Below are 57181 nucleotides of genomic sequence, written 5' to 3' on the forward strand. Positions count from 1 at the left end.
TCGCCGAGAGCGTGGTGCGCGAAATGGGCCGTACCGCCCGTGGCGTTCGCGGCATGAAACTGGGCAAAGGGCAGCAGGTGATCTCCATGCTGATTCCTGAGTCCGGCGCGCAGATCCTCACGGCTTCCGAGCGTGGCTTCGGCAAGCGTACCCCGCTGTCCAAGTTCCCTCGTCGCGGCCGTGGCGGCCAGGGCGTCATCGCCATGGGTACCAAGGGGCGTAACGGTCTGTTGATCGGTGCGATCCAGGTACAGGAAGGCGAAGAGATCATGTTGATCTCTGACCAGGGCACCTTGGTGCGTACCCGTGTGGGTGAGGTCTCCAGCCTGGGCCGTAACACCCAGGGCGTGACCCTCATCAAGCTGGCGACCGACGAGACGCTGGTGGGGCTGGAGCGGATTCAGGAGCCGTCCGAAGATCCCGATGAGCTGATCGACGGGGACGAGGAGGGCGTCGAGGTCGATGCGCTGGACGCAGTCGACGACGACGGCGGTGCCGCCGAAGAGGCGCCACAGGAGTAACTCAGCGCAACACCCCCGAACGGGGCGACCATGGTCGCCCCGTTTGACTGATTACAGCAGGCAGCGTCCACAAGGACGGTGCTCTACCTGAGGGAGCGGGTAAGCGCTCCTGCAGGGTTCTCGGCAGTATCGAAGATTGTAGATTTGTACTTTTTGGCAGAGCGAGAGTGGATGTGAGCAAACGAGCCTTTAACTTCTGCGCAGGCCCTGCCGCGCTTCCTGACGCTGTCCTGCAGCGTGCCCAGGCCGAAATGCTGGATTGGCGTGGCAAGGGCTTGTCCGTGATGGAGATGAGCCATCGCAGCGACGACTACGTGGCTATCGCCGAAAAGGCCGAGCAGGACCTGCGCGACCTGCTTTCCGTCCCCTCCAACTACAAAGTCCTGTTCCTGCAGGGTGGTGCCAGCCAGCAGTTCGCCGAGATCCCGCTGAACCTGCTGCCTGAAAACGCCACGGCTGACTACATCGAGACTGGCATCTGGTCGAAGAAGGCCATCGAAGAGGCGCGCCGCTTTGGTCACGTCAACGTCGCCGCTAGCGCCAAGCCTTACGATTACTTGGCTATCCCAGGTCAGAACGAGTGGAACCTGACCAAGAACGCTGCCTATGTCCACTATGCGTCCAACGAGACCATTGGCGGCCTGCAGTTCGACTGGGTTCCGGAGACCGGTGACGTCCCTCTGGTGGTCGACATGTCGTCCGACATCCTGTCGCGCCCGATCGACGTCTCCCAGTACGGCCTGATCTATGCCGGTGCGCAGAAGAACATTGGCCCGAGCGGCCTGGTGGTGGTGATCGTGCGCGAAGACCTGCTCGGTCGCGCCCGTAGCCATTGCCCGACCATGCTCGACTACAAGGTCGCAGCTGACAACGGCTCGATGTACAACACCCCGGCCACCTATTCCTGGTACCTCTCGGGCCTGGTGTTCGAATGGCTCAAGGAGCAGGGCGGTGTCGAGGCCATGGAGCAGCGCAACCGCGCCAAGAAGGACCGCCTGTACGGTTTCATCGACGGTAGCGAGTTCTACACCAACCCGATCAGCCACAATGCCCGGTCGTGGATGAACGTGCCGTTCCGCCTGGCCGACGAGCGCCTGGATAAAGCCTTCCTGGCCGGCGCTGATGCCCGTGGCCTGCTCAATCTCAAGGGCCATCGTTCGGTCGGCGGCATGCGCGCCTCGATCTACAATGCCCTGGGTCTTGAGGCGGTCGATGCCTTGGTGGCCTACATGGCCGAATTCGAGAAGGAGCACGCTTGATGTCCGATCAGGAACTCAAGGCGCTGCGCGTACGCATCGACAGTCTCGACGAGAAAATCCTCGAGCTGATCAGCGAGCGTGCCCGTTGCGCCCAGGAAGTGGCCAAGGTCAAGACCGCCTCCCTGGCTGAAGGCGAGAAGCCGGTGTTCTACCGGCCCGAGCGCGAGGCTGCTGTGCTCAAGCGCGTCATGGAACGCAACAAGGGCCCGCTGGACAATGAAGAGATGGCGCGGTTGTTCCGCGAAATCATGTCTTCCTGCCTGGCCCTGGAAGAGCCTCTCAAGGTTGCTTACCTCGGCCCTGAAGGCACCTTCACCCAGGCCGCGGCCATGAAGCACTTCGGTCATGCCGTGGTCAGCCGCCCGATGGCTGCCATCGATGAAGTGTTCCGTGAAGTGGCGGCAGGTGCCGTCAACTTCGGCGTGGTGCCGGTGGAAAACTCCACCGAAGGCGCGGTGAGCCATACCCTGGATAGCTTCCTCGAGCATGACATGGTGATCTGCGGCGAAGTCGAGCTGCGCATCCACCATCACCTGCTGGTGGGCGAGAACACCAAGACCGACAGTATCACGCGCATCTATTCCCACGCTCAGTCCCTGGCCCAGTGCCGCAAGTGGCTGGACGCGCACTACCCGAATGTCGAGCGTGTGGCGGTGTCCAGCAACGCCGAGGCCGCCAAACGGGTCAAGGGCGAGTGGAATTCGGCGGCCATCGCCGGCGATATGGCGGCCAATCTGTACGGCCTGACCCGCCTGGCCGAGAAGATCGAGGACCGCCCGGATAACTCCACGCGCTTCCTCATGATCGGCAACCAGGAAGTGCCGCCGACCGGCGATGACAAGACCTCGATCATCGTCTCGATGAGCAACAAGCCAGGTGCCCTGCACGAGCTGCTGGTGCCTTTCCATGAAAACGGCATCGACCTGACCCGTATCGAGACCCGTCCGTCGCGCAGCGGCAAGTGGACCTACGTGTTCTTCATCGATTTCGTCGGCCATCACCGCGACCCGCTGATCAAGGCGGTGCTGGAGAAAATCAGCCAGGAGGCTGTGGCGCTCAAGGTGCTGGGGTCCTATCCGAAGGCGGTGCTTTGATCGAAAACCTTTGGTTTTCGCGCGGTACCTGTGGGAGCGGCCTCGTGTCGCGATGGGCTGCCCGGCAGCCCCCTGCGGTCTCACTGACTGGCATAGTTTCTAAACAGGGTTCGCACTCGTGGTAGATGCAGTTACAACCAAACCCGCGCCGATCATCGGCCGCCTGGTCGTCGTAGGCCTGGGCCTGATCGGCGGGTCATTCGCCAAGGGCTTGCGCGAAAGCGGCCTGTGCCGGGAAGTGGTCGGCGTCGATCTGGATGCCCAGTCGCGCAAGCTGGCCGTTTCGCTCGGCGTGGTCGATCGCTGCGAGCAAGACCTCGACGCGGCCTGCGTCGGCGCCGACGTGATCCAGTTGGCCGTGCCCATCCTGGCGATGGAAAAGGTCCTGGCCCATCTCGCGCGCCTGGACTTGGGCGATGCAGTGATCACCGATGTGGGCAGCGCCAAGGGCAATGTGGTGCGTGCCGCACGTGAGGCCTTTGCCGGGCGTCTGTCGCGTTTCGTCCCAGGCCACCCGATCGCAGGCTCCGAGCAGAGCGGCGTGGAGGCCTCCAATGCCGCGCTGTTCCGCCGCCACAAGGTCATCCTCACGCCGCTGCCGGAAACCGACCCGGCCGCCGCGGCCCTGATCGACCGCCTGTGGCGCGCGCTGGGTGCCGATGTGGAGCACATGCCGGTGGAACGCCATGACGAAGTCCTGGCCGCCACCAGCCACCTGCCGCACTTGCTGGCGTTCGGTCTGGTCGATTCCCTGGCCAAGCGCAATGAAAACCTGGAGATCTTCCGGTACGCTGCGGGAGGCTTCCGCGATTTCACGAGAATCGCCGGCAGTGACCCGATCATGTGGCACGACATCTTCCTCGCCAACCGCGAGGCTGTCCTGCGCACCCTGGATACATTTCGCAGCGATCTCGACGCCTTGCGCGACGCGGTCGATGCAGGGGACGGGCACCAGCTGCTGGGTGTATTCACCCGCGCCCGGGCTGCCCGCGAGCATTTCAGTAAAATCCTGGCCCGCCGGGCCTATGTGGACGCTATGAACGCCAACGATCTGATTTTCCTGGCCCAACCTGGTGGCCGCCTGTCCGGACGGATCCGCGTTCCGGGCGACAAATCGATTTCCCATCGCTCGATCATGCTTGGCTCGCTGGCCGAAGGTACCACCGAGGTCGAAGGTTTCCTCGAAGGCGAGGACGCCTTGGCGACCTTGCAGGCCTTCCGGGACATGGGTGTGGTCATCGAAGGCCCGCACCATGGTCGTGTGACCATCCATGGCGTCGGCTTGCACGGCCTCAAACCGCCACCTGGCCCGATCTACCTGGGTAACTCCGGTACCTCGATGCGCCTGCTGTCGGGCCTGCTGGCTGGCCAGCCGTTCGATGTCACCATGACCGGCGATGCCTCGCTGTCCAAGCGCCCAATGAACCGTGTGGCCAACCCGCTGCGCGAGATGGGTGCAGTGGTCGAGACCGGTCCTGAAGGCCGTCCGCCGCTGACCATCCGTGGCGGCCACAAGCTCAAGGCGCTCAACTACACGCTGCCGATGGCCAGTGCCCAGGTCAAATCCTGCCTGCTGCTGGCTGGCCTGTATGCTGAAGGCACCACTACCGTCACCGAGCCTGCGCCGACCCGCGACCATACCGAGCGCATGCTGCGCGGCTTTGGTTATGCGGTCGAGACCAACGGCCCGGTCGCTTCGCTCAAGTCGGGTGGCAAGCTCAGTGCAACCCGCATCGAGGTGCCAGCGGATATCTCCTCGGCGGCGTTCTTCTTGGTCGCGGCTTCCATTGCCGAGGGCTCGGAGCTGGTGCTCGAGCATGTCGGCATCAACCCGACCCGTACCGGCGTCATCGATATCCTGCGCCTGATGGGCGGCGACATTACCCTGGAAAACCAGCGTGAAGTTGGCGGTGAGCCGGTCGCGGACCTGCGCGTGCGCGGTGCCAAGCTCAAGGGTATCGAGATCCCCGAGCACCTCGTGCCGCTGGCCATCGACGAATTCCCGGTGCTGTTCGTGGCTGCCGCCTGCGCCGAAGGGCGTACCGTGCTGCGCGGCGCCGAGGAGCTGCGCGTGAAGGAATCCGATCGCATCCAGGTCATGGCTGACGGCCTGCTGACCCTGGGCGTGAAGTGCGAGCCAACCCCCGACGGCATCATCATCGATGGCGGCCAGATCGGCGGTGGCGAAGTGCACGGTCACGGTGACCACCGGATCGCCATGGCCTTCAGCGTTGCCTCGCTGCGTGCTAGCGCGCCGATCCGTATCCATGACTGCGCCAACGTAGCCACGTCCTTCCCGAACTTCCTGGCGCTGTGCGCCGAGGTTGGCATTCGGGTCGCAGAAGAGGGCAAATCGTGAGTTCGCAAGCGCCAGTCATCACCATCGATGGGCCAAGCGGTTCGGGCAAGGGCACGGTCGCGGGCATTCTGGCCCGCGAGCTGGGCTGGAAGCTGCTTGATTCCGGCGCCCTGTACCGCCTGCTGGCGTTCAATGCCGTCAACCACGGCGTCGACCTGACCAACGAAGAGTTGCTCAAGGCCTTAGCCGCCCATCTGGATGTGCAATTCGTCGCCGCGGAACCGGGTAAGCTGCAACAGATCATCCTCGAGGGTGAGGATGTCAGCAACGTGATCCGCACCGAAACCGTCGGCGCCGGCGCCTCGATGGTCGCTTCGCTGCCCGCGGTGCGCGAAGCGTTGCTGCAGCGTCAGCGCGCCTTCCGCGAAGCGCCTGGCCTGATCGCTGACGGTCGCGACATGGGCACCGTGGTCTTCCCGGACGCGCCCTTAAAAGTGTTCCTCACCGCCAGCGCGGAGGAGCGTGCACGGCGTCGCTATTTGCAGTTGAAGGGCAAGGGCGATGATGTTAGTCTGGCGAGTCTGCTAGATGAGATTCGTGCGCGCGATGAGCGCGACACCCAGCGCGCGGTGGCCCCGCTGAAACCAGCGGCCGATGCCATCCAACTGGACTCCACCGAGTTGTCCATCGAGCAGGTGTTGCAACGTATCAGGAGCGAGCTCGCCCAGCGCGATCTGCTCTGATAGCCAGGAGAACAGGCAGGGGCACCAGTCAACGTCCTGCCGGTTTTCCTTTATATGAACGAAACCCACATTGTCTGGAATGTGGCTATGGGCGTCTGTTTCGCCCGAATCTACAGGAATTAAAATGAGCGAAAGCTTTGCAGAACTCTTTGAAGAAAGCCTGAAAACCCTCAATCTGCAGCCGGGCGCGATCATCACCGGTATCGTTGTCGACATCGACGGCGACTGGGTTACCGTTCACGCTGGTCTGAAGTCCGAGGGCGTCATCCCGCTCGAGCAGTTCATCAACGAAGCTGGCGAGCTGACCATCAAGGTCGGTGACGAAGTTCACGTTGCGCTGGACGCGGTCGAAGACGGCTTTGGCGAAACCAAGCTGTCCCGTGAAAAAGCCAAGCGCGCCGAGTGCTGGATTGTTCTGGAAGCAGCTTTCGCCGCCGAAGAAGTGGTCAAGGGCGTTATCAACGGTAAGGTTAAGGGCGGCTTCACTGTCGACGTTAACGGCATCCGTGCGTTCCTGCCGGGCTCCTTGGTTGATGTCCGCCCAGTGCGCGACACCACCCACCTGGAAGGCAAAGAGCTGGAATTCAAGGTCATCAAGCTGGACCAGAAGCGCAACAACGTTGTCGTTTCCCGTCGCAGCGTGCTGGAAGCCGAGAACAGCGCCGAGCGCGAAGCCCTGCTGGAAACCCTGCAGGAAGGCCAACAGGTCAAGGGTATCGTCAAGAACCTCACCGACTACGGCGCCTTCGTGGATCTGGGCGGTATCGACGGCCTGCTGCACATCACCGACATGGCTTGGAAGCGCATCAAGCACCCGTCGGAAATCGTCAACGTTGGTGACGAAGTCGACGTTCGCGTCCTGAAGTTCGACCGTGAGCGCAACCGCGTTTCCCTGGGTCTGAAGCAAATGGGCGAAGATCCGTGGGTTGCCATCACCTCGCGCTACCCAGAAGGTACTCGCGTACAGGCTCGCGTTACCAACCTGACCGACTACGGCTGCTTCGCTGAGCTGGAAGAAGGCGTTGAAGGTCTGGTACACGTTTCCGAAATGGACTGGACCAACAAGAACATCCACCCGTCGAAAGTCGTTCAGGTTGGCGACGAAGTGGAAGTCATGGTTCTGGACATCGACGAAGAGCGTCGTCGTATCTCCCTGGGCATCAAGCAGTGCAAGTCCAACCCATGGGAAGACTTCTCCAGCCAGTTCAACAAAGGTGACAAGATCACCGGTACCATCAAGTCGATCACCGACTTCGGTATCTTCATTGGCCTGGACGGCGGCATCGACGGTCTGGTTCACCTGTCCGACATCTCCTGGAACGAGTCCGGCGAAGAAGCCGTACGTCGCTTCAAGAAGGGCGATGAGCTGGAAACCGTCATCCTGTCGGTTGACCCAGAGCGCGAGCGCATCTCCCTGGGTATCAAGCAACTGGAAGACGATCCGTTCTCCAACTTCGTTGCTCTGAACGACAAGGGTGCAATCGTCAAGGGTATCGTCAAGGAAGTTGACGCCAAAGGCGCCATCGTTACCTTGGCCGACGACATCGAAGCTACTCTGAAAGCTTCCGAAATCAGCCGTGACCGCGTTGAAGACGCGCGTAACGTCCTGAAGGAAGGCGAAGAGATCGAAGCCAAGATCATCAGCGTCGATCGCAAGTCCCGCGTTATCAGCCTGTCCATCAAGTCGAAGGACGACGCTGAAGAGCGCGAAGCTATCCAGAGCCTGAAAAACGCCGCTCCGGAAGCTGCTGCCGACACCACCATGGCTGCGCTGCTGCGCGAAGCGATGGCCAAGCAGAACTAAGTTCTGTTTGATCGGTAAAAAAGGGCGACTTCGGTCGCCCTTTTTTGTGCCTGTCTGAAAACAAGCAGATACCGCCCTCGCGTCGCGAGCCGCTTCTGTAGACGCTGACGAAGCCTGCAAAGCGGCGCCAGCTCCCCCTGAATCAATTCACTGCGCCTCGCCTGGTTATTCGGCCATTCCCTACTGCTCATCTCGCTTCCCAGTCTCCTGCAATCTTGAATTTTTTTATTAAGTCAAGATCCACCCTGTTCAAATCCGTCGGGGCGTGCTACAAACTGGTTAAGCAATGATCTAGCTGCTTGATAACGAAGGGAAAAATATGACGAAGTCGGAGCTGATCGAACGTATTGTCACCCATCAAGGGCTGCTCTCGTCCAAGGACGTGGAGTTGGCCATCAAGACCATGCTTGAACAGATGTCACAATGCCTAGCCACCGGTGATCGCATCGAAATCCGTGGTTTTGGCAGCTTTTCCTTGCACTACCGCTCACCACGGGTAGGGCGTAACCCCAAGACCGGCCAGTCGGTGAATCTTGAAGGCAAGTACGTACCGCACTTCAAGCCCGGCAAGGAACTGCGCGATCGCGTCAACGAAGAAGACCAGGTCCCGCACTGATAAAGGAACAGCCTGATGCGTAACCTCAAGCGTGCCTTGGCGGCACTCTTCGTGCTGCTGCTGGCGGCGGTGGTCCTGTTCTTCGTTCTGGAGAATCAGCAAGCCGTCTCCTTGGTCTTGTTCGGTTGGACTGCACCGGCAGTCCCTGTAGCGATACTGGTGATCGCCGCATTGGTCGTTGGCCTGGCTGTCGGCCCGCTGCTCGGCGCTTACGGCGTGCTGCGCAGCAAGCGCAAGATCCGTGCTTCTGCCCGCCAGGCGGCCCTGTCTGGCAACTGAGGATTTTTCCTTCCAGGGGCGGCGAATCCTGCCCTGTATCCTCCAGCTGAATGAATGAAGTAATAGCGCGCTTCAATTCAGACTTTGGAGGTTCAGCAGCATGCAATTCCCTACGCTTTCACACCACGGTGCTACCCGTGGTGTGACCGGCTCATGCCATCAACTTCACATCGACAGCGCGACCAGCCTGTTGATCGACTGCGGCCTCGAGCAGGGCGGTGATGCCGCTCTGAAAGGTGAGAGCGCTTCGCTCGGTTTCGCCATCGATGGCATCCAGGCGCTGATCGTTACCCATGTGCACCTGGACCACGTCGGGCGTATTCCCGCCTTGCTCGCCGCCGGCTACCGGGGCCCGATCATCTGCAGCGAGCCCTCTGCGCGCTTGTTACCCTTGGTGCTGGAAGATGCCTATAAGCTCAGCGTCACTGCGGAGCCTACCCAGGTCGAGCGATACCTGGAATTCCTCGAGAAATTGATAACCCCCGTACCCTTCGAACAATGGCACACCATCGTAGATCGAGAAGGACTCGTATGCCGCATCCGGCTGCAGCGCGCCGGGCATCTGCTAGGTTCTGCCTATGTCGAGTGCGATGTATGTAAAGCGGATCCGCCCAGCAGCACGCGTGTCGTATTTTCTGGAGACCTGGGTGCTGCGCATAATCCATTGCTCAAGCCCGTACAGCCACCAGAGCGGGCGGACGTGTTGGTGCTCGAAAGCACCTACGGCGATCGGCTGCACGCGGACCGCAGCGAGCGCCAGCAACGACTGGAAGCGGCCATCGATCGCGCGTTGTCCGATCACGGCACCCTCATGATCCCCGCCTTCAGCCTCGGGCGTACCCAAGAGTTGCTCTACGAGCTCGAAGACATCCTGCACCGCAAAGCCCTGCTCACGCCCCGCAGCGAGAACACCGGGAATGATCCCCTTGATTGGTCGCAACTCCCCATCATTCTCGATTCGCCCTTGGCTCAGCGCATTACCCGCGCGTACCAAGACCTGCATCAGTTCTGGAACGCCGAAGCCCGGCAACGTTTATATGAAGGCCGCAACCCCTTGAGCTTTGAACAACTGATATGCGTGGATACACACGCTAAACATCAGCAAGTGGTCAATTACCTTAAAAGTACGGGACGTCCCGCTATTGTGATCGCCGGTAATGGCATGTGCTCCGCCGGACGCATCGTCAATTACCTCAAGGCTATGGTGGGCGATCCCAGACATGAAGTGATGTTTGTCGGTTATCAGGCAAAAGGCACACCCGGTGCCGTCATCCAAGCGAGTCAGGGGGCAGAAGGTTTTGTGCAAATTGACCTAGACGGCAGAATGTATGAAGTGCGGGCGAAAGTGATGAGTTTGGAGGGTTATTCGGCCCATGCGGATCAGGCAGCATTGGTCGATTTTGCACGAGGGCAGGGGAGTGCCGCGAGGGAAGTGGTGCTCGTGCATGGCGAGGAGCGTGCTAAGCGAGCATTGGCTGGAGCGCTTCAGCGAGCGTACGAAGCGACGAATGAGGCCCTAACTGTCTCGATCCCGTGACCGTTTGGCGGTTCGCCAAATTCTCATCGGAGCCCCGGGAACTTTTTCTGAAGAGCCTCTTCTATCATTGATTAACGCTTAAGGCGTGAAGTCCGGCGAGCATACTGGTAAATTGTCACCACGCGTGAAGCGGGCGGCCGGTATGCTTGTCGCCTGGCCTAGGAATGTGCGATAGCCAAGACGGATCAGAGGAAAAATAGAATAAATGCGCAGTGAACGTGAGCGCCTGAGTGGTGAAGCTGAGGATGAGATTGATCTGTTCGAGTTGATCGAGGGGTTGTGGAAGAAAAAGCTACTGATCATTGTAGTGGCAGTTGTAGTGACAGTAATGGCACTGGCGTATGTTCTGCTGGCGACCCCAATTTATGAAGCCAAGGTTTTTGTGCAGGCTCCGTCTCAAAATGATATTGCACCACTCAATTATGGGCGTGGTGGGAAAAGCGAGCTAAAACCGTTCACAATAAAGGATGTTTCAGGCATCTACTCACGTACGCTTCAATCGGAATCGCTGCGCAGGGAGTTTTTTCGTAAGTACTATATCCCTAGTTTGAGCGAAGAGCGGCGGAGCGGCTCTCAAGATACGCTGTACAACCAGTTTAAGAAAATTCTGACACTGGGCGTGGTTAGCAAGGATGTGCCGGATCGCTTTTTCGTAATGGCGCAACTTTCAGACCCGCGGCAGGCCTCAGAATGGGTTGCCCGTTATGTGGAAATGGCGGGTGATCAGGCCAAGGCCGAGATTATTAAGGATGCTCGTGCGGATGCGATGGTCAAGGCAGATAATCTTGAACAGTTGATAAGGGCGTCCCGTGAAAGTGCGCGAAAACAACGGGAGGATAGAATTGTAAAGTTGACAGAGGCGCTCAGGGTTGCGCGCTCTGTGGGATTGGAAAAACCGCCGATCATTTCTTATGGGCCTTCCAGCGAGGTATCCGCGGATATGGATGGACCGTTGACCTATATGCGGGGTGCCAACGCGCTGGAGGCAGAGATCAAAAATCTGCGCAGTCGTACTTCTGATGATCCGTTTATTGAAAAACTGCGTGAGAAGCAGGAGTCTTTAAATTTCTATCGCTCCTTGCTAGTTGAACCGACTGTTGTTCAAGTGTATCGCCAAGATGGTGCATTGGAATCTCCCGATCGACCGGTTAAGCCCAACAAGCCGATGATTGTGGCCCTGGGAGCGATTTTCGGTGTATTGCTGGGTGGGTTATTGGCTTTGATTACCCATCTTTGGCAGGCACGAGTGCGGCGAGACTAGATCGGTCCACGGCGTTGTATTTCGTCATAACGGCAACGCCGAATGCTGTTGCCTGGGCGACGAATGGCGCGCAACAGAGAGGGAGCTTGCTCAAGAAGGGCTGCAAGCTTAAACGTCGCAGATTCCCTCTTTTCGGCGCAATATCGGTAGATTCTAAGGGTGCTGGCTGATCTCAATCCTTGAGATGATTCTGAAAATATCTGATGGATCGCTGAAGCCTTACCCCCTATGATTGGACGTTCATTTCGGCACCGGTAGGTAGCTTTTCGACCGGAGTTTGGTGGGCGCTTTTTTGATTATGCGGCACCCTGTGATGGGCAGGCGGTGCGGCGGAAAGGATTCGCTCGTCTGACGAATGAATCGATAGGTTCGAATACCCGTTATAGCGGTTGTGGAGACGGGCAGGAAAATTCAAGGTGAGTTGGGAAGCATGACAGATATGAATGCAGTGGTAACGAAGTTCAAACGCCGAGAGGCCTTGATTGGTATCGTAGGGCTCGGCTATGTCGGCTTGCCACTGATGCTGCGATATAACGCTATTGGTTTCAACGTGCTGGGTATTGACATTGATGAGGTCAAGGTCGGCAAACTGAATGCTGGGGAGAGCTATATTGAGCACATCCCAGCAGCCAGCATCGCCAAAGCACGTGAAACGGGCTTCGAGGCCACTGTCGATTTTACGCGTGTCAGCGAATGTGATGCCTTGATCCTTTGCGTGCCTACGCCGCTGAACAAGTATCGCGAGCCGGACATGAGTTTTGTCATCAATACCACTGACGCGCTGAAGCCTTATCTGCGCGCCGGACAGGTGGTATCGCTGGAAAGTACGACGTACCCAGGCACCACCGAAGAGGAATTGCTGCCTCGAGTTCAAGAGCGTGGCCTGGTCGTTGGGCAGGACATCTTCCTGGTCTACTCGCCGGAGCGTGAAGATCCGGGCAATCCTAATTTCGAAACTCGTACCATTCCGAAAGTGATTGGCGGTCATACCCCTCAATGCCTTGAGGTCGGCATCGCGCTCTACGAGCAGGCCATTGATCGCGTCGTGCCGGTCAGCTCGACCAAGGCCGCAGAGATGACCAAGTTGTTGGAGAATATCCATCGTGCGGTCAACATCGGTTTGGTCAACGAGATGAAAATCGTCGCTGACCGCATGGGCATCGATATCTTCGAAGTGGTCGATGCTGCAGCTACAAAACCCTTTGGCTTTACGCCCTATTACCCAGGCCCAGGTTTGGGTGGTCACTGCATCCCGATTGACCCTTTCTATCTGACGTGGAAGGCACGTGAGTATGGCCTGCATACCCGCTTCATCGAATTGTCCGGTGAAGTCAACCAGGCCATGCCTGAGTACGTGTTGGGCAAGCTGATGGATGGTTTGAATGAGTCCGGTAAAGCGCTCAAAGGTAGTCGAGTGCTAGTGTTGGGCATTGCCTATAAGAAGAACGTCGACGATATGCGTGAGTCGCCTTCTGTCGAGATCATGGAGCTCATCGAGGCCAAGGGGGGCGTGGTGGCCTACAGCGATCCGCATGTACCAATCTTCCCTAAGATGCGTGAGCACCACTTCGAGCTGAGCAGCGAGCCGTTGACGGCCGAAAACCTGGCTAGCTTCGACGCTGTCGTTTTGGCTACCGATCACGACAAATTTGACTATTCCCTGATCGAGGCGAAGGCCAAGCTGATCATTGACAGCCGTGGTAAGTATCGCGCTCCGGCTTCGCACATCATCAAAGCCTGATCGGCATCGCCAGCAAACTGATCCGCTCATGCCCGTCAGGGCTGAGCGGATTTATCCGTTTCAAAGGAATCCCTATGAAAAATTTTGCTCTTATCGGTGCTGCCGGCTATATCGCTCCTCGGCATATGCGCGCCATTAAGGATACCGGTAACCGTTTGGTCTCCGCTTACGATATCAATGACTCGGTCGGCATTATTGACAGCATTTCGCCGCAGAGCGAATTCTTTACTGAGTTTGAGTTCTTCCTTGATCACGCCTATGGTCTCAAGCGTGATGCGGCGACCGCGCTGGATTATGTGTCGATCTGCTCGCCAAACTATCTGCATCACCCTCATATCGCCGCAGGGCTGCGCCTGGGGTGCGATGTCATTTGCGAAAAACCGTTGGTGCCGACGCCTCAGCAGTTGGACGAGCTGGCACGTGTTGAGCAGGAAACTGGTAAGCGCCTGTATAACATCCTGCAGTTGCGTCATCACCAGGCGATCCTCGCTTTGAAAGATAAAGTAGCCCGGGAAAACAATCCGCATAAGTACGAAGTTGATCTGACTTATATTACGTCGCGCGGAAAGTGGTATCTGCAGAGCTGGAAAGGCGACCCGCGCAAGTCGTTCGGCGTAGCAACCAACATCGGCGTCCACTTCTATGACATGCTGCATTTCATTTTCGGCAAGCTGCAGCGTAACGTCGTGCACTTCACTTCCGAACACAAGGCTGCTGGCTACCTGGAATATGAGAACGCGCGCGTGCGCTGGTTCCTGTCGGTGGATGCCAACGATCTGCCTGAGTCGGTGAAGGGCAAGAAACCGACCTACCGTTCGATCACTGTGAACGGAGAGGAGATGGAGTTCTCCGAAGGTTTCACCGATTTGCACACCACTAGCTATGAAGAAATCCTAGCTGGTCGAGGCTATGGCATTGAAGATGCTCGCCATTGCGTCGAGACTGTTAACACCATTCGCAGTGCAGCTATTGTCACGGCTGCGGACAACGAAGCCCATCCCTTCGTCAAGGCACTTTACTGCTGACAGGATGATGTACACGGGTGGCTTTCAGTCACCCGTTCTCAAGGTATTAAGCAGGATCGCAAGCCAGCGTGTCTAACGAAAATTCTCAAAAGTCGAAAGATGTCGGAGCGCAGCGGCCAGAGCACAGAATCCGGCTCGACGTCCAGGGCTTGCGCGCCGTTGCAGTACTCGCAGTGTTGCTCTATCACGCCAATAGCGGCTGGCTGAAGGCCGGCTTCGTTGGTGTTGACGTATTTTTTGTCATTTCAGGCTTCATCATTACGGCGTTATTGACCGAAAGGAGCGAGAAAATCGATCTCGCGGCGTTCTATATCAGTCGTATCAAGCGCATTTTCCCAGCGTACTTCATGATGATGGTCGTGGTGTGCGCGTTGTCAGCGGTCCTGTTCCTGCCGGCGGACTTTTCTTTCTTCCAGGAAAGCCTGAAGTCCTCAGCGCTATTTTTCAGCAATCACTATTTCGCTGATTTTGGCAGCTATTTCGCACCGCGCGCTGATGAATTGCCCCTGCTGCATACGTGGTCGTTAGCTATTGAAATGCAGTTTTATCTGTTTTTCCCGCTGATGCTCGTATGTGTCCCAAAGCGGTTTCATCTCGCGGCATTTGCTTTGTTGGCAGTGGGGCTGTTCGGCTGGAGCGCCTACGATTCGTTCGGCGGTACACATGCTGCCCAGTATTTTTCTCTAGTGACGCGAACGCCAGAGTTCATGGTCGGTGCTGCCGTTGCCTTGCTGATGCGCCAGCGCGAGCTTCCAATTGTGCTTGCCAGGGTGTTCGGTTTGGGAGGGGCGATCCTGCTGATCTGGGCATTTGTGGCCATCGATAATCAACACTTTCCAGGCTTCTGGGCCGCCGTGCCCTGTGTTGGCGCCGGGCTGCTAATTGCGGCACGGCGCGGCCCTGTTAATTCATTGTTGGCCACCAAGCCTATGGTCTGGGTCGGTGGAATTTCCTATTCGTTGTACTTGTGGCATTGGCCGATTCTCGCCTTTATCCGCTATTACACGGGGCAGTACGAGCTTACGCCAGCGTGGCTGTTGACGTTTGTGGCAAGCGCTTTCCTATTGTCGTGGCTTTCCTATCGTTTCATAGAAACACCGGCGAGAAACGCCACCGGCATGCTGCGGCAAGTACCCGGATGGGGCCTGGCTTTGGCGTTGATGGTGTTGATGGTCTGGGGTGGGCCGCGTGTGAACGCCTCGCTCGTGGCGCCTCTGCCCGTTGAGTTGACGCGTTATGCGCCTCCCGAGCTGATTTGTCATGGTACGCAGGTCGGGGAATGCAAGAGGGGCAAACCGCAAGCAGAGGTTTCTGTCCTGGTGCTCGGTGACAGTCACGCAGCCCAACTGAATTACTTCTTCGACCAGGTTGGTCAAGAGCAGGGCGTGGCGTACCGCGTGCTGACGGCCAGTAGCTGTGTACCGATTCCAGGATTTGATCTGGAGCGACTGCCGGGGTGGGCTCAAAAACCTTGTCGTGCCCAAATCGAAGCGGTAGCGCGTGAGTTACCAAAGGTCGACCGGGTGATTATCGCGGGTATGTGGCAGTACCAGATGCAGAGTCCGGTATTTGCCAAAGCCCTTGCTGATTTTCTCCAGGACATTGCAAACGCCCATAAACAGATTGTAGTGCTAGCTCAGGTGCCGATGTTCGAGACGGATGTCCAGCGAGTCCGACGTTTCACTGAAATCGGGTTGCCTGCACCGTTGACACTCAATCGTGAATGGCAGTCTGCCAATCAGCAAGTCAAGAGCATCGTCAACCGCACGCCAGGTGTGCGCTACTTGGACTTTTCCGACAGCTCCTTTTTCGCCGCGGCACCCTATCAGCAAGGTTTGCTTATATATCGCGATAGTCACCACCTCAATGAAGTGGGGGCAACGCGATATGGGCACTTTGCGGCTGGGCAGTTGCAACGTGCATTCGACCAACCTCAGTCCAGTGTGAGTCTGAAGCCATGAATTACTACCAGCACCCGAGCGCCATCGTCGATGAGGGCGCGCAAATCGGTGAAAACTCCCGTGTCTGGCACTTTGTCCATGTTTGTGCCGGTGCCCGTATCGGCGCAGGTGTTTCGCTCGGCCAGAATGTCTTTGTCGGCAACAAGGTCGTGATCGGCGATCGCTGCAAAGTTCAGAACAATGTTTCGGTCTATGACAACGTAACCTTGGAAGAGGGGGTTTTCTGTGGACCGAGCATGGTGTTTACCAATGTCTACAATCCCCGTTCACTTATTGAGCGCAAGGACCAATACCGCGATACGTTGGTGAAAAAAGGCGCGACACTAGGTGCCAACTGCACCATCGTCTGCGGTGTGACCATCGGTGAGTACGCCTTTGTGGGTGCCGGGGCAGTCATCAACAAGGATGTGCCGGCTTATGCGCTGATGGTAGGGGTCCCTGCCCGTCAGATTGGGTGGATGAGTGAGTTCGGTGAACAACTGCAAATGAGCGATCAGGGTGAGGCTGTCTGTTCTCATACAGGCGCGCGCTACGTGTTGAATGGAAGTAACTTGGACAAGGTAGGTGTTTGAGATGATTGAGTTCATTGACCTGAAGTGTCAGCAGGCGCGCATCAAGGATAAGATCGACGCCGGTATTCAACGGGTACTGAGCCATGGTCAGTACATTCTGGGGCCGGAGGTACAAGTGCTCGAGGAGCGCCTCGCTGCTTTTGTAGGCGCCAAATACTGCATCAGTTGTGCAAATGGCACTGATGCCCTACAGATTGCACAGATGGCCTTGGGTATCGGCCCAGGGGATGAAGTCATTACGCCAGGTTTCACCTACATCGCAACGGCCGAGACGGTCGCATTGTTGGGGGCTAAGCCGGTTTACGTAGACGTCGACCCTCGCACCTACAATCTTGATCCGAAGCTGCTTGAAGCGGCCATTACGCCGCGGACCAAAGCGATCATTCCGGTTTCGTTGTATGGCCAATGCGCGGACTTCGATGCCATCAATGCAATCGCCTCCAAATACGGCATTCCGGTCATTGAGGATGCTGCGCAGAGCTTTGGTGCGTCCTATAAAGACAAGCGCTCGTGCAATCTCACCACCATCGCCTGCACAAGCTTTTTCCCCAGTAAGCCATTAGGTTGCTACGGTGACGGTGGCGCGATTTTCACTAATGACGAGGCGCTGGCCACTGTTCTCCGTCAAATTGCGCGTCATGGCCAAGACCGACGTTACCACCATATTCGAGTAGGGGTGAACAGTCGTCTGGATACGCTGCAGGCGGCTATCTTGTTGCCGAAGCTGGAGATTTTCGAAGAGGAAATTGCCCTGCGTCAGCAGGTGGCGGGGTGGTACGACGCAGTGCTCAAGCAGGCGGGGGTCGATAGCACGCCCTTCATCGAAGCTGGCAACGTCAGTGCGTACGCTCAATACACCGTGCAAGTGGACGAGCGAGATGCCGTTCAGAAGCGCCTGCAAGCAGCAGGTGTACCGACTGCCGTTCATTATCCGATCCCTCTCAACAAGCAGCCCGCAGTTGCGGATGAAACCTGCATGTTGCCGGTTGGCGATCAGATTGCCACTCGCGTGATGAGTCTGCCTATGCACCCTTATCTGGATGAGGCGTCCATCGATACCATTTGTGCTGCGTTGACGAACTGACGCATGTATATACTTGCTCGGATCGACAGGTCTGTCCTGCTGAATACCATATTATTATTCGCCTACTTCTCTGCGGTAGTGTGGGTGAATAATAGTTACATATTTTTTCTCTATGAGTATATGGGAGCGGCAAAGAAGACTGCCAATTTCGGGCTGTATCCATACCTGCTTGTGCTGGCGTTTATCTGCGCAGTGTTATGCGGTGGTGACATCCGTAGACCGGGTGACCTATTGGTGACTTTGTTGATCGTGGTGTTGGTACCACACGCACTTGTACTCAATGGAGCCAATCAATTTTCGCCCGATGCCCAACCGTGGTCGGGCGTACCGTTGGCGGTGGCCTTGGGCATTTTGCTCATTGGCACCGCCAACAAGATCAGGTTTTTGCCCCGCAGTGATGGGCAGCGTGAGAACCAGGGTCGTAGAGTATTGATACTGCTATCGGTGCTCAATCTGGCCGTATTGACATTTATTTTCTTAAAAAGCGCCGGCTATTTTTCGCTCGATTATGCTGGGCAATATCTTCGTCGCGCGGTTGCGCGAGAGGTGTTTGCTGCAGGCTCCGTCAATGGCTACTTGTCTTCAATCGGTACTCAGGCTTTCTTTCCTGTGCTCTTCGCCTGGGGGGTCTACAAACGGAAATGGCTTTATGTCGCTCTGGGTGTGCTCAACGCGTTGGTGTTGTGGGGGGCTTTTGGGCAGAAGTATCCGTTTATCGTGCTCATTCTGATCTACGGCCTAATGATGTATTTTCGGAAATTTGGTCGGGTCAGTGTTTCTTGGATCGTCGGTGCATTACTCGCCTTGTTGCTGATGGGGGCGTTGGAGCATGAGGTATTAGGATATTCGTACCTGAATGACTACCTGTTGCGGCGCGCGTTTATCGTGCCTTCTACTTTGTTAGGCGCGGTGGATCAATTTGTGACGCAGTTCGGCTCCAATTATTACAGTGATACGTTGCTGGGGGTCTTCTTTGGCCAGGGGCGTGCGGAAACATTGACGTTTCGGTTGGGGAGCGAGATTTATAATAATCCTAGCATGAATGCGAATGTGAATTTTTTTGCGATTGCTTACATGCAGGCGGGTTATCTGGGTGTTTGGGTGGAGTCGTTGGTGGTGGCGGCCATCGTCATACTCATGAACTTCCTTTTTTCACGATACCGGGCGTTCATGGCCATTCCGGTTGCCTTGCTATTTACGACGAAAATCCTTGAACAATCGTTGTTGACTGTGCTTTTGGGGTCGGGAGTATTCGTGATGTTGATGTTCTTGGTGCTCATCTCCTTCCCATTCAAGCTGTCATTGAAGAGAGTGCCATGAGCGCGGTATTCATCAATCGAGTTGTGCGTGTGCTGGCAGGTACGCTGGGTGCCCAATTGATCACTATTGGTGTCACACTGTTGTTGGTCCGGCTCTACTCTCCAGCGGAAATGGGGGCATTTAGCGTATGGCTTTCGTTCGCCACCATCTTTGCTGTCATGGTCACCGGGCGATATGAACTGGCAATCTTTTCCACACGAGGCAATGACGAATTCCATGCCGTGGTGAAGCTAGTGCTGCAGCTCATTTTGGTAGTGTCGGTCGTAGTCGCTGTGGGGGTTGTCCTGGCCGAGCAGTTCGTGTCCTCGATGCCTGGCGTGGTCGGTGAGTTCTGGTTGGCGCTGGCGCTGGTTTCCCTGGGGTTGGGTGCAAACAAGTTGGTCCTGTCATTGCTCACCTTTCAGCAGGCCTTCAATAGATTAGGGGGCGCGCGCGTAAGTCTTGCTGCTTGCATTGCCATTGGCCAGGTTTCAGCTGCTTATCTCGTAGAGGGAGTTTCGGGGCTGATCTACGGCCAATTATGGGGTGTGCTGGTGGCCACTGTCTTGGCCGCATTCTGGGTGGGCAAGCCGTTGTTCGTTGCCTGTGCCGCCACGCCGTCTCGAGCCGTTCGCCAAGTGGCGGTACAGTTTATGAACTTCCCGAAATTTTCCTTGCCTGCCGATCTGATCAATACAGTCGCAAGCCAAATTCCGGTCGTTCTATTGGCGACAAAATTCGGCGGCGAGAGTGCGGGCTGGTTTGCCTTGACGCTCAAGATCATGGGGGCGCCGATCTCGCTTTTGGCTGCCTCAGTCCTTGATGTGTTCAAAGAACAGGCCGCTCGGGACTTTCGGGATACTGGGAGTTGCCGAAGCGTTTTCTTGAAAACGTTCAAATTGCTGGCGTTGCTGGCGCTACCTCCCTTCATTGCATTCTGGTTTGTGGGTGAGTGGGCGTTTGGTTTTATATTTGGTGAGGCTTGGGCAGAGTCGGGGCGTTACGCCGTATTGATGATCCCACTTTTTTACATGCGCTTTGTTGTTAGCCCACTCAGTTATACGATTTATATTGCCCAACGTCAGAATCTGGATTTGTTCTGGCAGTTGGCTTTGTTGGTGTTGACAGTCGCCTGCTTTACATTGCCAGTGACCGTGGATGCGGTGTTGTGGCTCTACTCAGTGGGCTATGCCGCTATGTATTTCATTTATTTCTGGATGTCCTTCCACTGCGCCAAGGGAGATGTCAAGTGATTGTTGTTGTTGATTATGGTGTGGGGAACATTGCTTCGGTCCTGAACATGCTGAAGCGCGTGGGCGCGAATGCCAAGGCTTCCAGCAGTCCGGAAGACATTCAACAGGCAGACAAACTCATTCTGCCGGGTGTTGGAGCTTTCGATGCTGGTATGCAGACACTGCGGAACAGCGGCTTGGTGGAGGTGCTTAACGAACAGGCGTTAGACAAGGGCAAGCCCGTGATGGGGGTATGCTTGGGTAGCCAGATGCTGGGCAATGGCTCCGAAGAAGGACAAGAGCCTGGTCTTGGCTGGATCGATATGGATGTAGTTCTTTTCGAGAAGCGAGAGGGCCGTAAAGTGCCCCATATGGGTTGGAACGAAGTCACGCCGCAGCGGCAGCACCCCATTCTGACCGGTATAGACCAAATGAGTCGGTTCTACTTCGTCCATAGTTATTATATGGTGCCTCGGCAGGTGGAGAATATTTTGCTGACCTCAAACTACGATCAGCAATTTGCGGCGGCGGTAGTCAAGGAAAACATTTTCGGTTTTCAGTTTCACCCGGAAAAAAGTCACAAATTTGGCATGCAGCTATTTAAGAATTTCGTGGAGCTGGTCTAATGGTCAGGAAACGCGTTATTCCCTGTTTGTTAATCCAAGATCGCGGTCTGGTCAAGACCGTGAAGTTCAAAGACCCCAAGTATGTGGGTGACCCCATCAACGCCATACGCATCTTCAACGAAAAGGAAGTTGATGAGTTGGTGCTGCTCGATATCGAGGCCTCCCGGCTCAACCGTGAGCCGAACTACGAGCTGATCGCGGAGGTGGCGGGTGAGTGTTTCATGCCTATTTGCTACGGGGGCGGGATCAAGACCCTCGACCATGCCGAGCGAATTTTCAAGCTAGGTATCGAGAAAATTTCAATCAATACAGCGGCTTTCGCCAACTTGGCGCTCATCCGGCAGATTGCCGACAAATTCGGCTCACAGAGTGTCGTTGGGTCCATGGATTGTCGTAAGGGATTCTGGGGCGGTTATTCTGTATACTCCGACAACGGAATGAAAGATACCAAGCGCTCCCCGGTGGACTGGGCGCAGGCGCTTGAGGCGGCAGGTGTTGGCGAAATTTTCCTGAACTCGGTAGATCGAGACGGCACGCAGAAGGGCTTTGACACCGCACTGGTCGAAAGCGTTGTCTCGCAAGTACACGTGCCTGTCATCGCTTGCGGTGGCGCAGGCTCTATGGCCGATCTGACCGACCTTTTTGACCGTACCGGCGTTTCGGCTGTGGCCGCAGGTAGTCTTTTTGTGTTCCACGGCAAGCATCGTGCCGTACTGATCAGTTACCCGGACATCAACAAGTTGAATGCCGGGTAAGCGCATTTGAAATTTCTGAAAGGCAGTCTCGTGGACTGGAGAGCCCCTTGCTTTGGGGCGGGCCGCTGCCTTGATTGACAACAAAATTCAGGTCTGCTGGTGAGGTACCTCAACAGACAGGCCGATGAGAACGTTTCAGGAGGTTGGGAGTGGTGAAGGTTTGTTCGCGCTGTGTCATGGATACATCTGACGCTGAAATCGTGTTCGATGATGCGGGAGTGTGCAATCACTGCCATAAATTTGACAACGTCCAGTCCAAGCAATTGTTCTCCGATGGCAGTGGTGAACAGCGCCTGCAGAAGATTGTCGATCAGATTAAGAATGAAGGTGCTGGCAAAGACTACGACTGTATCATTGGTCTTAGCGGCGGTGTGGACAGTTCCTATCTTGCTGTGAAAGTCAAAGACTTGGGGCTGCGTCCATTGGTGGTGCATGTGGATGCAGGTTGGAACAGTGAACTGGCTGTTAGCAACATCGAAAAAATCATCAAGCACTGCGGTTATGACCTGCACACGCATGTGATGAACTGGGAAGAAGTTCGTGACTTACAACTTGCTTACATGAAAGCGGCCGTCGCTAACCAAGATGTGCCGCAGGATCATGCCTTCTTTGCAAGTATGTATCATTTTGCGGTCAAGAATAATATCAAATATATTCTTAGTGGCGGAAATCTCGCAACTGAAGCGGTGTTTCCAGATACATGGCACGGCAGTGCGATGGATGCGATCAATCTGAAAGCCATTCATAAGAAGTATGGTGAGCGGCCGCTGAAAGACTATAAGACTATCAGCTTTTTTGAATACTACTTCTGGTACCCGTTCGTCAAAGGCATGCGCACGGTTCGGCCCTTGAACTTCATGAACTATGATAAGGCCAAGGCTGAAGCCTACCTGCAGGAAACAATAGGCTATCGGTCCTATGCGCGTAAGCATGGAGAGTCTATTTTTACCAAGTTATTCCAGAATTATTATCTGCCTACCAAGTTTGGTTATGATAAGCGCAAACTCCACTACTCTAGCATGATTCTTTCTGGGCAGATGACTCGAGACGAAGCCCAACATAAGCTTGCAGAACCTCTTTATGATCCGGCTGAGCTTCAACTGGATATCGAGTACTTCTGCAAAAAAATGCGTATTACACAGGCGCAGTTCGAGGCTTTGATGAAGGCGCCGATTCACGAGTATTCCGACTTTGCAAATTGGGACTCGCGGCAGCAGGGCGCAAAGAAAATTCAACTGCTGGTGCAGCGCCTGTTGGGGCGTCGTATCAATGTCTATTCCTGACGGATAAGGAACAGGCATGTCTAAAATTGCTCACCTCACATCGGTTCACTCGCGCTACGATATTCGTATTTTCCGCAAGCAATGCAGGACATTGGCCCAGGCGGGGCACGAGGTGTGCTTGATCGTGGCTGATGGAAAGGGTGACGAGGTCAAGGACGGCGTGCGTATTATTGACGTCGGCAAACTATCTGGTCGTTTGAATCGGATCTTCAAGACTACTCGTAAAGTCCATGATCGTGCGCTGGCCTTGCAGGCCGATATCTATCAGCTGCATGATCCTGAGTTGATACCTGTCGGTGTCAGGTTGAAAAAGCATGGCAAGAAAGTGATCTTCGACTCCCATGAAGATGTGCCCAAGCAATTGCTGAGTAAGCCGTATTTGCACCCTCTGGCGAGGCGAATTGTGGCGGGCGTGTTTTCAGGCTATGAGAAATATGCTTGCCGAAAGCTGGATGCGATCCTCACTGCGACACCGCATATTCGAGACAAATTTAAGAATATTAATAAAAATGTCTTGGATGTCAATAATTTCCCGATGTTGGGGGAGTTGGATGCGATGGTGCCTTGGACCCACAAAAAAAACGAAGTTTGTTATGTGGGCGGTATAACGTCCATTCGTGGCATTCGTGAGGTGATCAACAGTTTGGCGTTGGTGAAGACCGGCGCGAGGTTGAACCTTGTCGGCCGATTTTCTGAGCCTGACGTTGAACGCGAAGCGAAAACACTTAGGGGTTGGCAGGCAGTCAACGAGCATGGGCAGTTGGACCGCGAAGAGGTTCGGGACGTGTTGGGTAGTTCTTTGGCCGGTTTGGTGACGTTTCATCCGTTGCCTAACCACATAGATGCCCAACCAAACAAGATGTTCGAGTATATGTCGTCGGGTATTCCGGTCATCGCTTCGAACTTCCCCCTTTGGCGGGAAATCATCGAGGGTAGTAATTGCGGGCTTTGTGTTGACCCGTTGCAGCCGACAGCCATTGCAGAGGCGATTGACTACCTTGTTTCTCACCCAGAGGAAGCCGCAGCCTTGGGCCGTAATGGTCAGCGCGCTGTGAACGAGCGCTATAACTGGGATCTAGAAGGGCGCAAGCTACTGCAGTTCTATACCGAGCTACTGAACAAGTGAGATTTTGAATGAAAGTCCTAACCATCATCGGTGCACGCCCTCAGTTCATCAAGGCAAGCGTGGTTTCCAAGGCAATTATGCAGCAGCCTGCACTGACAGAGGTCATTGTGCATACCGGCCAGCATTTCGATGCCAACATGTCGGATATCTTTTTTGAGCAGCTTGGTATTCCGAAACCCAACTACCAATTGGACATCCATGGCGGCACCCACGGGCAGATGACCGGTCGGATGCTGATGGAAATCGAAAACGTCATCTTGAAAGAACAGCCTGATCGCGTGCTGGTCTATGGCGACACCAACTCCACGTTAGCGGGTGCGTTGGCTGCGTCCAAGCTGCATGTGCCGACTGCACACATCGAAGCGGGGCTGCGCAGCTTCAACATGCGTATGCCTGAAGAGATTAACCGTATCCTCACCGATCAGGTCAGCGACATTCTGTTCTGCCCGACCCAAGTGGCTATCGATAACCTCAAAAGTGAAGGTTTCGAGCACAAGCCGGTAAAAATCCTGAATGTTGGCGATGTGATGCAGGACAGCGCCCTGTTTTTTGCTCAGCGTGCTACTGCCCCGTCGGGGATTTCCGTTGAGGACGGTTTCATTCTTGCGACTTTGCATCGTGCGGAAAATACTGACGACCCTGCCCGTCTCACCTCGATCGTGGAAGCATTGAACTTACTGCAGCGCAATGCAGCCCCTGTCATTCTACCTTTGCACCCGCGTACCCGAGGGGTCATCGAGCGTCTAGGGCTCAAGCTGGAGGTCCAAGTAATCGACCCTGTCGGTTACCTGGAAATGATCTGGCTGCTTCAGCGCGCTGGTCTGGTGCTCACCGACAGCGGCGGGGTTCAGAAAGAAGCCTTCTTCTTTGGTAAGCCTTGCGTCACGATGCGTGACCAGACTGAATGGGTCGAACTGGTAACCTGTGGCGCGAATATTCTGGTGGGAGCGGACCGCGACAAGATCGTTGACGCAGCCAGCGCAAGTCTGGGCAAGCAGGTGCAGGACGATGGCCAACTGTATGGCGGTGGTCAGGCGGCAGGCCGGATTGCGGAGTACTTGGCCAAACTGTAACGCTTCGCACCCTGAATACCCACACAAGGTTTATCGAGTTTCATGAACGTCTGGTATGTGCATCCCTACGCTGGTGGCCCTGGAGTCGGTCGTTACTGGCGACCGTATTATTTCTCCAAATTCTGGAATAAAGCGGGGCACCGTTCGGTGGTCATCTCCGCCGGTTATCACCATCTACTTGAGCCGGATGAAAAGCGCACTGGGACAGCAGACGTGAATGGGACCGAGTACGTCTATGTGCCGACCTTGCGCTATCTGGGGAATGGTTTGGGCCGAATGTTGTCGATGCTGATGTTTGCCGTGATGCTGTTGCCATTTTGCATCGGTCAGGCGTTCAAACGGGGGCGTCCGGACGCGATTATCTACTCCTCGCCCCATCCATTTGGCGTAGTCAGTTGCTGGTTGGCCGCTCGACTGCTCCGGGCGAAATTCGTATTCGAGGTGCGCGATATCTGGCCCTTGAGCCTGATTGAGTTGGGCGGGCTGAAAGCCAGCAACCCCTTGGTGCGCGTTACCGGCTGGATCGAGCGGTTCGCTTATGCTCGGGCTGACAAAGTCATCAGCCTACTACCCTGCGCTGAGCCTCATATGGCTAGCAAAGGGCTTGCGGCTGGTAAGTTCATGTGGGTCCCGAATGGTGTAGACAGCAGTGACGCCCAGCCTGATCTGGCCGTGCACGAGAGTGGTTTCGTTCAGCATGTGAAATCACTTAGGGCACAAGGTACCTTCGTCGTGATCTATGCGGGCGCCCACGGCGAACCCAACGCACTCGAGGGGTTGGTGCGTTCCGCCAAGTTGCTGGCCGAGCGTGAGGCTGATGTCAGGATCATCTTGGTGGGCAAGGGCGAGCGCAAAGAGCAGTTAAAGGCAATTGCCTCGCAGGACGCCAGCGGCTTGGTGGAGTTTTTCGAGCAGCAACCCAAGGAAGTGGTGATGGCTGCTCTCAAGCTGGCGTCGGCGGGTTACATCTCTCTCAAGTCTGAACCGATCTTTCGCTTTGGCGTCAGTCCCAACAAATTGTGGGATTACATGCTGGTCGGCTTACCCGTCATTTTTGCCTGCAAAGCTGGAAATGATCCGGTGGGGGACTATGACTGCGGTGTTTCTGCCGACCCGGATTCTGCAGAAGATATTGCAGCTGCTATATCTTGCCTCTTGCCGCTGAGCGCGGATGAGCGCCGGGCGATGGGGCGTAGGGGGCATGATGCGGTGCTGGGGCACTACACCTATGAGAAGCTAGCGCGCAAGGTCGTGCAGGGGCTTGGCAGTGGAAGGCCCGAATGAAAAAAATCATGATTACCGGGGCTTCTGGGTTCGTGGGTTCGGCCTTGTGTCGTGAACTAGTGAGAGCCGGTCATGGCGTGGTTGCAGTTGTGCGGCGGATCGAAGAACGATTGCCCGAAGTTACGTATATTGAAACCGATCTTTCCGATCCCACAGCATTTGTCGATGGCTTTCCGGCCGTGGAGTGCATCATTCATCTGGCCGGGCGCGCGCATATGCTGGATGACACGGCTGCTGACCCGCTAACGGCGTTCCGTGAGGTCAACCGAGACGCGACCATTCGATTGGCCTGCCGTGCACTTGACGCCGGGGTAAAGCGTTTTGTGTTTGTCAGTTCTATTGGTGTAAACGGTAACAGCACTTCTCAGCAGGCCTTCATCGAGGATTCGCCGGCTAGGCCGCATGCCCCCTATGCGGTTTCAAAATATGAAGCGGAACAAGAGTTGATGGCGTTGCTCGAGGGCAAGGGTATGGAGCTTGTTATTGTCCGGCCACCTCTGATCTACGCCGACAATGCTCCTGGTAACTTCGGCCGTCTACTGAAGCTTGTTGCGAGTGGTCTACCGTTGCCGCTGAGCACCGTCAACAATGCACGGAGTCTGATTTCCCGTAGGAATATTGTTGATTTTCTCGTCCTGTGCGCTGAACACCCCCGCGCCGCAGGTGAGTTGTTCTTGGTCGCTGATGGGGAGGATGTTTCCACAGCGCAGATGATAATGGCTCTGAGAGAGGGCATGGGCAAGCGCCCACTTCTGTTTGCCTTCCCGGTGGGGTTGCTTAGGCTCGCACTACTCATGTTGGGCAAAGCTGCAATGTATGAACAACTCTGTGGCTCTTTGCAGGTCGATGCCTCCAAGGCATATCGTTTGCTTGGCTGGCAGTCCAGCGAAAACACTCTCGAAGGTTTGCGAAAAGCTGGCCGTGAATACATCTCCCGCCAAAAGGCTCGCGGATGACTGCCGGTGCATCGAAATACCTGACTGGTAAATGCGCCGAATTTGAACAAAGGTTTCCATTCTGATGATGATCTGGACGATTGCCTGCCTGGTGGTCTTGTCGTTTTCGTTCGTTGCGACCTGGGCGTTGCGTCGCTATGCACTGGCGAGCAAGCTGATAGACGTGCCGAATGCCCGTAGCTCCCATACGCAACCCACTCCAAGGGGAGGAGGTGTGGCGATTGTGCTGGCTTTTCTGGCGGCATTGGTGTGGATGCTTTCTACCGGCGGGATTGCTGACGGCTGGGGCGTAGCCTTGTTGGGGGCTGGCGCAGGTGTGGCACTACTCGGTTTTTTGGATGACCACGGGCATATCGCCGCACGTTGGCGGTTACTTGGGCATTTCTCGGCTGCGGTATGGATTTTGTTCTGGACCGGTGGCTTTCCTCCCGTTGACATGTTTGGCCACACCGTCGAATTGGGATGGCTGGGCCATATTCTGGCGTTGCTGTACCTTGTCTGGATGCTGAATCTCTATAACTTCATGGATGGGATTGACGGCATCGCCAGTGTCGAGGCCATCGGCGTGTGTGGGGGAGGTGCCTTGGTCTATTGGCTGACAGGCCATGCGATGCTGGCAGGTATTCCATTATTGTTGGCCTTTTCGGTAGCCGGATTCCTGATCTGGAACTTCCCTCCTGCGCGTATTTTCATGGGGGATGCCGGGAGCGGCTTTCTGGGTGTGATCATTGCCGCTCTGGCGCTACAGGCTGCCTGGTCTGGCCCGTCGTTGTTCTGGAGCTGGCTGATACTGCTCGGAGTCTTTGTGGTGGATGCTACCTACACCTTGATCCGTCGATTGGGTCGGGGTGAAAAAGTCTATGAGGCACACCGCAGTCACGGATACCAGTTCGCTTCGCGTCGTTACGGTCGCCATTTGCCGGTTACGCTAGGTGTCCTGGCCATCAACACCCTATGGTTGCTACCGCTGGCCGTTGCGGTAGCGCTGGGGTGGATGAGCGGATTGTTTGGCATCTTGATTGCCTATGTGCCACTTTGCCTTTTGGCGGTTGTCTACAAGGCAGGTACTGTGGAAAAGCCCTAATGCGCGTGCTTGCTGTAAAGTGACAAAATTAATTCTCCCGCCACGCTAGGACGGGGACGAGTGAAATGTTCATGTGAGGTTGAGTCGGGCAATGGATAAATTGAGATCACGGATGTTGTCACTGCCGCGTCGCTATAAGAGGGCGATACAGGTGGTCACCGACGTCTTCCTGGTCTGGATCGCGATGTGGCTGGCATTTGTCGTCAGGCTCGGCATCGAAGAGATCAACCCCGTGTTCACCCATTTATGGTTGTTTGCTGTTGCGCCTATCATTGCGATCCCGATTTTTGTTCGCTTTGGCATGTACAGAGCGGTCATGCGCTACTTTGGTAACGATGCACTCATTGTCATTTTTAAGGCCGTGAGTCTGTCAGCGCTCGTCCTAGCATTAATCGTGTATTGGTACAGCAATCACAAAATTGTTGTGCCACGCTCAATCATCTTCAATTATTGGTGGCTCAGCCTCGTCTTGCTCGGCGGGTTAAGGTTGATAATGCGCCAGTATTTTCTCGGTGATTGGTTTGCTGCAACTCAGCACGTACCGTTCACCAATCGTGATAACGGACTACCAAAAGTGGCCATCTATGGTGCGGGTGCTGCTGGCAACCAATTGGCGGTGGCGTTGCGCATGGGGCGAATGATGCAGCCAGTGGCGTTCATCGATGATGATGAAAGTTTGGTTGACCGTGTGATTTCTGGATTGCAGGTCTTTCGTGGCAATGATGTGCAACGGATGATTGATCTCACCGGAGCAGATGAAATTCTGCTGGCAATCCCCTCGGCCAGTCGTGCCCGTCGTAGAGAAGTGCTTGGGTATCTTGAAAACTTTCCACTCCATGTTCGCAGCGTGCCTGGTTTCATGGACTTGGCTAGCGGTCGAGTCAAGGTGGATGATATCCAGGAAGTTGACATTGCCGACCTGTTGGGGCGCGATGCCGTGCCGGCACAAAGTGAGCTATTGGCCCGCTGCATCACCGGTCAAGTGGTAATGGTTACAGGTGCGGGCGGTTCGATCGGCTCTGAGTTATGCCGGCAGATTCTATCGTTGCACCCCCGCACCTTGCTATTGTTCGAGCACAGTGAATTCAATCTCTACAGTATCCTGAGTGAGCTTGAGCAGCGCGTTAACCGCGAAGCCTTGCCGATACGGGTATTACCGTTCCTGGGGTCGGTGCGCAACCAGAAGCAACTTTACGATCTGATGTGCATGTGGCACGTCAATACGGTCTACCATGCCGCAGCCTATAAGCATGTTCCCATGGTGGAACACAATATTGCCGAAGGTATTATCAATAATGTCATGGGGACGTTGTGTACGGCCCAAGCTTCGCTGCAAGCGAATGTTGAGAATTTTGTGCTAATTTCTACCGACAAGGCTGTGCGCCCCACTAATGTGATGGGGAGTACGAAACGTTTTTCGGAACTTGTCCTCCAAGCGCTGAGCCGTGAAGTCGCGCCAGTCCTCTATGGAAATGCGCTCAATGTAGCCAGTGTCAATAAGACGCGTTTCACTATGGTGCGCTTTGGTAATGTCTTGGGGTCTTCTGGCTCTGTAATTCCGCTGTTTCACAAGCAAATTAAGGCAGGTGGGCCACTCACCGTCACGCACCCGAATATCACCCGTTATTTCATGACCATTCCCGAAGCGGCTCAGCTTGTCATCCAGGCTGGGTCCATGGGGCAGGGGGGGGATGTATTCGTGCTGGACATGGGCGAGCCTGTGATGATCGCCAGGCTTGCGGAGAAAATGATTCATCTGTCTGGGCTTAGTGTAAGGTCTGAAAAGAACCCGCACGGTGACATCGCGATTGAGTTCACCGGTTTGCGTCCAGGTGAAAAACTTTATGAAGAGCTGTTGATTGGCGATAATGTTACCGCCACTCCGCACCCAATGATCATGAGGGCTGCAGAAGACTTCATCAGCTGGGAAGTTCTAAAGAGTAAATTGGATTCGCTGCTTGCAGCTTTGTCAAATGAAGACTTTGGGCGTGTGAGGCAGATTTTGCGTGAGACAGTGAGTGGATATAACCCGGATGGAGATATCGTTGACTGGGTCTATCAACAACGGCGGCTCGAATAAGGGATAAGGAATCCGCCATCCCAAGGATGGCGGATTTTTTATTGCTGAGGGAAATGAGCGTCTTCGTTTCATTTCAAGAAGTTTTCGAGGTTGGTTGTGTTTCGTATTACAGATGCTTCTTTTACCTTTACCTCGAATTCGGCGGTGTTAGGTTTGGTGTAGAATCTAAACATAATTTTCGCGATATGTTTGTCTAACTCTGCGCCATTGTTGAAGCCTAGCTTATTGAATATGACAATATTGTCACATCCTGCTTTAAGAATCGGGTAGTAACTCGAAGCCCTAGTTTCATCTCCTCCTTTCAGAATAATACCAAGCTGTGAGTCTCTGGTCGTGTGGATTATGAACGCAACTTGCTCAGCACTTAATTGACGGTGACAGGGTAAGTGTCTGTCCAGTATGCATTAGGCGCACCTATCATCGAAAATTGGATCTGCAATCCTGTCGGCATTTTTACAAGATGGAGCGGATAGGCATTCTTAAATACGTTGGCTCGTCGCTGTGCGGGTTCTTTATATGCTTCGTCGCCTGTGAGCGCAGCCATAGCTCTGAATTGAGCAGTTTCAATGATACTGTACAAAAACGACGCGTAAGGCGCCATTCACAGAGGCTTGCGGGACGCCCTAAAATAGCTTGTACCTATTCTGTACCAATTATACGAGTCTCAAGCTTGGCCAGTTCCCCCCAGCCCCCTGAGGAGCCAATCCATTTTGCGTACGTAGATAAAAGTATCTGGACATTGTGGCCAAGCTGACCAGCGATGAAAGCGGGCGCCATACCAGCCATGAGGCACATGGTTGCATAGGTGTGCCTGCAGTTGTACTGGGGGCGGTCTGGTAGCCCAAGAGCTTTTAGCGCGACTTTGAAATGGTGGCCCGGGACTGTAGGCCATTTTATATATTCCGCAGCGCTAGATGGCTGGAATACAAACGGCGAATCGTGCGCCATTTTTATCTTTCTTTTCGATCGTTCCTGCTTAAAGTTTTTATGACTCAAGTGCACCAATTGCTCTGCTGTTTAGCATGATGGTGCGCGATTTCTTGGTTTTTGTCCGTTCTTCAACTGAGCCTCCTGAGATAATCCTTGAATCGCCCCTGGTTTTCTAGACACTCTCCGAGCTCAGAAAATAGCGTTTCTCATACTCTACTGGAGACAGCTGCATAGCACTGCTGTGTCGGCGTTTAGGGTTATAGAACATCTCAATGTAATCGAAAATATCACTTCGGGCTTCGTCACGCGTTGCGTAGATCTTTCGTCGGATTCGCTCCCGCTTCAAAAGCTGGAAAAAGCTCTCGGCTACGGCATTGTCGTGGCAGTTTCCCCGTCGGCTCATGCTGCTGATCACATTGTTGGCCTTCAGGAAGCTTTGCCAATCTGAGCTAATGAACTGACTGCCTTGGACGCCCTTCTAAGTGTCAAGTGGATACTGCGCTTTGATTGATGATGCTATTTCGCCTCTGGATGATGCCGTAGACCTCCCGTGCGATGTAGCGCTTTAGGCAGCGGATAGCTTCCAGCTCTCGCAGATCATCGTGAATCTTGCGATAGCCATACACACCTCCGCTTTCTAACCAGGCTTGCTTGATCAAGCCAAGCAGACGGTGATCTTCTGCTCGGCCAACCAAGCGTAGTAGCCGCTGGGGTGCACCTGAGGGTTTGGCAAAGGCGACGCACTGGGTAATCCGTCGAGTGTTTCTTGATGACGGCGTACTTCAGCCGCACTCCTTGGCAAAGTACGCGGCGGCCTTCTTTAAGATGTCTCGCTCTTCCGTCACCCGCTTGAGTTCACCGCGCAGCTTGCGCAGTTCGGCCTGCTGATCACTGTCTTGCTGACGCTGCTCTTGGGGCTTGCTGTAGACCTTGATCCAGGCGTAAAGGCTGTGCACGGACATCCCCAGCCGCTGGGCGACCTCGGCGACAGGTTTGCCTTTATAGGTCACTTGCTTGACCGCTTCGATCTTGAATTCTTCGGGGTAACGCTGACGACTCATGGCACCTCCTATTTGGGCCTCATTATGAGGCTTGGAGGTGTCTACGAAACCAGGGGCGATTCAAATGTCCCAACCAAGCAGATGCGTCAAACTGGGTTTGTTGATGTGGCGACTACTGCGAGCCAGGTCATTGCTGCAATCGCACAGAATTTCCGCTATCCATTTTCAAAAATTCCTACGGCTCCATCTCCAGGAGTCAATGCAACAAATGGAGCGGCTCAGGTTCTAATAGGAACTGTCGTGCCAATTCCAAAGGTCTATGAATTGAATAACCTTGCAATTCGTCCTGCGATAGTTGCTCCGTCCGGAAGTTTTACAACTGGAACAACCGTTAGGATTGGTTGGGCGGCGAGTGTTGATGAGGTGTAGTAACTAAGAGCGGCCTAATGCGGATAAATACTAGGCTGCTCTTAGTGTTTGTGGCTGCTTGAGATGTGGCTGCTCAATAATTACTGCTGCGGGAAATTGGCTGACTTGTTTCTTTTGAGGAATGCCTCTAGGTTAGAAGTGTTTCTGATTATAGAGGCTTCCTTGATGCGCACTTCAAAGTTCTTTGTATTTGGCTTCGTGTAAATTCTAAGCGATAATTTAGCTAGTTTACTGCCAAGGTCTGATCCGTTTTTGAATCCAAGCTTGTTAAGGACGACAATATTGTCTTTGTCGCCTTTCAGGATTGGGTAATAGCTTGTTGCCAGTTTGGCATCGTCGCTTTGAAGAATGATTTCAAGCTGTGATTCCTGGGTTGTGTGAAGCACAAGTGCTATTTTTTCCGAGACGGAAACGTCACGGTTAATGTCGATGACTATTCTGGCTTCCCCAGGCTTGGCGCTTTCACCTTTTTCAGGCGTGACATCGATTGTATTGTTTGTGCTTAGCTTGCCTTGTAATAAGGCGACAGGCTTTAAATCTATCTTGTCTTCGGCGCTGCTTTTTATTACTTCGAATTTGTCCTGATTGTACATGGGGACATTGACATTGCTGTGTACAGTGACATTGCAGTAATCTGGGGTTGATTTTACAGGAAGGCGTAGAATCATTCTCTCTGGCAATGGCTTTTCGCTGTACGCGTCGTTGTTCGTAGTGGATACAATTTTCCCATTAACCTTGCAGCTTGCGGTGACCGGATAAGTGTCGGTCCAGTATGCATTTGGCGCTCCCATCATGGAGAACTGTATTTGCAGACCCTTTGGTGTTTTTACTAGGTAAAGAGGATATGCTTTTTTGAAAATGTCTGCGCGCCGTTGGGCAGGTTCTTTATAAGCGTCGTCGCCGGTGACTGCAGCAATTGCTCTAAATTGAGCTGTTTCTATTATGCTGTAATGAGTGGGGTTGATTACTTTAGGGACAAGCTGGTACCAGGTCCAGTTGTCATTTGTACTGTAGTATTGTGGAAGTCGGCTAAAGGTCCCCTTTTTTGCGCACTCATAGGCTTCCATAAGTTGCTTGTCACCAGACGCATCCGCAAGCATGTACAAAGCTTGGAGCCCCCAGAGATGCCCGTTGAGAACGTGGTACTCTTTATCTTTTGTTATTCCTTTCCACGAATACTCAGATATCCAGCAGGTATCGTTTTCTCGCCATAGCACTCCGCCTTCGGTAGGCGGTTTAAGCATAAGATGAGCGCTTTTTAGTGCTGCTTCTCGGTAGCGTTCATTACCGGTTGCTTGCCAACCAGCAAAGAGGGTCATTGGGCCGAAGAAGCCGTCCATGCCAGACCACCATGGGGCTTTGATGCCCTTGTCATAGTCAAAGCCATAGAACCAGCGAGTACCATTGGCATCGCGACTTGCAGGTTGATACTCATCCAGCATGAAGTCTAGGGTTCTTTTGGCAAGATCTAAGTTCTCTTGGTTTCCGGTTCTTTCATGCATCATGAGAAGACGGAAGGCAAAAAAGAATGGTCGCAGTGGGTCTTTTTTCTCTGCTGTCTTTTTAAGTCCTTCTTCGTTGAATACAGAAGGCTTCATCCTGGACCATTGGAATGGGGCGAGTTCAACATCTGTTCCGCCAGCAAGTCTTTTTTTGTCATCCACTATTGCTTGAGCAGGACTTGATATGATGTAGAGTGCGGCCAATAAAACAGGCAGTTTCATGCTGAAAGCGTCCTTTCGTAAGCTTGTGCGTCTCTAGATAGTCATTGGGTGTATTGTGATGACTATGCTTTAAAGTGCGGTGTCGAAGATAGTGTGTGTCAGTTATTCATGCTGTGGAATATTTTTATCTTGTGCCGCGCTCTGTGGTTTGCTTTTCCAAGAGTAGCGAGACTTTAGATTGATCAATGGGCGCTCAAAGAAGATGTAGCTCAAAGGGGCGACAACGAACGTCATCCATACACCAATGTCTACGCTTGGCGGGAAGGTTGCGCCGCCGCGATAAGGTCCATTTCCTGTAAAGATACCTTGCCATACATAAAGGCCGTAGCTAATAATGCCAAGGGCGGCTAGCGGCTTGATTTCCAGCATGCGTACTAGCGTAGATCCTTGATTGTGGTATATATAAAGTACCAAAGCGCATACGGACGTAAGCCATATGGCGTCAGAGGAGAAAAAGGCGGGGGTTGCTGTACCGAATAATATTGAAACTAGAAGTATGTTTGATTTTGACTTGTCAGTGAACAGGGTTTTTATGTAGTTTGCGTTGCATACGAAAGCAAGCATGCATCCTGCGAGGATTGGCAGCATTGCTGGGAATGTCCAGCGGTTCATGTAAAATCTTTGGCTTTCAGGGTATATAGATGTCCCAATTGTTACGCATGCCACTGCTATGGCGGTAGCAGTTATGAATGCGACTCTATTTCCGAGGCAGAAAATGAGAGGCCAGAATAGATAGAAGTGCTCTTCTACAGAGAGTGACCAAAAGTGTGACATTGCGGAGTATGCGCATTCTTTTGGGTAGAAGTTAACTGTATATGTTAGTGCGTATGCGAATGAGCAGTTGGGGATATTGGCTCTGCTCGTGTAATCTATGTACATGAGGAAGAATATGGCCAAATAGTACAGGGGGAAAATTCTAAGTGCTCTTCGCTTTATGAAGGCTATTATGTCAACTTTCCCTGTTGCATCCTTCTCCTTTATGAGGAGAAATGTGATAAGGAAGCCGGAAAGTACGAAAAACACATTGACTCCGGTCTGCGCGCTTAGAGCTGAACGAACGGCAGTGCTAGTAATTCCGAGCGCTTGCCATGCTTCCGCATGAGACATAATTACGAGCAGGACTGAAATGGCTCGAAGCCCATCAAGTCCCTTGATTTTACCGACCATTGTCACCTCGAGGCATTGAAAGCGGCGAAATTCTACATGAAATTTTGATCTGGTTGGCTATCGCCTCGGTACGAAGTGTCGATTGCGGCAATCTCAGGTGATCTGTTCGCCGCTGCTTGCATGTGGATATGCCGACCTTTCGGGCGTGGTAGCGGGAAACGTCAGGGTTCGTCTGTGGATTTAGGTGCTCTGCTTTCGCTGTCCGCTATCCCTTTCATTCACCACTTATTGCTATCTGCCCATCTGACCCAAACCAACCGGCTATCAGCCGGTTTTTTTTTGCCCGGAGGAAACCCAGGCGTACATCACAACGCGGCTTGAGCCTGATCAAGTCGTTTGAAGGTCTGCGCCTGCAAGCGTATCAGGATGCTGTCTGGCGTCTAGACTATTGGGTATGGCGCCACTCGAGGAGTTAAGTCTGGTATGGCGATTAGCAAGGAGCAGGCCGAGCGCATGCTGCTGAACGACGTGCAGTGCTTCGAGCCCGAAATTCAGCGCCTGGTCACGACTCCACTGAGTCAGAACCAATGGGATGCGCTGGTCTGCTTCACATACAACCTAGGCGCCGCGAATCTCGAATCGTCCACGCTGCGGCGCATGCTCAACGCCGGCGACTATGCGGGGGCCGCCGCGCAGTTCCCGCGTTGGAACAAGGCGGGCGGAAAGGTGCTTGGTCCGTCGACGCGCTGCTGAGCGTGAGCTGTTCCTGGGGGCGGCGTGAACGGCTGGGTACGTATCGGTGTTCTCGCGCTGGTGGTAGCGTCCTACTGGGGAGCCTACCAGCACGGCAGATCGGTGGAGCGGGTGGAAGCCAGACAGACGTCAGCTCAACGGGATAGCGGCGACCGGCTGACTGAGGTTCTAGGTGAGCGTGACGCTTGGGCGGAAGAACAACGACGCGCTACGGCGCAGGAGGAGGCGAGAGCCCATGCGCAGGAAGAACACCAAGTGGCTGATGCTGGCGTTGTTGGCGCCGATGCCACTGATCAATGTATGCTTCGATCAACACGGTGCTGTGGTAAGGGCAGGAGGCTGTAGATGCCTCTACATTCAGGCATAATCCCGCCTTTTTTGGAGGAAAGGTGTGACTGATGAATCGTAGGAGTTTTCTGGCATCGGCTGGAATAGTAGCTGCTTTTTCTGCGATCCCTTGCATTCGTCGACTCAATCCGCCGGCACCGCTGAGCATTAATAACGCATACAGTTTGTGGTACAACCGACCTGCCGTTGCCGAGATTGAAGGTGGATTCTGCTTTGGTTATCTGACTTCTGATGGGGAAGTTGCAGTCGCTGAGGTAACAAATGACTTATTGGTCCGTAGAACAAAAGTAGTACACAAGCTCGAATCGCCCAGTGACCATGGTTCACCCTCTCTTGCGGTAATTCCAAGCGGGAAATATAAAGGGCACATTATTGCCTGCTTTAGCAAGCATGCAACTCAGTTGATTTGCGCAAGAACAAGATTGCCAGGTGACATGGGGGCGTGGGAAATATTGCCGCTGGTGGATGATGGCAGATCTACGTATGCTTCACTTGCAGCGCTGCCAGATGGGCAGGTAATGCTGATGCATACAATACAGGAACGTATTGGTAATTATGACTCCGGGGAATGGCGGCGAACAGTTGTGAGGACCAGTGATACTGGTGGTGACAGCTGGTCTGATCCGGTGCAAGTAGTTGGTAATGGTGCTGGGACATTCCCTTACTCTACACCTCTTGCTCTTTCTAGGGGTGGCCGGTGCGCAATGTCATACGCAATGTATAAATCTGCCACTAAGCGACATGAGGGATTGAGCTTGGTGGTTACATCAGACGCCTTTAAAGAGAAAACGGAGATCAAGGTAGATCTAGGTGATGATGAAGTCTATGACACTATTCCGTATGAGACTAAGTGGGTTGCTGACGATAGGGTTGCGGTCGTATTCAGCCAGATGAGTGCTGGCGGAAGTCGCGGTGTTAGTAAGGTTGCATTTGTTGATTTGAAAAGTGCCACGGTGGAGTCTATCACGTCTTTGTCTGAGACGGAGGTTCACTCCTATGCGGGAGGCGCGGCAATTGATGATGGTGGAAGGTATATAATCACCTCTCCACCTGGAGGTGGTTTGATTGAAAAGTATATTTCGAGCGGATCGACCAAGGTGATTGCTGATCAAGGAAGCTTCTCATCTCCATGGATTTTTACTGTGGGAGGCAAGTCAAGGCTGGCCGTCTTGAAAAATCCAGTTATTAAAAACAGCAGGAACTATTCCGCAGATTTGTTCTTTGTGGAGATATAGTTTTCTAGTCCGATCGTAGCGACGGCCAGAATCGCTAGGCTCAGTAATGAGCAGGTGGTGCGGGGCTGTGGCGGGGGACGCTTGTACCAATTTGCGTACCAGCGACTGCGTTATGAGAGGGGGGCGTTTATCTGAAGTGGTAAAACCCAATGGATCCGGCGCTACGGCAACGTCGGATCACTTAGGAGAACGCAAAGTTAATCTCAATGATATTGTAGTGCGTTGATTAATGACCCTCGGCACCAATTGATACCAAGTCCAAGTATCGGTTTTATTGTAAAATTGTGGTAGTCGGCTGATGGTGCCATGTCTAGCGCACTGATACGCGTCCTTAAGTTCTTTGTCGCCAGAGGCCTCTGCTAGCATATACAGAGCCTGAAGCCCCCAGAGTGGCCGTTAAGAACATGATATTCCTTATCTCGTGTAATTCCTTTCCACGAATATTCCGAAATCCAACAGTCCTCTCCCTCGCACCATAGCGCACCGCCATCACTAGGCTGGCGGAGCATCAGTTTAGCACTTTTAATTGCAGCTTCGCGGTAACGCTCGTTACCGGTTACTTGCCAACCAGCATAAAGGGTCATTGGGCCGAAGAAGCCGTCCATACCTGACCACCACGGAGCTTTGATTCCTCTGTCATAGTCAAAGCCGTAGAACCAACGAGTACCCTCAGCCTCTCGGGTCGCTGGTTGGTACTCGTCTAGCATGAAGTCTAAGGCTCGTTTTGCGCTTTCCAGAGCTGCTGGGTCTTTAGTTTTCTCGTAAATCGTGAGGAGCCTGAATGCCAAGAAGAATGGACGTAATGGGTCTTTCTTTGCTGCTGTCTTCTGGAGGCCCTCCTCGTTTAATGTAACAGGGTCCATCCAAGACCAGAGAAACGGAGCCAACTCAACATCCGTTTCAGCTGCTAGTATTCTGGGGGGCTATCAGTAGCGTGCGACTGGGTTGAAACTGCAAAAAGGGCAATCAGTAAAGCAGAAAATCTCATTTGAAGTATTCCGTCCATAGGCGTGGCTGCACGCATATTAGTTCAAGATGACCGGACGTGCAATGTAAATGAGATGTAAAGCTCGTGCTTTCTGATTTTAATTGACTTTTTTATAGGTGATTAGGTTTTGATTGGATGATTGTAAGTTTATATTTTTGTAAGGGTTTGGTCTAGACGGAGAAGGTATTGGATGCGCGATGGGGCTGGGACTTATGTTGTTTATGGAGTTTGATCTTCTTGAAATTTTTAGATTCACTTATTCTCTTTTTGTTTTTTTCCCGCTCCGCTAGTTTTGAAAGTGCAGCCAAGGATTTGCTGCCGACGTAATAAATTCTTAAGGAGTGTCTTTATATGCGCAACACCATCCTTTCCTACCTCCTCCTCCCCCTGTTCACCGGCCTGTCCTTCTCCCTAAGCGCCGCCCCCAACCCCAGCATCCCCCCAGCCACCGAGCTGGCCGCAACCAAGGTGAGCACCAGCGCCACCACCAGCCAACCCGCCAAACTCGACCTCAACACCGCCGATGCCCTGACCCTGCAAAAGGAACTCAACGGCATCGGCCGGGCCAAGGCCGAGGCGATCGTGGCCTATCGCGAGGCCAACGGGCCGTTCGCGTCGGTGGATGAACTGTTGGAAATCAAGGGCATCGGTAACGCACTGCTAGAGCGCAACCGTGACAAGCTGGTGGTAACGGAGTAATCGATAGGGAAGGTGGCCGATCCGCCCGGGTCGGCCATCATGGATCAACGGTCCTGCGCATCCTTGGCATCGGCCTCGGCATTTCGCTCATGGATCTTCTTCAGTTGCTCTTCGGTCAATGGCAGTTTCTTTGCCGTGTCGCGCAACAGCAGCAACCCGCCGACGATCGAGCCAAGGGCTATGATCAGTATCAACCAGGCGTACCAGGGCATGACGTTCTCCTTGTAGACCATGGATGGCAAACGCTCGCTTAGTTTCGAGCCGTTACCGTCTCCGTTGGTTCAATTATAGGAGTGACCGGGTACTGGGCCAATTCTCGTGATCCGCGGCCCCAAAGCCTGGGCCACATCGTTTACAATGCGCGCCGATTTCGACTTGCCAAGAGACTCTGCCCATGTCCGCCTGCCAGACGCCCCTGATTGTCGCCCTGGATTTCCCTACCCGTGAGGCCGCCCTGAAGCTGGCTGACCAGCTCGATCCGGCGCTGTGCCGGGTGAAGGTCGGCAAGGAGCTGTTCACCAGCAGCGCTTCGGGGATTGTCGAGACCTTGTGCGAGAAGGGTTTCGAAGTGTTTCTCGACCTCAAGTTCCACGATATCCCCAACACCACGGCGATGGCTGTGAAGGCTGCGGCCGAGATGGGGGTGTGGATGGTCAATGTGCATTGCTCCGGTGGCCTGCGCATGATGTCGGCGTGCCGTGAGGAGCTGGCCAAGCGTAGCGGGCCGCAGCCGTTGCTGATCGGTGTGACGGTGCTGACCAGCATGGAGCGTGAGGACTTGGCAGGGATCGGCCTGGATGTGGACCCGCAGGAGCAGGTGCTGCGTCTGGCGGCGTTGGCGGAGAAGGCGGGGATGGACGGGCTGGTGTGCTCGGCGCTCGAGGCGCCTGCACTGAAGGCGGCGCATCCGTCGCTGCAACTGGTGACGCCGGGGATTCGTCCTGCTGGCAGTGCCCAGGATGACCAGCGCCGGATCCTTACTCCACGCCAGGCACTGGACGCGGGTTCGGATTACCTGGTGATCGGGCGTCCGATCAGCCAGGCGGCGGACCCGGCGCAGGCGTTGGCGGCCGTTGTGGCCGAGATTCGCGGCTGATAGTCGCTCGTCTGGGGCTGCTGTGCGGCCCTGCGCGGGTGAACCCGCTCCCACAGGGTTTTCGTGGTGCTCAATAGCACCGCCGTACCTGTTGGAGCGGGCTCAGGGCCACAGCTTTTAGGCTGGATTCAAACCTTCAACACCAATTTCCCGAAGTTTTCTCCGCTGAACAGCTTGAGCAGCGCCTCCGGGAACGTCTCCAACCCCTCCACCACATCCTCCTTGCTCTTCACCTCTCCACTGGCCAGCCACCCGGCGATCTCCTGTGCGGCTTTGCCGTACTCCTTGGCGTAATCCATCACCACGAACCCTTCCATCCGCGCGCGGTTGACCAACAACGACAGGTAGTTGGCCGGGCCTTTGACGGCGTCCTTGTTGTTGTACTGGCTGATGGCGCCGCAGATGACCACGCGGGCCTTGAAGTTCAGGCGGCTGAGCACGGCGTCGAGGATGTCGCCGCCGACGTTGTCGAAGTAGACGTCCACCCCTTTGGGGCATTCGCGTTTGAGGCCGGCCAGGACGTCTTCGGCTTTGTAGTCGATGACGCCGTCAAAGCCGAGCTCGTCCTTCAGGTACTGGCATTTCTCCTTGCCACCGGCGATGCCGACGACGCGGCAGCCTTTGAGTTTGGCGATTTGCCCGGCGATGCTGCCCACGGCACCGGCAGCGCCGGAGAGGACGACAGTTTCACCGGCCTTGGGTTGGCCGACGTCGAGTAGGGCGAAGTAGGCGGTCATGCCGGTCATGCCCAGGGCTGAGAGGTAGCGGGGCAGGGGGGCCAGGCGTGGGTCGATCTTGTACAGGCCTTGCGGCTCGCCAACGAAGTAGTCCTGCACACCGAGCGGGCCGTTGACGTGATCGCCGGGCTTGAAGTCAGGGTGCTGGGAGGCGATCACTTCGCCGACACCCAGGGCGCGCATCACCTGGCCGAGGGCGACGGGGGCAATGTAGGACTTGCCTTCGTTCATCCAGCCGCGCATGGCGGGGTCCAGGGACAGGTAGAGGTTTTTCACCAGCACTTGGCCTTCGGCGGGCTCGGTGACGGGGACCTGCTCGTAGGTGAAGTCGTCGCGGCGCACGGCGCCGACGGGGCGTTTGCTGAGCAGGAAGCGGCGGTTGGTCTGGGGCATGGCGGTTCCCTTTGGGAATGGGGTAGGCAGCTTGAACGTTCAAGATAGACCCCTTTGATAGCCCGAGGGCCGGTAGCGATCAAGTTTCACTGCTTGCGCAAATACACCTCGATACACCTGGATGATCGTGCTGCCCAGCGCGCGGCTGTCATGACTAGACTCAGCCTTCATAACGAATCAGCGTTCAGGAGCCCGTAATGAGCATGACGTTTTCCGGCCAGGTAGCCCTGGTCACCGGTGGTGGGGCGGGGATTGGCCGCTCGACGGCACAGGCGTTCGCTGTCGAGGGTTTGAAGGTGGTGGTGGCCGACCGGGATGTGGAGGGCGGCGAGGCGACGGTGGCGCTGATTCGCCAGGCCGGTGGTGAGGGGCTGTTCGTGGCCTGTGATGTGACCAAGGACGCCGAGGTGCGCCATTTGCACGAGCGCATCATCGAAGCCTACGGTCGCCTGGACTACGCCTTCAACAACGCGGGCATCGAGATCGAGCAGGGCCGTCTGGCAGAGGGCAGCGAGGCGCAGTTCGACGCGATCATGGGCGTGAACGTCAAAGGCGTGTGGCTATGCATGAAGTACCAACTACCGCTGATGCTTGCCGCAGGCGGCGGGGCGATCGTCAACACTGCGTCGGTCGCGGGGTTGGGGGCGGCGCCGAAGATGAGTATCTACAGCGCCTCCAAGCACGCGGTGATCGGCCTGACCAAGTCGGCGGCGATCGAGTACGCCAAGAAGGGCATTCGGGTGAATGCGGTGTGTCCGGCGGTAATCGATACCGACATGTTCCGCCGGGCCTATGAGTCCGACCCGCGCAAAGCGGAGTTCGCTGCCGCGATGCACCCGGTGGGACGCATCGGCAAGGTCGAGGAGATCGCCAGTGCGGTGCTTTATCTGTGCAGCGATGGCGCGGCCTTCACCACCGGTCATAGTCTGGCTGTCGATGGTGGTGCTACGGCTATTTGAAGCCAATTGAAGCTGCGTCGGCCTTTTCGCGGGTTAACCCACTCCCACAGGTTCTCCGGTGTTCTCATCAACATCGCTGTGCCTGTGGGGCTGGTATTTGCACGGCTGAAAAGTGCAGGCAGTCCACTACCGCGAGCCCTGTGGGAGCGTGTTTACCCGCGAATGGGCCCGTGCTGACAACCATAGGGTCAAGGCAACCACTCCACACCCCGCGAGTAACACGGCGCCAAACACCACCAACGCTGTTCGTGAGCCAAGACGGTCACTGAGCAGCCCGGTGAAGATCACCGGCAAGCTGAACCCCAGGTACGCCAGCAGGAAGAAACCCGCGCTGGCCCGGGTCTTCTCAGGCCCTGCCAACTGGTTCACCGCCGCCAGTCCACCCAAGTAAATGAACCCGTAGCACGCGCTGCTTGCAGCGACCGCGCCCAGCAGCACGGCAGCCAGCCGCCCACTGTCGGCGCCCCAGGCGAGCAGGGCGTAGCTACACGGAAGAATCGCCAATCCGAGCAAGGTTGCACGTACGCTGGACATGCGACGTGCCATGGGCTGGAACAACAGGCCGCAGCTGATCACGCAGAAGGTCGAAAAACCGGACCAGGCGCTCAGCCCGTGTTGACGCAAGACCCCCGGCAGTAGGGCTATCACCAGGCCTACGCAGGCCCAGGCGAGCAGGATGGCCAAGCCATAGGCCAGGCTGCCCCTGGGGTAGAAGGGCAGGCGCAGCATGGCGCCGCGCTGCGCAGGACGCGGATCGGGCAGGCGCCAGACCAACACCAGCGCGACGGCGGCGAGCAGCAGTTGCAGGTGGAAGCTGCCCGGCGTCAGGGTGGGGCCGCGCAGCAGGAAGAGGCTTGTCAGTGCAGCGCCCAGGCCAAAGCCCAGGGATGTGCTGGCGGTCACCCAGGTGGCGGCGCGACCGCTGTCGTGGCCGGGCATCAGCTCACTCATGTAGGCGGTGGCGGTCGCTGAGGCCAGGCCTGTGCCCAGTCCAAGGAATAGCCGCGCCAGGCCCAGCGTCTGCAGGCCCGGGGCGAGCAGCATCAGTCCCGTGGCGATCATGGACAAGGCGAGGGCCGTGAGAATCAGCGGCCGTCGGCCGACTCGGTCCGCCAGGCCGCCCAACGCCAGCAGCACGGGCAACACGCCCAGCACATAACCGGAGAAGGCTACCGCTGTGGCGGCCGCGCCTTGGCCGCAGAGGTCGGCGTAGGCGATGTACAGGGGCGCCTGCAGGTTCACCGCGAGGGTGATCAGGCACAGGGCGAAGGCCAGGAGGGCCGGGGCTGAGCGGGTGGGCATCTGGGCATCCTTGGGTCATTCGTAGCGGCTGCTCGCGGGTTGCCCGCGAATGAGCCAGTACGACCAACAGTGGTCTGCTCCCCTTGCATCAACAAGGCACACTCCCGGCGCATTTGTGATTAACTGTTCGGCAAAAATCAGCGAACACTTCCCATGCCTATCGTTTTGGATCGTGACTCCGCCACCCCGCTGGTCCAGCAACTGACCGAGCAGTTGCAAGCCTGGATCGAACAGCAACGCCTGCGCCCTGGCGCGCGGCTGCCGTCGATCCGCACTCAGGCGAGCAACCTGGCTGTCAGCCCGGCCTGTGTGATCGAAGCCTATGACCGCCTAGTGGCCAGCGGCTGGCTTCAGGCGCGCCACGGTACGGGCTTTTTCGTCGCCGAACGCAAGCCAGGCCTGCCGTTGGAAGAGGAGCAAGCCTGGGGCGAAGCGGTGGATGGCAGTTGGCGACAGTTTCGTGAAGGCCATGACGAACTGCTCAAGCTCGGCTGCGGCTGGCTGCCCAGCGCATGGCGGTCCAACACCGAGGTGGCCCAGGCCGTGCGCCTGGTTAGCCGTGGCAAAGTGGAGGATCTGTTCGATTATTGCCCGCCCCTGGGCCTGGCCAGCCTGCGTCAGCAACTGCACAAGCGCCTGGCGCGCATCGACATCGCCGCCGGCCCCGAACGCATCCTCACCACCCAAGGTGCCAGCCATGCCCTCGATCTGCTGGTGCGCACCCTCTTGCGCCCAGGCGACGTGGTATTGGTGGAAAGTCCGGGGTACTACAACCTGTTCAACCTGCTACGCCAGCACCAAGTGCGCATGCTGCCGGTGCCGCGTACGGCCAGTGGGCCGGACCTGGACGAGCTCCAACGCTTGCTCGTCGAACACAGCCCGCGCGTGCTGTTCACCAACAGCCTCTATCACAATCCCACCGGCACCAGCCTGACGCCGAAGGTCGCCTATCGCCTGCTGGAACTGGCCCGCGAGCACGATTTGCGCATCGTCGAGGACGACATCTACGCAGATTTTCAGGACGGCCCGGCCACGCGCCTGGCCACGCTCGACAGCGAGCAGCGGGTGATCTACATGGCCAGTTTCTCCAAGACCCTGAGCAGTTCGCTGCGGGTGGGCTACCTGGTGGCCGATGCGGCGCTGATCGGCCGCTTGGCGGAACTGAAGATGGTCACTGGCATCGGTACGTCGCGCTTTGCCGAACAGGTAGTGGGGCAGATGCTCGCCAATGGCAGTTACCGCAAGAGCGTGCAGCGCCTGCGGGTGCGCCTGGGGCAGCACATGGCCAAGCTGCTGGGGCAACTGGAGGCGTTCGGCTGGGAGGTGTTCTGCGAGCCCTATGGCGGGATGTTCGTCTGGGTACGCTCGCCCGGGCGCGACTTTGCCGCCCTGGAGCGTGTAGCCCTGGATAACGCGGTGCTGCTGACGCCGGGCAGTGCGTTCGATCATCAGGGCGCGCCGAGTGACTGGCTGCGGATCAATGTCGCGTATGGGCAGGACCAACGGGCTCAGGCGTTCTTTCGGTACGCAGGGCGACCTTCAGCACGCTGAAAGCGACACGCTCATAGCTATTTGACACCATTGTGACGGGTGGGGCTTGTGGGTGGGGTTGCGCAGTTGCCACTCTTGGCTGAAAAAGGGCTGTCGTGCAGCCTGAAAACAGCGATGGACTGGCAGGGGGAATGGGCGATGCGGGCAACCAAGCACGGTGTTCTGGCCAACCTGGGCATGGCCCGCAAGCTGGGGCTGGGCTTTGCCCTGGTGCTGTTGCTGACCCTGGCGGTGGCCGCCATCGGCGTCTTCGCCTTGCAGGGCCTGGGCCAGCGCTTCGATGGCCTGCGCCAGATGAGCCAGTTCAACACCGACCTGCTCACGTTGCGTCAGCACGAACAGGGTTTTGCTTTGCGCTCGGACATCAAGGAAGCCGAAACCTTGCGCAAGGACCTGCAAAGCCTGATCGAGCGTGCCCGCACGCTCCCGGCCTTGGCTGCCACCGAAGGCGACCTGACCGCCTATGGCAAGGCCTTCGATGTCTTCGTCGAAGCGGTGCAGGCCAAGGAACTGGCCTTGGACATGGCCAGCTGGTCGGTCTCCAGTGTCTCCAATAACCTCGATGTGCTGCAGTCAGGTCTTACCGACGATGGCACCTACACCCTCAAACAGTCCCAAGGCCAGCAGGGCAGCGAGTTCCTTGAGCAGGCCGGCCAGGTGGCGCAGGTCTCGCGTCTGATGCTGCAGGCCATGGACGAGGCGCGGGTGCGCCTGGAGCAGGGGCGCAAGGGGGAGGAGGCGGTCAACGAAGGGCGCATTGCCCAGACCGTGGAAGCGGCGAGCCTGGTCGATCAGCTCAAGGCGTCGGTGAGCGACACCGGTTATCAGAGTGTGTTGGGCGAGGTGGCAGGGCACATCGCCAGTTTCTCCGACAAGCTCAACGAATACACCGATCTGCTCGCCAAGGAGCAGGGAATCAAGGCTCAGTTGCAGGCCCAGGCCGAGCGGGTCACCCAGCGGGTCAACCAGGCCTATGCGAACCAGGAGCACGTCATGCAGGGCGAACTTGCCCGCAGCACGGTCGCCATCGCCCTAGCCACCGCGCTGGCCTTGCTGGTTGGCGTGCTCGCCGCCTGGTTGATCACCCGCGCCGTGGTCGGGCCACTCAAGCGTGTGATCGCCCGGGCCCAGCGCATCGCTGCGGGCGATCTGGTTGTCGAGGCCGAAACCACGCGGCGCGATGAGGTCGGCCAGCTTACCTTGGCCATGCAGCAGATGGCCGCCGGGCTTGCCGGCATTGTCAGCGGCCTGCAACAGGGCATCGAGCAACTGGCTGGCAACGCTCAGGCGCTGTCGGCCGTCACCGAGCAGACCAACCGTGAGGTGGGCAGCCAGAAGGAAGAAACCGAGCAGGTGGCCACTGCCATGCAGCAGATGACAGCCACCGTGCACGATGTGGCGCGCAACGCCGAGGAGGCTGCCCAGGCGGCCCAGAGCGCCGACGACAAGGTCGAATCAGGCCAGCAGGTGGTGCGCCAGAGCATGCAGCGCATCGAGCAGCTGGCTGCCGCGGCAGAAACCGCCAGCGCTGGCATCGACAGCTTGAGCGCCGAAATCCATACCATTGGCGACGTACTGGAAGTGATCAAGAGTGTCGCCGAGCAGACCAACCTGCTGGCGCTCAACGCGGCGATCGAAGCTGCCCGGGCCGGCGAACAGGGACGCGGTTTTGCCGTGGTGGCCGATGAGGTGCGGGCCCTGGCGCGGCGCACCCGGCAATCCACCGAAGAGATCGAGCGCCTGGTCGCCAGCCTGCGCGGTAACGCCCAGCAATCGGTGTCGCAGATTCGCGGCAGTACCGAGCTGGTGCGTCTGGCGGTAGCCGATGCGCTGCACACCGAAAGTGCGCTGGGCAGCATCGCGGCCGCGGTGTCGTTGATCCAGCAGATGAACCAGCAGATCGCCGCGGCGGCGGAGCAGCAAAGCTCGGTGGCCGAGGAGATCAGTCGCAGCGTCACGCAGATCCGCGGCAGCGCCGATCAAGCTGCCTTGGCCATGCAGGACAACGCCCGCTCGAGCGTCGAGCTGGCGCAGTTAGGCACGGATCTCAAGGGCATGGTTGGCCATTTCAGATTGTGATCGAGTGTGTCGGCCCTTCGCGGGTTAATCCGCGAACAGGCCGGCACTGGCAACAAGACATCCTCAGCCTTTGCGCGGGCTCAGGATCAGTAAGGTCAACACCCCCGCCACGATCCCCCAGAACGCCGAGCCGATCGAGAACAAAGTGAACCCCGAGGCCGTCACCATGAAGGTGATCAGGGCCGCCTCGCGTTCACGGGCTTCTCCCATGGCTACGCTCAGGCCATTCATGATCGAGCCGAACAGCGCCAGTGCAGCAATGGACAGCACCAGCTCCTTGGGCAGCGCTGCAAACAGGGCCGCTAGCGTGGCGCCGAACACCCCGGCGATGCCGTAGAAAATCCCGCACCACACCGCTGCGGTGTAACGCTTGCTCGGGTCTTCATGGGCATGGGGCCCGGTGCAGATTGCCGCGCTGATTGCCGCCAGGTTCACCCCGTGGGAGCCGAACGGCGCCAGCAGCAGCGAGGCGAAGCCGGTGGCCGAGATCAACGGCGAGGCCGGCACCTGATAGCCATCGGCCCGCAGCACAGCGACGCCTGGCATGTTCTGTGAAGTCATCGCCACCACGAACAGCGGGATGCCGATGCTGATGGTCGCCGCCAGCGAGAAGCTCGGGGTGGTCCACACCGGCTTGGCCACCTCCAGGTTGAAGCCGCTGAAATCCAGCAGGCCCAGGGCGCCCGACAGGGCGGTGCCCACCAGCAACGCGGCCAGTACGCAGTAGCGTGGCGACAGGCGTTTGACCAGCAGGTAGCTGAAGAACATGCCCAGCACCAGCACGGTACGGTGCTGGGCGGCGATGAAGATTTCGCTGCCGATCTTGAACAGGATACCGGCCAGCAGCGCGGAGGCCAGGGACGCAGGAATGCGCCGCACCAGGCGCTCGAAGCTGCCGGTCAAGCCGCAGATGAGCACCAGCACCGCGCAGGTGATATAGGCGCCGATGGCCTCGCCATAGCTGACCCCGCCAAGGCTGGTGATCAGCAGTGCAGCGCCTGGAGTCGACCAGGCAATGGTGATCGGCGTGCGGTAGCGCAGTGAAAGGCCGATGCTGCACACCGCCATGCCGATCGACAAGGCCCAGATCCACGAGGAAATCTGCGCGCTGGTCAGCCCAGCAGCCTGGCCCGCCTGGAACATCAGCACCAATGAGCTGGTGTACCCCGTGAGCATGGCGATGAAGCCGGCGACGATCGCCGACGCAGAACTGTCTGCCAGGGGGCGCAGGCGCGCGGAAGTGGCATCGGTCATTGAAAAGTCCTTGTAAAGGTGTAAGCAGTTTTTTCAGACTACCGTGACCTGGCGCAATCGATGCGATACAGCAGCCATTGCATTTAGCCGTACAGTCGCCAACTATTGGGCGCGATTGCGCAACTGCACGAGAGGGGAGGGGCGATGTACAAGGTTTATGGGGATTACCAGTCCGGCAACTGCTACAAGGTCAAATTGATGCTGCACCTGCTGGATCGCCCTTACACGTGGCAGCCGGTGGACATACTCAAGGGCGAAACCGAAACGCCGGAGTTCCTCGCGATGAACCCCAACGGCAAGGTCCCGGTGTTGCAGCTCGAGGATGGCACCTGCCTGTGGGAGTCCAACGCGATCCTGAACTTCCTGGCCGATGGCAGTGAGTTTTTGCCCACCGAGCCACGTCTGCGCACCCAGGTGCTGCAATGGCAGTTCTTCGAGCAGTACAGCCATGAGCCGTACATTGCCGTCGCGCGGTTCATCCAGTTCTACCTGGGGCTGCCTGATGAGCGCGTGGAGGAATATCGCAAGCTGCACAAAGGCGGCTACAAGGCGCTCAAGGTCATGGAGAGGCAACTGCAGATGACGCCGTATCTGGTTGGTGACCAGTATTCGATCGCCGACGTGGCGTTGTATGCCTACACCCATGTGGCGCATCAGGGCGGCTTCGACCTGACGGACTACCCCGGAGTGCGGGCGTGGTTGGCGCGGGTGGCGAGCCATCCGCGGCATGTGCCGATGGTGGACTGATCCAGGCTTTTTGCTAGCTGCTCCGGCTCTTTCGCGGGTAAACCCGCTCTGACAGGGTTCTTGGTACCTGTGGGAGCGGGTTTACCCGCGAAAAGGCCGGAGCAGCCTGGGTTTCAAACTGCCGCGAAGCGTTTGTCCAGGTAGGCGATGATGGCCTTGGATTCGTACATCCAAGTCACCTCGCCGGCTTCCTCGATCCGCAGGCATGGCACCTTCACCCGGCCACCGCCTTCAAGCAAAGCCTGGCGGTGTACCGGATCGTTCTTGGCGTCGCGCAGGGCCACCGGCACGTTGAGGCGGTGCAAGGTGCGGCGGGTCTTGACGCAGAACGGGCAGGCATGGAACTGGTACAGCGCCAGGTTCTGGGCGTCTTTGGCGACCTGCGCCTGGGCTGCGGCATCACGCTTGCGCTTGGCCGGACGGCTGATCCAGTCACCGAACACGATAAGCTGGCCGAGGCCGACCCGCAGGGCTTTGACGATCATGGACAACTCCTGAACAAAAGAAAAAGCCGACCCCGAAGGGTCGGCTCGCAGTCACACGCCGATCACTTGATCAGGCTGAGGAACTCGCTGCGGGTGGCGGCATTGGAGCGGAACTCGCCAAGCATCACCGAGGTGATCATGGTGGAGTTCTGCTTCTCGACACCGCGCATCATCATGCACATGTGCTTGGCCTCAATGACCACGGCCACGCCAGCGGCGCCGGTCACTTTCTCCACCGCTTCGGCGATCTGGCGGCTGAGGTTTTCCTGGATCTGCAGGCGGCGGGCGAACATGTCGACGATGCGCGCGACCTTCGACAGGCCCAGGACCTTGCCCTTGGGCAGGTAGGCCACGTGGGCCTTGCCGATGAAGGGCAGCATGTGGTGTTCGCACATCGAGTAGAGCTCGATGTCCCGGACCAGCACCATCTCGCTGTTGTCGGAGGTGAACAGCGCGTCGTTGGTGACTTCTTCCAGGGTTTGTTCATAACCGCGGCAAAGGTACTTCATGGCCTTCGCGGCCCGCTTGGGCGTGTCGCGCAGGCCCTCGCGGGAGACGTCCTCGCCGAGCTGGCTGAGGATCGCGGTGTAGTTCTGTTCCAGGGACATGGATCTACCTGTGGGGGATTAATCGCAAAGACGAAGGGTACGGCGGCGAGGGCGAGGCTGCAAGCCTGGCGTCACTCGTCGCGTCCTTCGAGCATGGTGCGCTTGAGCATCACATAGACTGCGCCTGTGCCGCCATGGCGGGCCTGGCAGGAGGTGAAGCCAAGCACTTGCGGGTGCTGGCGCAGCCAAGTGTTGACGTGGCTCTTGATCATCGGCCGCTTGCCGTCCAGGCGCGCAGCCTTGCCGTGGGTGACGCGCACGCAGCGCACTTCGAGCTTGGTGGCCTCGGCGATGAAATCCCAAAGGGTCTCGCGGGCTTTTTCCACGGTCATGCCGTGCAGGTCCAGGCTGCCTTCGAAGGCGATCTGACCGAGTTTGAGCTTGCGGATCTGGCTTTCCTGGACGCCGTCACGGCGCCACATCAGTTCGTCCTCGGCGCCAACGTCGATGACGAACTGGTCGGACATGCCATCGACCACGAGGGGTTGGTCGCTGTGCACGGTCGCGGCCATGCGCAGGCCGGCCAGCTTCTTGCGGTCGGCCTTGGGTTTGCCGACATCGGCGCGGTCGTGCTTGATCGGCTTCACGCCGCGCATCTGGGCGCTGAAGAGGGAAAAATCGTCGTCTTGCATGGTGCCTCCACGTAGGGGGCATATTTTACGTGAGTGGGCGGCGTTGTGTCGCCTGTTGGCCTTTTCGCGCCGAACCGATCCGCCAGGTACAGCGACACCCTTTGAAACGTGAACGCAAATGTCGAACCACCGCGAAGCGGCTAGCAGCACACGCCGCTAATCGTGCTTTTTCATCAGGTGCGGCGAGAGGTTCAACCCATGACCGCGGCGCAGGCGAATCCGGCTGCGGCGCCAGAAGCGCACGCCCAGGTAGAGCAATAGCAAACCGACCACCACCAGGATCACCGACAGTGGGCGGTTGGCATTGAGTTCGGCCAGGGCGCTGTAGTTGCCCAGAAGGCCTGCGACGCCAGCCATGGCCAGCAGCACGCCGAGGGTGGCCACCAGGGCGGACAGGCCGGCGGCCAGGCGCGCACCCCAGTTGCGCGGTTCGCGCTGGCGCAGGCGTTTGGCGTCGAAACTGCCTTTGAGCTTCATTCCGATTTCCTCTGTAGGTATCCGGAATTCGACCTAGGGTCGGCCCTGGGGTTCCGCCCGTCTGCCGGGCGGTCGTGGCTCAGATCAGGCTGGCGGTCGGGGCGACGCAGGCGAAGTTGTCGGCCATCACGGCCATTTCACACTGATGGATCTGCGCAGCCGGAATGACCGTGTCCTTGAACGCCAGGTCGCGGGTGGTGGAGGCATCGGCGACCAAGGTGCAACGATAACCATAGTCCTTGGCGCGGCGAACGGTGGTGCTGACGCTCGAATGGCTCATGAAACCGCAGACGATCAGGTCCAGATGTCCCAGCTCCTGCAGCGTTTCGTGCAGCTTGGTGTTCTTGAAGGCGTTGGGCATGCGCTTTTCGATGATGATCTCACCCTCGCGAGGCTCCAGGCCCGGGATGAACTCGCCGCGGCTACCCTGCGGGTCGAACAGGCCACCGACGGTGCCCAGGTGGCGTACATGGATGATCGGACGGCCGGCCTTGCGCGCGGCGTCGAGCAACCGGGCGATGTTGGCCACGGCCTCGTCCATGCCCGACAGCGCCAGGGGACCGCTGAGGTACTCCTTTTGCGCATCGATGACAATCAGGCTGGCTTGGCCCAGCTTGGCCGGCGGATAGTCGCGGCCGCTGAGGCGGAACATCGTGGTTGGAACGGACATCAAGGGCTCCTTGGGTAGGGCTTTTGTATACCTATTCTCCCTTGCCTCGGCGCCAATGTGAATGGTTGACATTGCAGACAGCATGGTTACTGGCCTCTGGCTACCGACCGGGCAATCGAAGGGAACATTTGTGTCGGTGGGCTGTTAGACTTTTGTCCTGTCTTAAAAGGAGTCACCCGTGATCACATCCCGCCTGCGCACCCTGCGCGACCATATCCGCTGGGCGGTCAGCCGCTTCCATGAGCACGACCTGTTCTTCGGCCACGGTGCCGACAACGCTTGGGACGAAGCCCGCCTGCTGGTGCTGGGCGCCGTGCACCTGCCGTGGGAGGTGGCCGACAGCTACCTGGACTGCCAGCTGGAAGATGACGAGCGCGTGCGCCTGCAGCACCTGCTCAAGCGCCGAATCGAAGAGCGGGTGCCCACCGCCTACCTACTGGGCGAGGCGTGGTTCTGCGGCATGTCGTTCGTGGTCGATGAGCGTGTGCTGGTGCCGCGCTCGCCCATCGGCGAACTGATCGAAAAACGCTTCGAGCCCTGGCTGGCCGCGCCGCCTGCGCGCATCCTTGACCTGTGCACCGGCTCCGGCTGCATCGGCATCGTTGCCGCCGACGTGTTCCCCGAGGCCGAGGTGGTGCTGGCCGACCTGTCCTTCGATGCCTTGGAAGTCGCCAACCACAACATCGAGCGCCATGGCCTGGAAGAGCGTGTATACACCGTGCAGGGTGATGGCTTCGCCGGCCTGCCCGGGCAGCGCTTCGATCTGATTCTGTCCAACCCGCCGTATGTCGACGCCGAAGATTTCGCCGACATGCCGGCCGAGTATCACCACGAGCCCGAGCTGGGCCTGGCCTGTGGCAACGATGGCCTGGACCTGGTGCGGCGCATGCTCGCCGAGGCGGCTGACCACCTGAATGAAAAAGGGCTGCTGATCGTCGAGGTGGGTAACAGCCAGGTGCATGTCCAGGCCCTGTACCCAGAGGTGGACTTCGCTTGGCTGGAGTTCGAGCGGGGTGGGCATGGCGTGTTCATGCTGACTGCCGAGCAGTGCCGTCAGCACCAGGAGCTGTTCCGCTCCCGCGTCTGATCAAGACACAGGGCTGCGCAGCAGCCCTTTTCGCGGGTAAACCCGCGAAATGGGCGCCACGCCTCTAGCGCGTGGCGATCCAGATCAGCAGCCCCGCCTGGAACACGGCAAACGCCACCAGGCACGTGATGGTAAAGCGCAGGCCGCTGTCTTCGCGGCGGTACTTGGCGACCCGTTCATCCCGCTCGCGCAACTGCGCCTGCTTCTCCAGCAGCTGTTGCTCGGCCTGTTGCAGCATTCCGGCAGCCTCGAGGATGTCGACGCGCTGGACCTTTTCATTGTTCCAGCCGCCCTTGAGCTGGCCTACCGTAGTATCCACGGTGCGCCCCTTGAGCAGTTGTCCGCCTTCGTATTCCACCTCAAGCCCTGCACTGCGCAGTACATGGTCGCGGCGCAGGCGGTTGTCTTCGTTCAGGGCATCCTTGCTGGGCAGGGCCACGCCTTCGATCTGGTAATTCGACCAACGCTGTTGCAGCCACTGCACCGCCTGTCCCAGCAGGAACCGCCCCAGGCCGCGGTTCGCCGGCTCGAGCTGCAAGCCTCCGTCACCGCCGATACGCACCTGGCGCTGTTCGTGATCGACACGGATGTCCAGCAGGTTCTGCTCCTTGCGCACTTTCTGACCTGGCAGGCGGATTTCCAGGCGCAGCAGGCTGTGCGTCTTGCTATGCCGCTCGGCATGGCCGAACTCGACGAAACGCAGCGGACGGGCGCCGCTGTTGCGGTCGGTGGGCAGGGCTGCCAGGCGCAGCAGTTGGAAGTGTTCAGGGGCCAGGTCTTCCCATGGCAGCGGAGCGCTTGCTGGGGCTTGTGGCTCTTCGTCCGCCTCAACGGCGGCGGGGGCGTCGGTCATCAGGAGTGTCCTCGAATGCACGGCGGGCAGGACGGTGGAAAGGGGCTGGCGCGTTGCCCAATCGCGAGGCAAGGCCACTCCTACATTCAATCAGTGGGAGCGGGTTTGTCCGCGATGGAGCGCAAACGGCCTCAAAAACACCGATCACTGCCTCGATCAACCGGTTATCGGCAGCAACGAAGACTTCCTGAGGACAATCTAGGCCGGTGGCAGCTGGCGAATGAACGCCACGATCCGCTCACCCAGTTCACGGGCCAGCGGCAGCCCCGGGTTGCGGTAGCTGTCGCGCTGCTGGCTCATGTCCCGAGGGGTGATACGCAGCATGTGGTTCATGCCATCGATCAGGGCTAACTGCGCGCCGGGCTTGGCGGCCTTGAGGCGTTCGGCGTCGGCGACGTCCACCTGCACGTCGTTGCGGCCCTGGATGATCAAGGCGGGCATCTGTAGACGAGCGAACGCTGCTGCCGGGTCCTGGCGCAGCAACGAGATCAGGTAAGGCTGCACGCTTGGGCGAAACACATCGCGCAGCGGCGCCGGCACATCCAGAGAGGTCTGTCCGGCCTGCAGGCGGTCGATCACCGCATTGCCGCGCGCCAGTTCTGCCGGCGGCAGGCGCTGGGCCAATTGCTCGCGCAGCACCTCGGCTACGGGGCGACCGCTGCCGGCCACGGTGATCACCGCACTGGCACCGGCCTGTTCAGCGGCCAGCGTCGCAATCAGCGCGCCTTCGCTGTGGCCAAGCAGGATCAGCGGACCGAAGCGTGGGTCAGCCCTGAGCTTGCGACCCCAGGCCACGGTGTCGGCCACGTAGCGCTCGACGCTCAGGTCCCGCTCATCAGGCGTGGCCGGTTGGCTGGCGGCAACGCCGCGCTTGTCGAAACGTACGCTGGCGATGTGCTCGCCGGCCAGCAGCAGGGCCAGGCGCTTGAGGTTGTCCAGTCGACCACTGGCGGGGTTGTTGCCGTCGCGGTCGGTGGGGCCGGAGCCGGCAATGATCAGCACTACCGGCGGCGGGGTGGCTTGTTGCGGCAGCAGCAGGCTGCCATGGAGCACGCCCTGGCCGGTGTCCAGGTCGATGGGGCGTTGCAGCATGGTCGGGGCGGCGGCCTGGGCGAGGCCTGAGCACAGCAGCAGAAGCAGGGCGGCGAGGCGCAACATCATAGGGCTACTACTTGGTGGGATGTCGGTTGGACCGGGTGGCTGACCGAAGGTTCTCTCATGCCCTTCGCCGATGAACCCACTCCCACAGGTTTGAGCGTGATCGAAGGGGGTGAACCGACCACCCGAATAAAGGGAATTTCCGTATACTGCCTGCCTCCTTCACATTCAGGCTGATTCGCGGAGCGTCCATGTCCGGCAATACCTACGGCAAGCTGTTCACTGTCACCACCGCAGGCGAAAGCCACGGCCCGGCGTTGGTCGCCATTGTCGATGGATGCCCTCCGGGTCTGGAAATCTCCCTGGCCGATCTGCAGCACGACCTGGATCGCCGCAAGCCGGGCACCAGCCGGCACACTACCCAGCGCCAGGAACCGGATGAGGTCGAAATCCTCTCGGGTGTGTTCGAAGGTCGTACCACCGGCTGTTCCATCGGTCTGCTGATCCGCAACACCGACCAAAAATCCAAGGACTATTCGGCGATCAAGGACCTGTTCCGCCCAGCCCACGCCGACTACACCTACCACCATAAATACGGCATCCGCGACTACCGCGGCGGCGGCCGCAGTTCGGCCCGCGAGACCGCTATGCGCGTGGCTGCCGGCGCCATCGCCAAGAAGTACCTGGCCACCCAAGGCATCCGCGTGCGTGGCTACATGAGCCAGCTGGGCCCGATCGAAATCCCGTTCAAGACCTGGGAGTCGGTCGAGCACAACGCCTTCTTCAGCCCTGATCCTGACAAAGTGCCGGAGCTGGAGGCCTACATGGACCAGTTGCGCCGGGACCAGGACTCGGTCGGCGCGAAGATCACCGTGGTCGCCGAGGGCGTGATGCCTGGCCTGGGCGAGCCGATCTTCGACCGCCTGGACGCCGAGCTTGCCCATGCTTTGATGAGCATCAACGCCGTCAAGGGTGTGGAGATCGGCGCCGGTTTCGCCAGTGTCGCCCAGCGTGGCACCGAGCACCGCGATGAGCTGACGCCTGAGGGCTTCCTGAGCAACAACGCAGGCGGCATCCTGGGCGGGATCTCTTCCGGCCAGCCGATCGTCGCCCATCTGGCGCTCAAACCGACGTCGAGCATTACCACCCCGGGCCGCTCCATCGATGTCGACGGCAACCCGGTCGAGGTCATCACCAAGGGCCGTCACGACCCGTGCGTGGGCATCCGTGCCACGCCGATCGCCGAGGCGATGATGGCTATCGTGCTGATGGATCACCTGCTGCGCCACCGTGCTCAGAACGCCGATGTGAAGGTGAATACTCCGGTGCTGGGCCAGCGCTGATT

General features: G+C 57.2%; 51 protein-coding genes and 2 pseudogenes (1 of these 53 running past the window's edge). 38 read left to right on the forward strand and 15 right to left on the reverse strand.

Going from position 1 to position 57181, the window contains the following annotated elements; genetic code table 11:
• From gyrA to HMPREF3173_RS11285, 26 genes are all read left to right on the forward strand, one after another.
• A protein-coding gene (gene gyrA, locus HMPREF3173_RS11160; RefSeq protein ID WP_070573127.1) for a DNA gyrase subunit A crosses the window boundary here: on the forward strand, positions 1 to 521 show its final stretch. The gene continues 2254 nt to the left of window position 1, outside the view; only the last 521 of its 2775 coding nucleotides appear in the window; the start codon falls outside the window, past its left edge; the stop codon is at positions 519 to 521.
• Positions 522 to 694: 173 nt separating this feature from the next.
• Positions 695 to 1780 (forward strand): 3-phosphoserine/phosphohydroxythreonine transaminase, encoded by a 1086-nt coding sequence (gene serC, locus HMPREF3173_RS11165; protein WP_168166382.1) that lies wholly within the window; start codon positions 695 to 697, stop codon positions 1778 to 1780.
• Positions 1780 to 2874 carry a prephenate dehydratase gene (gene pheA, locus HMPREF3173_RS11170; RefSeq protein ID WP_023379266.1) on the forward strand — a complete coding sequence of 365 codons (1095 nt, stop codon included), beginning with the start codon at positions 1780 to 1782 and terminating at the stop codon, positions 2872 to 2874. The genes serC and pheA overlap by 1 nt, the downstream gene beginning before the upstream one ends.
• A gap of 118 nt (positions 2875 to 2992) precedes the next feature.
• Positions 2993 to 5233, forward strand: a complete 2241-nt coding sequence (locus tag HMPREF3173_RS11175) for a bifunctional prephenate dehydrogenase/3-phosphoshikimate 1-carboxyvinyltransferase (RefSeq protein ID WP_070573133.1) — start codon at positions 2993 to 2995, stop codon at positions 5231 to 5233.
• Positions 5230 to 5916, forward strand: a complete 687-nt coding sequence (gene cmk, locus HMPREF3173_RS11180; protein ID WP_043206590.1) for a (d)CMP kinase — start codon at positions 5230 to 5232, stop codon at positions 5914 to 5916. The genes HMPREF3173_RS11175 and cmk overlap by 4 nt, the downstream gene beginning before the upstream one ends.
• A 124-nt stretch (positions 5917 to 6040) precedes the next feature.
• A complete protein-coding gene (gene rpsA, locus HMPREF3173_RS11185; RefSeq protein WP_043206589.1) occupies positions 6041 to 7720 on the forward strand; it encodes a 30S ribosomal protein S1 in 1680 nt (559 codons plus the stop codon).
• A gap of 319 nt (positions 7721 to 8039) precedes the next feature.
• Positions 8040 to 8336: an integration host factor subunit beta gene (gene ihfB / locus HMPREF3173_RS11190; protein ID WP_043206588.1), complete on the forward strand. Its 297-nt coding sequence runs from the start codon at positions 8040 to 8042 to the stop codon at positions 8334 to 8336.
• 15 nt (positions 8337 to 8351) lie between these two features.
• Entirely contained in the window at positions 8352 to 8615 is a 264-nt protein-coding gene (locus tag HMPREF3173_RS11195) for a LapA family protein (RefSeq protein ID WP_043206587.1), read from the forward strand.
• Between the two features lie 100 nt (positions 8616 to 8715).
• Complete coding sequence (locus HMPREF3173_RS11200; protein WP_070573136.1) at positions 8716 to 10152, forward strand: MBL fold metallo-hydrolase; 1437 nt, start codon at positions 8716 to 8718, stop codon at positions 10150 to 10152.
• A gap of 205 nt (positions 10153 to 10357) precedes the next feature.
• A complete protein-coding gene (locus tag HMPREF3173_RS11205; protein WP_070573139.1) occupies positions 10358 to 11413 on the forward strand; it encodes a Wzz/FepE/Etk N-terminal domain-containing protein in 1056 nt (351 codons plus the stop codon).
• A 430-nt stretch (positions 11414 to 11843) separates the two neighbouring features.
• On the forward strand, positions 11844 to 13154 hold the full coding sequence (wbpA, locus tag HMPREF3173_RS11210) for a UDP-N-acetyl-D-glucosamine 6-dehydrogenase (protein ID WP_070573142.1): 1311 nt from the start codon (positions 11844 to 11846) through the stop codon (positions 13152 to 13154).
• A gap of 74 nt (positions 13155 to 13228) precedes the next feature.
• Positions 13229 to 14179, forward strand: a complete 951-nt coding sequence (wbpB, locus tag HMPREF3173_RS11215) for a UDP-N-acetyl-2-amino-2-deoxy-D-glucuronate oxidase (protein WP_070573145.1) — start codon at positions 13229 to 13231, stop codon at positions 14177 to 14179.
• 68 nt (positions 14180 to 14247) lie between these two features.
• Positions 14248 to 16140 carry an acyltransferase family protein gene (locus HMPREF3173_RS11220; RefSeq protein WP_070573147.1) on the forward strand — a complete coding sequence of 631 codons (1893 nt, stop codon included), beginning with the start codon at positions 14248 to 14250 and terminating at the stop codon, positions 16138 to 16140.
• Entirely contained in the window at positions 16137 to 16712 is a 576-nt protein-coding gene (gene wbpD, locus HMPREF3173_RS11225; protein ID WP_043206582.1) for a UDP-2-acetamido-3-amino-2,3-dideoxy-D-glucuronate N-acetyltransferase, read from the forward strand. The genes HMPREF3173_RS11220 and wbpD overlap by 4 nt, the downstream gene beginning before the upstream one ends.
• Before the next feature lies 1 nt (position 16713).
• The gene (locus tag HMPREF3173_RS11230) at positions 16714 to 17796 is read left to right on the forward strand and encodes a DegT/DnrJ/EryC1/StrS family aminotransferase (protein WP_043206581.1); all 1083 of its coding nucleotides are present in this window, start codon (positions 16714 to 16716) and stop codon (positions 17794 to 17796) included.
• A gap of 3 nt (positions 17797 to 17799) precedes the next feature.
• Positions 17800 to 19116 (forward strand): polymerase, encoded by a 1317-nt coding sequence (locus tag HMPREF3173_RS11235; RefSeq protein ID WP_139146841.1) that lies wholly within the window; start codon positions 17800 to 17802, stop codon positions 19114 to 19116.
• Positions 19113 to 20348, forward strand: coding sequence for an oligosaccharide flippase family protein (locus HMPREF3173_RS11240; protein WP_070573150.1), 1236 nt, complete (start codon positions 19113 to 19115; stop codon positions 20346 to 20348). The genes HMPREF3173_RS11235 and HMPREF3173_RS11240 overlap by 4 nt, the downstream gene beginning before the upstream one ends.
• Entirely contained in the window at positions 20345 to 20953 is a 609-nt protein-coding gene (gene hisH / locus HMPREF3173_RS11245; RefSeq protein ID WP_070573153.1) for an imidazole glycerol phosphate synthase subunit HisH, read from the forward strand. The genes HMPREF3173_RS11240 and hisH overlap by 4 nt, the downstream gene beginning before the upstream one ends.
• Positions 20953 to 21708, forward strand: coding sequence for an AglZ/HisF2 family acetamidino modification protein (locus HMPREF3173_RS11250; protein WP_043206578.1), 756 nt, complete (start codon positions 20953 to 20955; stop codon positions 21706 to 21708). The genes hisH and HMPREF3173_RS11250 overlap by 1 nt, the downstream gene beginning before the upstream one ends.
• Positions 21709 to 21857: 149 nt before the next feature.
• The gene (locus HMPREF3173_RS11255; RefSeq protein ID WP_043206577.1) at positions 21858 to 22991 is read left to right on the forward strand and encodes an N-acetyl sugar amidotransferase; all 1134 of its coding nucleotides are present in this window, start codon (positions 21858 to 21860) and stop codon (positions 22989 to 22991) included.
• Between the two features lie 16 nt (positions 22992 to 23007).
• The gene (locus tag HMPREF3173_RS11260; RefSeq protein ID WP_043206576.1) at positions 23008 to 24117 is read left to right on the forward strand and encodes a glycosyltransferase family 4 protein; all 1110 of its coding nucleotides are present in this window, start codon (positions 23008 to 23010) and stop codon (positions 24115 to 24117) included.
• Positions 24118 to 24125: 8 nt separating this feature from the next.
• Positions 24126 to 25190, forward strand: a complete 1065-nt coding sequence (gene wecB, locus HMPREF3173_RS11265; protein WP_070573155.1) for a non-hydrolyzing UDP-N-acetylglucosamine 2-epimerase — start codon at positions 24126 to 24128, stop codon at positions 25188 to 25190.
• A gap of 42 nt (positions 25191 to 25232) precedes the next feature.
• Positions 25233 to 26474 carry a glycosyltransferase family 4 protein gene (locus HMPREF3173_RS11270; protein ID WP_070573157.1) on the forward strand — a complete coding sequence of 414 codons (1242 nt, stop codon included), beginning with the start codon at positions 25233 to 25235 and terminating at the stop codon, positions 26472 to 26474.
• An 8-nt stretch (positions 26475 to 26482) separates the two neighbouring features.
• On the forward strand, positions 26483 to 27430 hold the full coding sequence (locus HMPREF3173_RS11275; protein WP_043206572.1) for an NAD-dependent epimerase/dehydratase family protein: 948 nt from the start codon (positions 26483 to 26485) through the stop codon (positions 27428 to 27430).
• 64 nt (positions 27431 to 27494) lie between these two features.
• Complete coding sequence (locus tag HMPREF3173_RS11280; RefSeq protein ID WP_070573161.1) at positions 27495 to 28514, forward strand: MraY family glycosyltransferase; 1020 nt, start codon at positions 27495 to 27497, stop codon at positions 28512 to 28514.
• Positions 28515 to 28605: 91 nt separating this feature from the next.
• A complete protein-coding gene (locus tag HMPREF3173_RS11285) occupies positions 28606 to 30594 on the forward strand; it encodes a polysaccharide biosynthesis protein (RefSeq protein ID WP_070573162.1) in 1989 nt (662 codons plus the stop codon).
• Between the two features lie 1102 nt (positions 30595 to 31696).
• On the opposite strand, the pseudogene HMPREF3173_RS23925 reads toward HMPREF3173_RS11285, so the two are convergent.
• The 3 genes and pseudogenes from HMPREF3173_RS23925 to HMPREF3173_RS23930 all read right to left on the reverse strand — a co-directional run bounded on the left by HMPREF3173_RS23925 (position 31697) and on the right by HMPREF3173_RS23930 (position 35845).
• Positions 31697 to 32585: pseudogene (locus HMPREF3173_RS23925) on the reverse strand (transposase).
• A gap of 449 nt (positions 32586 to 33034) precedes the next feature.
• Positions 33035 to 34678 (reverse strand): D-glucuronyl C5-epimerase family protein, encoded by a 1644-nt coding sequence (locus HMPREF3173_RS11295; RefSeq protein ID WP_070573166.1) that lies wholly within the window; start codon positions 34676 to 34678, stop codon positions 33035 to 33037.
• A gap of 102 nt (positions 34679 to 34780) precedes the next feature.
• Positions 34781 to 35845 (reverse strand): acyltransferase family protein, encoded by a 1065-nt coding sequence (locus HMPREF3173_RS23930; RefSeq protein WP_083300010.1) that lies wholly within the window; start codon positions 35843 to 35845, stop codon positions 34781 to 34783.
• 423 nt (positions 35846 to 36268) lie between these two features.
• On the opposite strand from HMPREF3173_RS23930, the gene HMPREF3173_RS24980 reads away from it, so the two are divergent.
• Genes HMPREF3173_RS24980 through HMPREF3173_RS24340 form a run of 3 tightly spaced genes read left to right on the forward strand, consistent with a single transcriptional unit; the run spans position 36269 to position 38121 of the window.
• A complete protein-coding gene (locus HMPREF3173_RS24980; protein ID WP_256544412.1) occupies positions 36269 to 36538 on the forward strand; it encodes a lysozyme in 270 nt (89 codons plus the stop codon).
• Positions 36539 to 36598: 60 nt separating this feature from the next.
• Positions 36599 to 36883 carry a DUF2514 family protein gene (locus HMPREF3173_RS23935; protein ID WP_256544478.1) on the forward strand — a complete coding sequence of 95 codons (285 nt, stop codon included), beginning with the start codon at positions 36599 to 36601 and terminating at the stop codon, positions 36881 to 36883.
• Positions 36884 to 36936: 53 nt separating this feature from the next.
• Complete coding sequence (locus tag HMPREF3173_RS24340; protein ID WP_139146842.1) at positions 36937 to 38121, forward strand: hypothetical protein; 1185 nt, start codon at positions 36937 to 36939, stop codon at positions 38119 to 38121.
• Between the two features lie 359 nt (positions 38122 to 38480).
• Here the strand turns inward: HMPREF3173_RS24340 and HMPREF3173_RS25280 are convergent, their stop codons facing one another.
• On the reverse strand, positions 38481 to 38984 hold the full coding sequence (locus HMPREF3173_RS25280; RefSeq protein ID WP_083300014.1) for a D-glucuronyl C5-epimerase family protein: 504 nt from the start codon (positions 38982 to 38984) through the stop codon (positions 38481 to 38483).
• 476 nt (positions 38985 to 39460) lie between these two features.
• Here HMPREF3173_RS25280 and HMPREF3173_RS11305 point away from each other — a divergent pair, with 476 nt between their 5' ends.
• Positions 39461 to 39808, forward strand: a complete 348-nt coding sequence (locus HMPREF3173_RS11305) for a ComEA family DNA-binding protein (protein WP_070573168.1) — start codon at positions 39461 to 39463, stop codon at positions 39806 to 39808.
• Between the two features lie 44 nt (positions 39809 to 39852).
• On the opposite strand, the gene HMPREF3173_RS11310 is transcribed toward HMPREF3173_RS11305, so the two are convergent.
• A complete protein-coding gene (locus HMPREF3173_RS11310; RefSeq protein WP_070573170.1) occupies positions 39853 to 40020 on the reverse strand; it encodes a DUF2897 family protein in 168 nt (55 codons plus the stop codon).
• Positions 40021 to 40202: 182 nt separating this feature from the next.
• On the opposite strand from HMPREF3173_RS11310, the gene pyrF reads away from it, so the two are divergent.
• Positions 40203 to 40904 (forward strand): orotidine-5'-phosphate decarboxylase, encoded by a 702-nt coding sequence (gene pyrF / locus HMPREF3173_RS11315; RefSeq protein WP_043209742.1) that lies wholly within the window; start codon positions 40203 to 40205, stop codon positions 40902 to 40904.
• A gap of 128 nt (positions 40905 to 41032) precedes the next feature.
• On the opposite strand, the gene HMPREF3173_RS11320 is transcribed toward pyrF, so the two are convergent.
• A complete protein-coding gene (locus tag HMPREF3173_RS11320) occupies positions 41033 to 42034 on the reverse strand; it encodes an NADP-dependent oxidoreductase (protein WP_070573173.1) in 1002 nt (333 codons plus the stop codon).
• Positions 42035 to 42231: 197 nt separating this feature from the next.
• Between HMPREF3173_RS11320 and HMPREF3173_RS11325 the strand changes: the two genes are divergently transcribed.
• The gene (locus HMPREF3173_RS11325; RefSeq protein ID WP_070573175.1) at positions 42232 to 42993 is read left to right on the forward strand and encodes an SDR family oxidoreductase; all 762 of its coding nucleotides are present in this window, start codon (positions 42232 to 42234) and stop codon (positions 42991 to 42993) included.
• 126 nt (positions 42994 to 43119) lie between these two features.
• On the opposite strand, the gene HMPREF3173_RS11330 is transcribed toward HMPREF3173_RS11325, so the two are convergent.
• Positions 43120 to 44295, reverse strand: a complete 1176-nt coding sequence (locus HMPREF3173_RS11330) for an MFS transporter (RefSeq protein WP_070573177.1) — start codon at positions 44293 to 44295, stop codon at positions 43120 to 43122.
• 153 nt (positions 44296 to 44448) lie between these two features.
• Here HMPREF3173_RS11330 and HMPREF3173_RS11335 point away from each other — a divergent pair, with 153 nt between their 5' ends.
• From HMPREF3173_RS11335 to HMPREF3173_RS25290, 3 genes and pseudogenes are all read left to right on the forward strand, one after another.
• The gene (locus tag HMPREF3173_RS11335) at positions 44449 to 45846 is read left to right on the forward strand and encodes an aminotransferase-like domain-containing protein (RefSeq protein WP_070573179.1); all 1398 of its coding nucleotides are present in this window, start codon (positions 44449 to 44451) and stop codon (positions 45844 to 45846) included.
• Positions 45847 to 46839: 993 nt separating this feature from the next.
• Positions 46840 to 47016: pseudogene (locus HMPREF3173_RS25285) on the forward strand (methyl-accepting chemotaxis protein); the annotation flags it as partial.
• A 204-nt stretch (positions 47017 to 47220) separates the two neighbouring features.
• A complete protein-coding gene (locus HMPREF3173_RS25290) occupies positions 47221 to 47925 on the forward strand; it encodes a methyl-accepting chemotaxis protein (RefSeq protein ID WP_371906669.1) in 705 nt (234 codons plus the stop codon).
• A 63-nt stretch (positions 47926 to 47988) separates the two neighbouring features.
• On the opposite strand, the gene HMPREF3173_RS11345 is transcribed toward HMPREF3173_RS25290, so the two are convergent.
• A complete protein-coding gene (locus HMPREF3173_RS11345) occupies positions 47989 to 49179 on the reverse strand; it encodes a benzoate/H(+) symporter BenE family transporter (RefSeq protein WP_070573182.1) in 1191 nt (396 codons plus the stop codon).
• A gap of 144 nt (positions 49180 to 49323) precedes the next feature.
• Here HMPREF3173_RS11345 and HMPREF3173_RS11350 point away from each other — a divergent pair, with 144 nt between their 5' ends.
• Positions 49324 to 49926, forward strand: coding sequence for a glutathione S-transferase family protein (locus HMPREF3173_RS11350; protein WP_070573183.1), 603 nt, complete (start codon positions 49324 to 49326; stop codon positions 49924 to 49926).
• A 113-nt stretch (positions 49927 to 50039) separates the two neighbouring features.
• Here the strand turns inward: HMPREF3173_RS11350 and HMPREF3173_RS11355 are convergent, their stop codons facing one another.
• From HMPREF3173_RS11355 to HMPREF3173_RS11375, 5 genes are all read right to left on the reverse strand, one after another.
• A complete protein-coding gene (locus tag HMPREF3173_RS11355; RefSeq protein ID WP_043209755.1) occupies positions 50040 to 50411 on the reverse strand; it encodes a glutaredoxin family protein in 372 nt (123 codons plus the stop codon).
• Positions 50412 to 50473: 62 nt separating this feature from the next.
• Entirely contained in the window at positions 50474 to 51019 is a 546-nt protein-coding gene (folE, locus tag HMPREF3173_RS11360; protein ID WP_043209757.1) for a GTP cyclohydrolase I FolE, read from the reverse strand.
• Between the two features lie 71 nt (positions 51020 to 51090).
• Complete coding sequence (locus HMPREF3173_RS11365) at positions 51091 to 51651, reverse strand: Smr/MutS family protein (RefSeq protein WP_043209758.1); 561 nt, start codon at positions 51649 to 51651, stop codon at positions 51091 to 51093.
• Positions 51652 to 51807: 156 nt separating this feature from the next.
• Positions 51808 to 52128, reverse strand: coding sequence for a hypothetical protein (locus tag HMPREF3173_RS11370; protein ID WP_043209760.1), 321 nt, complete (start codon positions 52126 to 52128; stop codon positions 51808 to 51810).
• Positions 52129 to 52207: 79 nt separating this feature from the next.
• On the reverse strand, positions 52208 to 52798 hold the full coding sequence (locus HMPREF3173_RS11375) for a cysteine hydrolase family protein (protein WP_043209762.1): 591 nt from the start codon (positions 52796 to 52798) through the stop codon (positions 52208 to 52210).
• Positions 52799 to 52976: 178 nt separating this feature from the next.
• On the opposite strand from HMPREF3173_RS11375, the gene prmB reads away from it, so the two are divergent.
• Positions 52977 to 53885 carry a 50S ribosomal protein L3 N(5)-glutamine methyltransferase gene (prmB, locus tag HMPREF3173_RS11380; RefSeq protein ID WP_043209765.1) on the forward strand — a complete coding sequence of 303 codons (909 nt, stop codon included), beginning with the start codon at positions 52977 to 52979 and terminating at the stop codon, positions 53883 to 53885.
• 64 nt (positions 53886 to 53949) lie between these two features.
• Here prmB and HMPREF3173_RS11385 read toward each other — a convergent pair whose 3' ends face one another.
• Positions 53950 to 54738 (reverse strand): hypothetical protein, encoded by a 789-nt coding sequence (locus HMPREF3173_RS11385; protein ID WP_070573185.1) that lies wholly within the window; start codon positions 54736 to 54738, stop codon positions 53950 to 53952.
• A gap of 198 nt (positions 54739 to 54936) precedes the next feature.
• A complete protein-coding gene (locus HMPREF3173_RS11390) occupies positions 54937 to 55899 on the reverse strand; it encodes an alpha/beta hydrolase (RefSeq protein WP_070573187.1) in 963 nt (320 codons plus the stop codon).
• Between the two features lie 188 nt (positions 55900 to 56087).
• On the opposite strand from HMPREF3173_RS11390, the gene aroC reads away from it, so the two are divergent.
• Positions 56088 to 57179 carry a chorismate synthase gene (gene aroC, locus HMPREF3173_RS11395; protein ID WP_043209772.1) on the forward strand — a complete coding sequence of 364 codons (1092 nt, stop codon included), beginning with the start codon at positions 56088 to 56090 and terminating at the stop codon, positions 57177 to 57179.
• The last annotated feature ends 2 nt before the right edge of the window (positions 57180 to 57181 follow it).

This window comes from Pseudomonas sp. HMSC08G10, from assembly GCF_001808425.1.
In the GTDB taxonomy this organism is placed as follows: domain Bacteria; phylum Pseudomonadota; class Gammaproteobacteria; order Pseudomonadales; family Pseudomonadaceae; genus Aquipseudomonas; species Aquipseudomonas guariconensis.

Bases quoted from the DNA above. Each gene is read 5' to 3' on its own strand.
- pyrF (WP_043209742.1), top strand. From the start codon at position 40,203: ATGTCCGCCTGCCAGACGCCCCTGATTGTCGCCCTGGATTTCCCTACC.
- HMPREF3173_RS11205 (WP_070573139.1), top strand. From the start codon at position 10,358: ATGCGCAGTGAACGTGAGCGCCTGAGTGGTGAAGCTGAGGATGAGATT.
- wbpD (WP_043206582.1), top strand. From the start codon at position 16,137: ATGAATTACTACCAGCACCCGAGCGCCATCGTCGATGAGGGCGCGCAA.
- ihfB (WP_043206588.1), top strand. From the start codon at position 8,040: ATGACGAAGTCGGAGCTGATCGAACGTATTGTCACCCATCAAGGGCTG.
- HMPREF3173_RS11200 (WP_070573136.1), top strand. From the start codon at position 8,716: ATGCAATTCCCTACGCTTTCACACCACGGTGCTACCCGTGGTGTGACC.
- HMPREF3173_RS11375 (WP_043209762.1), bottom strand. From the start codon at position 52,798: ATGTCCGTTCCAACCACGATGTTCCGCCTCAGCGGCCGCGACTATCCG.
- HMPREF3173_RS11195 (WP_043206587.1), top strand. From the start codon at position 8,352: ATGCGTAACCTCAAGCGTGCCTTGGCGGCACTCTTCGTGCTGCTGCTG.
- pheA (WP_023379266.1), top strand. From the start codon at position 1,780: ATGTCCGATCAGGAACTCAAGGCGCTGCGCGTACGCATCGACAGTCTC.
- HMPREF3173_RS25280 (WP_083300014.1), bottom strand. From the start codon at position 38,984: ATGGACCCTGTTACATTAAACGAGGAGGGCCTCCAGAAGACAGCAGCA.
- HMPREF3173_RS24980 (WP_256544412.1), top strand. From the start codon at position 36,269: ATGGCGATTAGCAAGGAGCAGGCCGAGCGCATGCTGCTGAACGACGTG.
- HMPREF3173_RS11330 (WP_070573177.1), bottom strand. From the start codon at position 44,295: ATGCCCACCCGCTCAGCCCCGGCCCTCCTGGCCTTCGCCCTGTGCCTG.
- HMPREF3173_RS11230 (WP_043206581.1), top strand. From the start codon at position 16,714: ATGATTGAGTTCATTGACCTGAAGTGTCAGCAGGCGCGCATCAAGGAT.
- HMPREF3173_RS11370 (WP_043209760.1), bottom strand. From the start codon at position 52,128: ATGAAGCTCAAAGGCAGTTTCGACGCCAAACGCCTGCGCCAGCGCGAA.
- HMPREF3173_RS11390 (WP_070573187.1), bottom strand. From the start codon at position 55,899: ATGATGTTGCGCCTCGCCGCCCTGCTTCTGCTGCTGTGCTCAGGCCTC.
- aroC (WP_043209772.1), top strand. From the start codon at position 56,088: ATGTCCGGCAATACCTACGGCAAGCTGTTCACTGTCACCACCGCAGGC.
- HMPREF3173_RS11250 (WP_043206578.1), top strand. From the start codon at position 20,953: ATGGTCAGGAAACGCGTTATTCCCTGTTTGTTAATCCAAGATCGCGGT.
- HMPREF3173_RS11355 (WP_043209755.1), bottom strand. From the start codon at position 50,411: ATGATCGTCAAAGCCCTGCGGGTCGGCCTCGGCCAGCTTATCGTGTTC.
- HMPREF3173_RS23930 (WP_083300010.1), bottom strand. From the start codon at position 35,845: ATGGTCGGTAAAATCAAGGGACTTGATGGGCTTCGAGCCATTTCAGTC.
- HMPREF3173_RS24340 (WP_139146842.1), top strand. From the start codon at position 36,937: ATGAATCGTAGGAGTTTTCTGGCATCGGCTGGAATAGTAGCTGCTTTT.
- HMPREF3173_RS25290 (WP_371906669.1), top strand. From the start codon at position 47,221: ATGACAGCCACCGTGCACGATGTGGCGCGCAACGCCGAGGAGGCTGCC.
- HMPREF3173_RS11270 (WP_070573157.1), top strand. From the start codon at position 25,233: ATGAACGTCTGGTATGTGCATCCCTACGCTGGTGGCCCTGGAGTCGGT.
- HMPREF3173_RS11385 (WP_070573185.1), bottom strand. From the start codon at position 54,738: ATGACCGACGCCCCCGCCGCCGTTGAGGCGGACGAAGAGCCACAAGCC.
- wbpB (WP_070573145.1), top strand. From the start codon at position 13,229: ATGAAAAATTTTGCTCTTATCGGTGCTGCCGGCTATATCGCTCCTCGG.
- rpsA (WP_043206589.1), top strand. From the start codon at position 6,041: ATGAGCGAAAGCTTTGCAGAACTCTTTGAAGAAAGCCTGAAAACCCTC.
- HMPREF3173_RS11310 (WP_070573170.1), bottom strand. From the start codon at position 40,020: ATGCCCTGGTACGCCTGGTTGATACTGATCATAGCCCTTGGCTCGATC.
- HMPREF3173_RS11325 (WP_070573175.1), top strand. From the start codon at position 42,232: ATGAGCATGACGTTTTCCGGCCAGGTAGCCCTGGTCACCGGTGGTGGG.
- HMPREF3173_RS11320 (WP_070573173.1), bottom strand. From the start codon at position 42,034: ATGCCCCAGACCAACCGCCGCTTCCTGCTCAGCAAACGCCCCGTCGGC.
- HMPREF3173_RS11275 (WP_043206572.1), top strand. From the start codon at position 26,483: ATGATTACCGGGGCTTCTGGGTTCGTGGGTTCGGCCTTGTGTCGTGAA.
- HMPREF3173_RS11240 (WP_070573150.1), top strand. From the start codon at position 19,113: ATGAGCGCGGTATTCATCAATCGAGTTGTGCGTGTGCTGGCAGGTACG.
- HMPREF3173_RS11285 (WP_070573162.1), top strand. From the start codon at position 28,606: ATGGATAAATTGAGATCACGGATGTTGTCACTGCCGCGTCGCTATAAG.
- HMPREF3173_RS11295 (WP_070573166.1), bottom strand. From the start codon at position 34,678: ATGAAACTGCCTGTTTTATTGGCCGCACTCTACATCATATCAAGTCCT.
- HMPREF3173_RS11280 (WP_070573161.1), top strand. From the start codon at position 27,495: ATGATGATCTGGACGATTGCCTGCCTGGTGGTCTTGTCGTTTTCGTTC.
- HMPREF3173_RS11305 (WP_070573168.1), top strand. From the start codon at position 39,461: ATGCGCAACACCATCCTTTCCTACCTCCTCCTCCCCCTGTTCACCGGC.
- HMPREF3173_RS11235 (WP_139146841.1), top strand. From the start codon at position 17,800: ATGTATATACTTGCTCGGATCGACAGGTCTGTCCTGCTGAATACCATA.
- HMPREF3173_RS11345 (WP_070573182.1), bottom strand. From the start codon at position 49,179: ATGACCGATGCCACTTCCGCGCGCCTGCGCCCCCTGGCAGACAGTTCT.
- HMPREF3173_RS11335 (WP_070573179.1), top strand. From the start codon at position 44,449: ATGCCTATCGTTTTGGATCGTGACTCCGCCACCCCGCTGGTCCAGCAA.
- folE (WP_043209757.1), bottom strand. From the start codon at position 51,019: ATGTCCCTGGAACAGAACTACACCGCGATCCTCAGCCAGCTCGGCGAG.
- HMPREF3173_RS11260 (WP_043206576.1), top strand. From the start codon at position 23,008: ATGTCTAAAATTGCTCACCTCACATCGGTTCACTCGCGCTACGATATT.
- HMPREF3173_RS11365 (WP_043209758.1), bottom strand. From the start codon at position 51,651: ATGCAAGACGACGATTTTTCCCTCTTCAGCGCCCAGATGCGCGGCGTG.
- wbpA (WP_070573142.1), top strand. From the start codon at position 11,844: ATGACAGATATGAATGCAGTGGTAACGAAGTTCAAACGCCGAGAGGCC.
- HMPREF3173_RS11350 (WP_070573183.1), top strand. From the start codon at position 49,324: ATGTACAAGGTTTATGGGGATTACCAGTCCGGCAACTGCTACAAGGTC.
- wecB (WP_070573155.1), top strand. From the start codon at position 24,126: ATGAAAGTCCTAACCATCATCGGTGCACGCCCTCAGTTCATCAAGGCA.